The sequence below is a fragment of the Actinokineospora bangkokensis genome, from assembly GCF_001940455.1.
Lineage (GTDB): Bacteria > Actinomycetota > Actinomycetes > Mycobacteriales > Pseudonocardiaceae > Actinokineospora > Actinokineospora bangkokensis.
Map to the genome: position 1 here is coordinate 1 of NZ_MKQR01000013.1, position 57,671 is coordinate 57,671.

General features: G+C 75.1%; 39 protein-coding genes (1 of these 39 running past the window's edge). 24 read left to right on the forward strand and 15 right to left on the reverse strand.

Features of this window, described 5'->3' with window-relative positions; genetic code table 11:
• Positions 1–157 precede the first annotated feature (157 nt).
• The 5 genes from BJP25_RS12915 to BJP25_RS12935 all read left to right on the forward strand — a co-directional run bounded on the left by BJP25_RS12915 (position 158) and on the right by BJP25_RS12935 (position 5,510).
• The gene (locus tag BJP25_RS12915; protein ID WP_075975145.1) at positions 158–991 is read left to right on the forward strand and encodes a patatin-like phospholipase family protein; all 834 of its coding nucleotides are present in this window, start codon (positions 158–160) and stop codon (positions 989–991) included.
• A gap of 100 nt (positions 992–1,091) precedes the next feature.
• Positions 1,092–1,745 carry a response regulator transcription factor gene (locus BJP25_RS12920; RefSeq protein ID WP_075975146.1) on the forward strand — a complete coding sequence of 218 codons (654 nt, stop codon included), beginning with the start codon at positions 1,092–1,094 and terminating at the stop codon, positions 1,743–1,745.
• A 91-nt stretch (positions 1,746–1,836) separates the two neighbouring features.
• A complete protein-coding gene (locus tag BJP25_RS12925; protein ID WP_075975147.1) occupies positions 1,837–3,207 on the forward strand; it encodes an Nramp family divalent metal transporter in 1,371 nt (456 codons plus the stop codon).
• Between the two features lie 6 nt (positions 3,208–3,213).
• Positions 3,214–4,632 carry a sensor histidine kinase gene (locus BJP25_RS12930; protein ID WP_075975148.1) on the forward strand — a complete coding sequence of 473 codons (1,419 nt, stop codon included), beginning with the start codon at positions 3,214–3,216 and terminating at the stop codon, positions 4,630–4,632.
• Positions 4,629–5,510, forward strand: a complete 882-nt coding sequence (locus BJP25_RS12935; RefSeq protein ID WP_075975149.1) for a TAXI family TRAP transporter solute-binding subunit — start codon at positions 4,629–4,631, stop codon at positions 5,508–5,510. Before BJP25_RS12930 ends, BJP25_RS12935 begins: the two co-directional genes overlap by 4 nt.
• Positions 5,511–5,597: 87 nt before the next feature.
• Here BJP25_RS12935 and BJP25_RS12940 read toward each other — a convergent pair whose 3' ends face one another.
• From BJP25_RS12940 to BJP25_RS12970, 7 genes are read right to left on the reverse strand one after another with little or no spacing between them, the layout of a single operon-like run.
• Positions 5,598–5,855: a hypothetical protein gene (locus BJP25_RS12940; RefSeq protein ID WP_075975150.1), complete on the reverse strand. Its 258-nt coding sequence runs from the start codon at positions 5,853–5,855 to the stop codon at positions 5,598–5,600.
• Positions 5,852–6,961, reverse strand: a complete 1,110-nt coding sequence (locus BJP25_RS12945; RefSeq protein WP_075975151.1) for a peptidoglycan recognition protein family protein — start codon at positions 6,959–6,961, stop codon at positions 5,852–5,854. The genes BJP25_RS12940 and BJP25_RS12945 overlap by 4 nt, the downstream gene beginning before the upstream one ends.
• Before the next feature lie 3 nt (positions 6,962–6,964).
• On the reverse strand, positions 6,965–8,659 hold the full coding sequence (locus tag BJP25_RS12950) for a hypothetical protein (RefSeq protein WP_075975152.1): 1,695 nt from the start codon (positions 8,657–8,659) through the stop codon (positions 6,965–6,967).
• 5 nt (positions 8,660–8,664) lie between these two features.
• Positions 8,665–13,272 (reverse strand): hypothetical protein, encoded by a 4,608-nt coding sequence (locus BJP25_RS12955; RefSeq protein ID WP_075975153.1) that lies wholly within the window; start codon positions 13,270–13,272, stop codon positions 8,665–8,667.
• Positions 13,265–18,259, reverse strand: coding sequence for a hypothetical protein (locus tag BJP25_RS12960; protein WP_075975154.1), 4,995 nt, complete (start codon positions 18,257–18,259; stop codon positions 13,265–13,267). The genes BJP25_RS12955 and BJP25_RS12960 overlap by 8 nt, the downstream gene beginning before the upstream one ends.
• Positions 18,256–21,879, reverse strand: coding sequence for a DUF6603 domain-containing protein (locus BJP25_RS12965; RefSeq protein ID WP_075975155.1), 3,624 nt, complete (start codon positions 21,877–21,879; stop codon positions 18,256–18,258). Before BJP25_RS12965 ends, BJP25_RS12960 begins: the two co-directional genes overlap by 4 nt.
• Positions 21,880–21,910: 31 nt before the next feature.
• Positions 21,911–26,614 carry a peptidoglycan-binding domain-containing protein gene (locus BJP25_RS12970; RefSeq protein ID WP_075975156.1) on the reverse strand — a complete coding sequence of 1,568 codons (4,704 nt, stop codon included), beginning with the start codon at positions 26,612–26,614 and terminating at the stop codon, positions 21,911–21,913.
• A 441-nt stretch (positions 26,615–27,055) separates the two neighbouring features.
• On the opposite strand from BJP25_RS12970, the gene BJP25_RS12975 reads away from it, so the two are divergent.
• The 6 genes from BJP25_RS12975 (at position 27,056) to BJP25_RS13000 (ending at position 32,560) form a co-directional block, all read left to right on the forward strand.
• On the forward strand, positions 27,056–29,722 hold the full coding sequence (locus BJP25_RS12975; protein ID WP_075975157.1) for a SpoIIE family protein phosphatase: 2,667 nt from the start codon (positions 27,056–27,058) through the stop codon (positions 29,720–29,722).
• Between the two features lie 26 nt (positions 29,723–29,748).
• Positions 29,749–30,432: a winged helix-turn-helix transcriptional regulator gene (locus BJP25_RS12980; RefSeq protein ID WP_075975158.1), complete on the forward strand. Its 684-nt coding sequence runs from the start codon at positions 29,749–29,751 to the stop codon at positions 30,430–30,432.
• Between the two features lie 158 nt (positions 30,433–30,590).
• A complete protein-coding gene (locus BJP25_RS35495) occupies positions 30,591–31,232 on the forward strand; it encodes a LuxR C-terminal-related transcriptional regulator (protein WP_084793963.1) in 642 nt (213 codons plus the stop codon).
• Between the two features lie 283 nt (positions 31,233–31,515).
• Positions 31,516–31,782, forward strand: a complete 267-nt coding sequence (locus BJP25_RS12990; protein WP_075975159.1) for a hypothetical protein — start codon at positions 31,516–31,518, stop codon at positions 31,780–31,782.
• A complete protein-coding gene (locus BJP25_RS12995; protein WP_075975160.1) occupies positions 31,779–31,982 on the forward strand; it encodes a cold-shock protein in 204 nt (67 codons plus the stop codon). Before BJP25_RS12990 ends, BJP25_RS12995 begins: the two co-directional genes overlap by 4 nt.
• A gap of 104 nt (positions 31,983–32,086) precedes the next feature.
• Positions 32,087–32,560, forward strand: coding sequence for a DUF5994 family protein (locus BJP25_RS13000; RefSeq protein WP_143219049.1), 474 nt, complete (start codon positions 32,087–32,089; stop codon positions 32,558–32,560).
• A 170-nt stretch (positions 32,561–32,730) separates the two neighbouring features.
• On the opposite strand, the gene BJP25_RS13005 is transcribed toward BJP25_RS13000, so the two are convergent.
• The gene (locus tag BJP25_RS13005; RefSeq protein ID WP_075975162.1) at positions 32,731–33,669 is read right to left on the reverse strand and encodes an acyl-CoA desaturase; all 939 of its coding nucleotides are present in this window, start codon (positions 33,667–33,669) and stop codon (positions 32,731–32,733) included.
• 277 nt (positions 33,670–33,946) lie between these two features.
• Here BJP25_RS13005 and BJP25_RS13010 point away from each other — a divergent pair, with 277 nt between their 5' ends.
• From BJP25_RS13010 to BJP25_RS13020, 3 genes are all read left to right on the forward strand, one after another.
• Positions 33,947–34,387 (forward strand): helix-turn-helix transcriptional regulator, encoded by a 441-nt coding sequence (locus BJP25_RS13010; protein WP_075975163.1) that lies wholly within the window; start codon positions 33,947–33,949, stop codon positions 34,385–34,387.
• A gap of 10 nt (positions 34,388–34,397) precedes the next feature.
• Positions 34,398–34,808: a VOC family protein gene (locus BJP25_RS13015; protein ID WP_075975164.1), complete on the forward strand. Its 411-nt coding sequence runs from the start codon at positions 34,398–34,400 to the stop codon at positions 34,806–34,808.
• 132 nt (positions 34,809–34,940) lie between these two features.
• On the forward strand, positions 34,941–37,328 hold the full coding sequence (locus tag BJP25_RS13020; RefSeq protein WP_075975165.1) for an ATP-binding cassette domain-containing protein: 2,388 nt from the start codon (positions 34,941–34,943) through the stop codon (positions 37,326–37,328).
• 31 nt (positions 37,329–37,359) lie between these two features.
• On the opposite strand, the gene BJP25_RS13025 is transcribed toward BJP25_RS13020, so the two are convergent.
• The gene (locus tag BJP25_RS13025; protein WP_075975166.1) at positions 37,360–38,301 is read right to left on the reverse strand and encodes an amidohydrolase family protein; all 942 of its coding nucleotides are present in this window, start codon (positions 38,299–38,301) and stop codon (positions 37,360–37,362) included.
• Positions 38,302–38,457: 156 nt separating this feature from the next.
• Between BJP25_RS13025 and BJP25_RS13030 the strand changes: the two genes are divergently transcribed.
• Together BJP25_RS13030 and BJP25_RS13035 are read left to right on the forward strand one after the other, a co-directional pair.
• Positions 38,458–40,380 carry a hypothetical protein gene (locus BJP25_RS13030; protein WP_075975167.1) on the forward strand — a complete coding sequence of 641 codons (1,923 nt, stop codon included), beginning with the start codon at positions 38,458–38,460 and terminating at the stop codon, positions 40,378–40,380.
• 119 nt (positions 40,381–40,499) lie between these two features.
• A complete protein-coding gene (locus tag BJP25_RS13035) occupies positions 40,500–41,441 on the forward strand; it encodes a hypothetical protein (protein WP_075975168.1) in 942 nt (313 codons plus the stop codon).
• Positions 41,442–41,650: 209 nt separating this feature from the next.
• On the opposite strand, the gene BJP25_RS13040 is transcribed toward BJP25_RS13035, so the two are convergent.
• Positions 41,651–42,532: a LysR family transcriptional regulator gene (locus BJP25_RS13040; protein ID WP_084793964.1), complete on the reverse strand. Its 882-nt coding sequence runs from the start codon at positions 42,530–42,532 to the stop codon at positions 41,651–41,653.
• Positions 42,533–42,722: 190 nt separating this feature from the next.
• Here BJP25_RS13040 and BJP25_RS13045 point away from each other — a divergent pair, with 190 nt between their 5' ends.
• Entirely contained in the window at positions 42,723–43,880 is a 1,158-nt protein-coding gene (locus BJP25_RS13045; RefSeq protein WP_075975170.1) for an ATP-binding protein, read from the forward strand.
• 7 nt (positions 43,881–43,887) lie between these two features.
• The gene (locus tag BJP25_RS13050; protein ID WP_143219050.1) at positions 43,888–45,186 is read left to right on the forward strand and encodes a tetratricopeptide repeat protein; all 1,299 of its coding nucleotides are present in this window, start codon (positions 43,888–43,890) and stop codon (positions 45,184–45,186) included.
• 14 nt (positions 45,187–45,200) lie between these two features.
• On the opposite strand, the gene BJP25_RS13055 is transcribed toward BJP25_RS13050, so the two are convergent.
• The gene (locus tag BJP25_RS13055; protein ID WP_075975172.1) at positions 45,201–46,127 is read right to left on the reverse strand and encodes an NAD-dependent epimerase/dehydratase family protein; all 927 of its coding nucleotides are present in this window, start codon (positions 46,125–46,127) and stop codon (positions 45,201–45,203) included.
• A gap of 32 nt (positions 46,128–46,159) precedes the next feature.
• Positions 46,160–46,936 carry a precorrin-6A synthase (deacetylating) gene (gene cobF, locus BJP25_RS13060; protein ID WP_269844542.1) on the reverse strand — a complete coding sequence of 259 codons (777 nt, stop codon included), beginning with the start codon at positions 46,934–46,936 and terminating at the stop codon, positions 46,160–46,162.
• A 178-nt stretch (positions 46,937–47,114) separates the two neighbouring features.
• On the opposite strand from cobF, the gene BJP25_RS13065 reads away from it, so the two are divergent.
• The 5 genes from BJP25_RS13065 (at position 47,115) to BJP25_RS13085 (ending at position 52,372) form a co-directional block, all read left to right on the forward strand.
• Positions 47,115–47,834 (forward strand): hypothetical protein, encoded by a 720-nt coding sequence (locus BJP25_RS13065; protein ID WP_198943473.1) that lies wholly within the window; start codon positions 47,115–47,117, stop codon positions 47,832–47,834.
• Between the two features lie 281 nt (positions 47,835–48,115).
• A complete protein-coding gene (locus BJP25_RS13070) occupies positions 48,116–48,976 on the forward strand; it encodes a DUF1996 domain-containing protein (protein WP_198943474.1) in 861 nt (286 codons plus the stop codon).
• On the forward strand, positions 48,973–50,685 hold the full coding sequence (locus BJP25_RS13075; RefSeq protein WP_075975354.1) for a discoidin domain-containing protein: 1,713 nt from the start codon (positions 48,973–48,975) through the stop codon (positions 50,683–50,685). Before BJP25_RS13070 ends, BJP25_RS13075 begins: the two co-directional genes overlap by 4 nt.
• 53 nt (positions 50,686–50,738) lie before the next feature.
• Positions 50,739–51,752, forward strand: coding sequence for a LacI family DNA-binding transcriptional regulator (locus BJP25_RS13080; RefSeq protein WP_075975175.1), 1,014 nt, complete (start codon positions 50,739–50,741; stop codon positions 51,750–51,752).
• Positions 51,749–52,372, forward strand: coding sequence for a GNAT family N-acetyltransferase (locus BJP25_RS13085; RefSeq protein WP_075975176.1), 624 nt, complete (start codon positions 51,749–51,751; stop codon positions 52,370–52,372). The genes BJP25_RS13080 and BJP25_RS13085 overlap by 4 nt, the downstream gene beginning before the upstream one ends.
• 21 nt (positions 52,373–52,393) lie before the next feature.
• Here BJP25_RS13085 and BJP25_RS13090 read toward each other — a convergent pair whose 3' ends face one another.
• From BJP25_RS13090 to BJP25_RS13100, 3 genes are read right to left on the reverse strand one after another with little or no spacing between them, the layout of a single operon-like run.
• Entirely contained in the window at positions 52,394–54,649 is a 2,256-nt protein-coding gene (locus tag BJP25_RS13090; protein WP_075975177.1) for a type VII secretion system-associated protein, read from the reverse strand.
• On the reverse strand, positions 54,646–55,515 hold the full coding sequence (locus tag BJP25_RS13095) for a nucleoside hydrolase (protein WP_075975178.1): 870 nt from the start codon (positions 55,513–55,515) through the stop codon (positions 54,646–54,648). Before BJP25_RS13095 ends, BJP25_RS13090 begins: the two co-directional genes overlap by 4 nt.
• Positions 55,512–57,206, reverse strand: a complete 1,695-nt coding sequence (locus tag BJP25_RS13100; RefSeq protein WP_075975179.1) for a scabin-related ADP-ribosyltransferase — start codon at positions 57,204–57,206, stop codon at positions 55,512–55,514. The genes BJP25_RS13095 and BJP25_RS13100 overlap by 4 nt, the downstream gene beginning before the upstream one ends.
• Positions 57,207–57,509: 303 nt before the next feature.
• On the opposite strand from BJP25_RS13100, the gene BJP25_RS13105 reads away from it, so the two are divergent.
• A protein-coding gene (locus BJP25_RS13105; protein ID WP_143219052.1) for a hypothetical protein crosses the window boundary here: on the forward strand, positions 57,510–57,671 show its beginning. Its footprint extends 258 nt past the window's final position; only the first 162 of its 420 coding nucleotides appear in the window; it begins with the start codon at positions 57,510–57,512; its stop codon lies beyond the right edge, outside the window.

Genomic DNA, 57,671 nt, shown 5'->3' on the forward strand with positions numbered 1-57,671 from the left:
AGCACCCCCGTAGCCGGGCTGGCGGTGGGGTGGGTGGTGGCGTTGTGGGGAAAGAGAAGGAGAAGGAATCGAATGGGGGACGGTGGGGGAAGAGGGTGGCGGTGCGGGGGTGGTCGCTCCTCGGGCTGGTGTGGGCGTGAGGCGCTAGCCTGCACGCATGGCAGAGGCCCTGGTTCTCGGTGGTGGTGGTGTTGGTGGGATCGCGTGGATGACGGGGGTGTTGGCCGGGTTGGCTGAGGTGGGGCGGGATGTCTCCGGGGCCGGGGTGCTCGTGGGGACGTCCGCGGGGTCCACTGTGGCGGCGCAGGTGGGGAGCGGGTTGGGGCTCCACGAGCTGTACGCGCGGCAGACCGAGCCGGGGTTGCAGGCCGCGGAGCTGGTGGTGGAGTGGGACCTGGAGGGGTTCGTGCAGCGGTTGACGGCCGCGGCCCAGGGTCGGTCGCCGGTGGAGTTGCGGCGGGTGATCGGGGCGATGGCGTTGGCGGCCGAGACGGTGCCCGCGGCGCAGCGGTTGGCGGTGATCCAGTCGCGGTTGCCTGTGCAGGGGTGGCCGGAGCGGGATGTGCGGGTGGTGGCCGTGGACGCCGAATCGGGGGACATGAGGGTGTTCGACCGGGATTCGGGGGTGCGGTTGGTGGACGCGGTGGCTGCCAGTTGCGCGGTGCCGGGGGTGTGGCCGCCGGTGGAGATCGAGGGGCGGCACTACATCGACGGTGGGGTGCGGTCGAACGAGAACGCTGACTTGGCGTTGGGGTGTGAGCAGGTGGTGGTGCTCGCGCCGATGGGGGTGGAGTCGCCGTTGCCCGGGGAGAAGCCGTTGGCCGTGGCGGTCGAGGAGTTGCGGGCGGCGGGGGCGCGGGTCGCGGTGGTGGTGCCGGACAGCGCGTCCGTCGAGGCGGTGGGGGTCAACCCGCTCGACCCGGCGTGCAGGCGGCCTGCCGCTGAGGCGGGGTTGGCGCAGGGGCGGGCGCTGGAGCCGGCCTTCGCCTGACGTCCCCCGCGTGGCGCCCGCGGCCCCTGACCTCGGGGGCGGGCTGGTGCGCCGCGTGGGGATCAGGGCGGCGGCGTCGGGCTGGGGGCATGATGGGCCCGTGCGGATCCTGGTGGTCGAGGACGACCCGGGCGTGGCGGGGGCCATCGTCGACGCGTTGCGGGCGCGTGGGCACGGTGTGCTGCACGTCGGCACGGCCGCGCAGGCGCGGGAGTTGCGGCCGGAGGTCGAGCTGGTGCTGCTGGACCTGGGGCTGCCCGACGGCGACGGCTTCGAGGTGTTGCGGGACCTGCGCCGCGCCTCCGCCATCCCGGTGCTCGTGCTCACCGCGCGCGACGCCGAGCGCGACGTCGTCCGGGGGCTGCGCCTGGGCGCCGATGACTACCTGGTCAAACCGGTGCGCCTGGGCGAGCTGCTGGCCCGCATCGACGCGGTCGTGCGGCGGGCGGGGAGCACGGCGGAGCCCGGGGTGGTCGAGGTCGGTGACCTGCGCGTCGAGCTGGACGCGCGGCGGGTCGACGTCGGCGGGGTCGAGGTGGCGCTCACCGGGCGCGAGTTCGACATCCTGGCCGTGCTCGCCCGCCGCGCCGGGGTCGCCGTCAGCCGGGAGCAGGTGCTCGACGAGGTGTGGGGGGCGCCGACCACAGCGGGTTCGCGCGCGCTCGACGTGCACCTGACCTCCCTGCGTGGCAAGCTCGGCCGCCCGGGGCTGCTGGCCACCGTGCGCGGGTTCGGCTACCGGCTCGGCACGTGACTTAAGGCAGCGTTAAGGACGGCTGTGACGTGGTGCACAGCGATCTACAGTCCCCGCACACACACCTCCGGCGCGACGAGGAGCGGGAGACATGACCACGAGCGGCACGACCACGACCGGCACGACCACGACCGGGGAGTTCCTCCCACCCACCGGCAAGGCGAAGCTCCGCGGCCTCGGACCCGGGCTGCTCGCCGCGGCCACCGGTGTCGGCGCGGGCGACCTCGTGGCGACGATGGTGGCGGGCGCGCAGTACGGGACGGCGCTGCTGTGGGCGGCGCTGCTGGGCACGGTGCTCAAGCTGGGCCTCGGTGAGGGCGTCGGGCGCTGGCACCTGGCCACCGGCACGACGCTGCTCGACGGCTGGCGGCGGCTCGGCCGCTGGGCCACCGGGTTCTTCGGCGCGTACATCGTGGTCTGGGGCTTCGTCTACGGCGCCACCGCGATGTCCGCGGTCGGGTTGCCGCTCAACGCGCTCTTCGGCGGGCTCAGCGTCCGCTACTGGGCGATGATCGCCGGGGTGGTCGGGCTCGCGCTGGTGTGGTTGCAGCGCTACCACGTGTTCGAGAAGTTCATGACCGTCCTGGTGCTCATCAAGTTCGTCTCGGTGGTGTCGATCGCCGTGCTCGTCACCCCGGACCTCGGTGACCTCGCGGCGGGCTTGACCTTCCGCCTCCCCGAGGGCTCGACGGTGTACGTGCTCGGCCTCATCGGCGGCGTCGGCGGCACGATCACCATGGCCGCCTACGGCTACTGGATGTTCGCCAAGGGGTGGAAGGGCACCGGCTGGCTGTCGATGATGCGGCTGGACAACGCCGTCGGCTACGTCATGACCGGTGTCTTCGTGGTCAGCATGCTCATCGTCGGCTCCACCGTCCTGCTGGGGCAGAACCTGACGCAGTCCGACCGCGGCCTGCTGGTGCTGGGCACCGAACTGGGCGAGCGGTACGGGGACTGGGCGCGGGTGCTGTTCCTCGTCGGGTTCCTCGCGGTCACCTCGACGTCGCTGCTGGGCGTGTGGAACGGCGTCAGCCTGCTGTTCACCGACTGGACCCGCACCATCCGCCTGCCGCACGGCAGCAGGGCCGGGATCGGGGACACCGAGGCCGTCGTGGCGGGCGAACCCACCGGGGGCCCGGCGGAGCGGAGGTCCGCGGTGGAACGCGGCTACCAGGCGACCACCGCCGAGAAGTCGCTGCCCTTCCGCGGCTACCTGCTGTGGCTGACGCTGCCGCCGATGGCGCTGCTGTTCCTCGACCGCCCGTTCGCCCTGACCCTGGTCTACGGCGTGCTCGGCTCGGTGTTCATGCCGTTCCTGGCCATCACCCTGATGCTGCTGCTCAACTCCCGCCGCGTCGCCGCCGACGGCCGCTCCGGCTGGCTGTCCAACCTGGTGCTCGGCGCCTCCTCGGCGCTGTTCCTGGTGCTGCTGGTCACCGACCTCGTCGAGCGGTTCGGCTGACCCGGGGTGCGCCGCCGCCTGCTGCTCGTGCTGCTCGCGTTCTCCGTGCTCGCCGTGGCCGGGTTCGCGATCCCGCTGCTGGGCAGCACGGCGGCGAACCGCACCTACGAGTTCACCGCCGCCCGCACCGCCGACGCCGCCCGCTTCGCCGCCCTCGCCCAGCCGGTCCTGGCGGGCGGCCCGGCCGACCAGCTGCGCGCGGAGGTCCACGCGCACGCCGCCGTCTTCGGCGACGGCGTCGTCATCGTCGACGCCCGCCGCGCCGTCGTCGCCGCCGAGGGCGCCTCCGCCGCGGACCCCGACGTCGCCGCGGCCGTCGACGCCGCCCTGCGCAACCAACCCCGCGCCCCGCTGGCCGACCTGCGGCCCTGGTCCGGCGGCGACGCCATCATCGCCCAGGCCGTCGGCACCGGCGTCCGCGTCTCCGGCGCCGTCGTCCTGCGCACCTCGGTGCGCCCCGCCGCCGCCGACATCGCCGTCCGCTGGGCCGTCGTCCTGCTCGCCACCCTGGTCGCCGCCACCGCCGTCGTCGTCCTCGCCGTCCGCCTCACCCGCTGGCTCCTGCTCCCCGTCGACCACCTCGCCACCGCGATGCACCGCATCTCCGAAGGCCGCGAGCGCACCCACGCCGACGTCGCCACCGGTCCCCCGGAACTGCGCGTCCTCGCGGAGGAGTTCAACCACATGTCCGACGCCCTCGCCGAATCCGCCGAGCGCCAGCGCGCCCTGGTGGCGGACATCGCCCACCAGCTGCGCAACCCCATGGCCGCCCTCCGCCTCCGCCTGGACGGCCTCACCGCCCCCCAGCACCCCGCGACGACCGCGGAGCACGGGGGCGGCACCCGGGGCCTGTGGATCACCGCCGCCCAGCAGCACTCCATGCAGGATGAGTTCGACCGCCTCGAAGCCCTGCTCGACGGGATGCTCGCCCTCGCCTCAGCCGACAGCGCCGCCACCGACCTGGCCGCCTCCGGCGCGGTGGCGCGCTGCGACGCCGCCGCGGTGGTGGTCGACCGCCTCGACGCCCACCACGAGGCGGCCACCCGGGCCGGGGTCACCGTCGAGCGCCAGGAGGCGGTCCCGCTCGACGTCGCGTGCGCGGAGTCCGAGCTGGCCCAGGTGGTCGACGTCCTGCTCGACAACGCCGTCAAGCACGCGGGTCGCGGTGCGCGCGTGCGGTGGTCGGTCACCGGCGACGAGGGCACCGTCCGCGTGCGGGTGGCCGACGACGGGCCGGGCGTGGCGGAGGCGGACCTGCCCCGGCTGACCGAGCGGTTCTGGCGCCGCAGCGGGGTCCCGGGGTCGGGGCTCGGCCTCGCCATCGCGGAGCGCCTGCTCACCGCACGGGGCGGGGCGCTGCGCGTCCAGCGGGGCGTGCCGTCCGGCCTCGTGGTGACCGCCGAGCTGCCGAGGGCGCGGCGGTGAGGCGCCGCCGGGTGCTGCAACTGGCGGCTCTGGCGCTGCTCACCGGGTGCGCGCCGGGCGGGACGACCGCCGGGCTGCGGATCGCCGCGGGCGAGCGGGGCGGGTTCTACGTGGAGTTCGCGCAGCTGCTCGCCGAGCGCCTGGGCGCGGTGGTGGTCGAGACCAGCGGGTCGGTCGACAACCTGGACCTGCTCGACGGCGGCGCCGCCGACCTGGCGCTCACCCTGGCCGACGTCGCCGCGGCCGAGCGCCGCCCACTGGCCGCCCTCGGCCGGGTCTACGAGAACTACATGCAGCTCGTCGTGCTCGACGACAGCCCGATCACGGCGGTGGCGGGGATCGGGGGGCGGCGGGTGTCGCTGGGGGCGCAGCGTTCGGGCGCGGCGGTGTTCGGGGAGCGGCTGCTCGCGGCGGCCGGGATCACCGCGCGGGTGGAGCACCACGGGCTCACCGAGGCCGTGGAGCGGCTCGACGCAGGCGCGGTCGACGCGCTGCTGTGGTCCGGCGGCGTGCCCACGCCCGCGCTCACCGCGCTCGCCGGGCGCCACCCCATCCGGCTCATCGACCTCACCGGCGCGCTGCCCGCGTTGCGCGCCGCGCACGGTCCCGCCTACCAGTCGGTGGTGGTGCCCGCGGGCAGCTACGCCGCCTCGCCGCCGGTCGCGACCATCGGGGTGTCGAACCTGCTCGTGGCACGCCCCGGCCTGCCGGACGAGGTCGCCGCCGCCGTGGCCACCACGCTGGTCCGCGAGGCGCCCCGGCTGATCCCGCCGTCGGCGTTGGGCACCCAGTACCTCGACCTGCGTTCGCTCATCGAGACCGGTGACGTCCCGCTGCACCCCGGCGCCGCCGAGGCCTACCGCGCGCTGCGGCGCTGAGCCCGTCCGATCGGGCGAGGCGATCACCGTCGACCTGCGCGTCGCGCCGACCCGCGGGGCGACGGTGATCGCCTCGATGAACCCGGGTCAGGGGGTGTGGTCGTGGACGACCGCGCACCCGTCCAGGGTGGCCACCGGGGTCACGGCGGCCCGCACCTTCGACGTGGCGAGTGCGGAGGCGACCAGGGTGGCGGCGGCCAGGGCCGCGCGGGCGCCCCGGTGGGGGATGGCGACCCACGCCGCGGCGGTGGCGGCGGCGAGGGCGAGGCGGGTGGCCTCGGCGACCCTGGCGGGTTCGGTGGCCAGGAGGGTCGCGGCCGTCCTGCGGAGGTCGGGCACGGTCACTTCCCCTCCGCCCCGTGGTCGGGGTCCTCGTCGGGGATGAAGTGCGGGTCCACCGGCACCGGGCCGGGCGGGTCCAGGGTGACCGGCTCCCGGGGTTCTGGCCGGGGCGGCCGGAGGGAGCGGTGGCCCCCGGTGGGGTCCTCCGGTTCCGGCTCCGGTTCGGGGTCGGGGTCGGGGTCGGGGTCGGGGTCGGGGTGGGGCGGGACCAGGCCGGGCTTGTCGGCGTCCTTGATGGCCCTGGCGAGCTTGGCGTAGTCGATCTCGACCTTGAGCGCGCCGCGGGCCGCCAGTTCCGCGGCCAGCCTGGCGTAGTCGATGGGGGCGTTGGCGGCTGCCTCGGCGGCGGCGATGCGGGCCACGAGGTAGTTGCCGTCGAGGGTGTCGAGCGCGGTGGCGGCGCGGGCGCCCTTGGTGCCCTGGGCCACCTCCAGCACACCCTGGGGGCCGGTGGTGAACCACCGCTGGCGCAGGAAGCCGAAGACCCGGTTGTACAGGTCGCGCTGCTCGGAGTCGGACAGGGCGGACAAGAATCCGTCCTCCTTCGGGATCGGCGGGGTCGAGGTCGCGGGCGACGCCCCCGGGGCGGCCTGGGCGCGGAAGCGGTCCATGCCGCCCGGCCAGGTGTTGATGTCGATCTTGCGGCTGGTCCACTCGAAGTGGGCGACGACCCGCGAGACGGGGAAGCGGTAGTGCGCCGCGAGCGCGCCGCACAGCCGCGGGTAGGCGCTGAGCTGGGCCGCGGTCCAGGTGCCCGAGCCCTCGCACTCGATGCCGAGCAGGTTGGCGTTGCCGTTGCCGCCCACGCCGGCCAGGTAGCCCTGGCCCGCGTGGTAGGCCAGGCCCGCGGCGATGACGTAGACGGTGCCGTCGCGGCCCAGGCCCAGGTTGGCCAGCGGGCCGGGCAGGCCGGTGCGGCCGTCGCGGACGATGCCCATCGACGGGTAGTCGTCGCCGGGGCGGGTGGCCGGGCCGGTGGCCGTCCAGTGGCACACCACGCCCTTCACCGCCGACATCGGGCCGTGCCCGCGCCCGGCCCAGGAGGCCACCTCCACCACCCGCAGCCCGGAGCGGCGGGCGGCGGTGGACAGGTCGGTCAGGAACGGCACGGCCTACTCCGCCACGTCGAAGCGCAGGCCGCTGGCGGACTCCCCGCGACCGGCGCGCCTGCGCTTGCCGATCCACAGGTAGGTCCGCCCGTCGGCGCCGCGGGCGTACTGCCACGCCCGGCTGACCTCGGCCCCCTCGCGGGGCACCTCCTCCTCGCGCACGTCCAGGGCGGCGCCGGGGCGCAGCAGCCTGCCGAGGGCGGGCGCGGGGCGCAGCGCGCCGTCCGGGCCGCGCCGGGACAGGTGCCCGCGGCGCAGCACCACCGAGCCGGGCCGCACCTCCACCGGCACCATCGGCACCCAGTGCTCGGGCACGGTGGTGGCGACCCGGTAGTGCAGGGCGCCCTCGACGGGGTCGACCTCCGGCGCGGACGCGGACCCGCCGACCCCGGCGGCGCCGGTGCCCGCGCGGTCGAGCGGGGCGCCGACCAGGTCGGGCACCCGGCGTTCGACGGCCCACGCCAGGTTGGCGTCCTCGTCGCGGGCGAACAGCACCTCCTCCAGGACCTCCCCGTCCAGGCCGGGCGCGGTGGCGGGCGCCAGGAACAGGCCGGGGTGGCGGCCACCGGTGGTGGTGGACGGGCGGAACAGCGACCAGTGCCCGTCCCCCGCGCCCGCGCCGACGGCGGGCAGCAGCGTGGGGCCGCCGACGACGGAGCTGAACGTGTCCGCCACGACCACCGAGGTGATCGTGGTGAGCGTGCCGACGGGCACGTCGAGCGGCACGACGTACCAGTCGTTGCTGAACACCGTGGCGAACTCGGCCAGCAGCATCCTGGCCAGCTCCTCCGGCCCGGCCTCGACCCCGCCGAGGCTTGCCCGCGCGTCCTCGAACTCCCAGTACCGCCGCGCGGGCATGCCCGGGAACGAGGCGGGCGCGGGGAAGGTGGTCGCGGTCAGCGGCGTGCGGGCCGCCTTGGCGCCCAAGCCGCCCGCCGGGCCCGCGGTGAAGTCGGTCCAGTCCAGCCGCCCGCCGCGGTACTCCGGCGCGGTGAGGGTGACCTCGGTGCCGCCGACGTCCACGCCCACGGCGAAGCGGTGCTCCATGCGCTGCGCGTCCCACGCCTCGCGGCCCGGCTCCACCGCCAGCTGCCTGCCCCCGAGCCAGGTCAGCCAGCGCTGCACCACGGCGACGGTGCCCGCCACGCGGGCGGCGGCGAGCTGGACGCGGGCGGGCAGCTGTCCACCCGGGACGGTCGCGCGGGCCTCGGCGGCGAACTCGGCCGCGTGCGGCACGCGCCCGCCCACCACCGCGAGGTAGCGGCGCACCGCGTCGGTGCCGCCGGGGCCCGCCGGGTCGGGGGTGGGGGCGGGCAGCGGGTAGGCCTGCCGGATGGCGGTCCCGGCGTCGCTGAAGCCGCCCGCGGTGAGCATCCGCAGCAGCTGCTGGCCCGCCTCGGCCGAGGCGCGCAGGTCGGTGCCGACCTCCGGTTCGCGCTCGACGACGGCCTCCAGCGGCACCGCGGGGTCGTAGTCCTCGGCGGTGGCGGCGCCGGGCCGGTAGCGGGTGGCGCGGTCGGCGTACCCGCGCACGCGCACCCAGATCGGGGACCCGGCGTCGTCGCCGAGGAACTCCCCGAACTGCCACTGCCGGGCCAACGCCCACAGCGGGTCGTGCACCTGGGCTTCCAGGGCGGGGCGCAGGTCCCCCGCGCGCGCCCGCGGTTCCAGTCGGGTCCAGCTGGTGATGGAGGGCATGTCGGCTACCTCGGGAGTCCGCGGGTGAAGTCGGTGGAGAACGCGTCGGCGACGGCGGTGTTGGCGGCCAGCACCGTGGCCGGGAGCAGCTGGCCGATGTCGGTCAGCGCGTCCGGGTCGACCGGGTGCAGCGCCTCCAGGTCGACCGCGCGCAGCTGGGCCAGCGACAGCGCCTCGTCGACGGTGTCGGTGAGCAGCTGCGGGTCCCAGTCGGCGCGCCCGTCCGGGGGCACGGCGAGCAGGATCGCCTGCGGCGGCGCGGAGTCCGGGCTGTCGGCGTGCACGGCCAGGCCGGTGGTCTCGCGGGTGCGCGGCACGACCTCCGTCCACTCCTCCACCACGAGCCCGCGCACGCCCTGGTTGTCCGGGAGGCCGTCGGGCGCGTGGAGGGTGAACGCGAGCCGGTTGCCGGGGCTGCCCCCGGTGGCGGCGGGCAGCCCGGCCCAGCGGTCGCCCGCCTTGTAGGGCAGCTGCGCGACCGAGGCGGTCAGCCCGTCGCCGGTGCCCAGCGCCTCGGCGTAGCCGAGCGAGGTGACCAACCGGTCGACGCCGGGGCGCACCTTGGCCACCCCCAGCAGCCGGGTCGCCGCCGTGGTGGGGTCACCCGCCTGCAAGCCGGTGGAGTCGTAGTAGGACGACCGGAACGCGTCGGCGGTGGTGGGGGTGAACCGGCGCAGCGTGAACGGCGGCAGCGCCGGGACGTCCGGCACCAGGGCGCCCAACCGGCCGGTGGCCACCTCCTCCCCCAGGCCCTCGGTGATCTTGGCGGCGGCCTGGGCGCGCCTGCGCAGCTCCGCCAGCGCGGCCGCCGCCAGGGCGCTCAGCACCCCGCGGTCGGTGTCGCCCGCGGCGGGCGGGGGCGGCACGACGCCGGGCACGCCCAGCAGGCTCGCGCCCAGCAGCCCGGCGCGCAGGGTGTCCAGCGCGGTGCTGCCCAGCTGCTCGGCGGTGCGGTTGACGACGGTCTGGACGGCGGCGAGCCGGTCCTGCATCTCCGTGGGCGACACGTACGGCACGGGGTCCGGGGTCGGGGTGGGCAGCGGCTTGCCCGGCCCGGGCAGGGGCTTGCCCGGCCCCGGGGTGGGGGTGGGGCTCGGCAGCGGCATGGCCGCCAGGCTGGTCGGCAGCTCCACGATCGGCGGGGTCTCGTCGGACGGGGTCTTGTCCCCCACCGGCGGCGTCTGGTCGGCCGGGGGCTTGTCCTCCGGCGGCTGCTCGACCGGCGGTTGCTGCGCCACCGGCGGGTAGTCGACCAGCAGGTCCAGCGGGGCGTCGTCGGCGTTCTCCGGCAGGGTCAGGTCGGCCGGGCGCACCGCGCGCGCCGAGCGCACCAGGTCGCGGGCGGCGCGGGCGGCCTCCAGCAGCGCGGGCAGGCCGGGGCTGGAGACCCCGGTGACCCGGCGCCCCGCCACCGCGGGCAGCGCGGCGGCGCGCAGCAGCAGGTGCGCTTCCAGGTCGGTGCCCGCCAGCGGGGCCAGCGGGTCGGCCGGGGCCAGCGCCAGCCAGTCCAGCGGCGACAGGCGCAGCTCGGCGAGGGTGAACGGCACGAGCGTGTGGTCGGGCAGCGCCGCGGTGGCGGTGATCGAGCCGGGCCGCGGCAGCAGCCGGGCGACCCACCCGGCCAGCGCCGGTTCGGCCAGGGCGCGGACCTGCGTGGCGGTGTCGGTGGGCCAGTCCGCCGGGCTGGGGCCGGACCCGCCGACCAGCACCGCGACCCGGTGGGTGACGGCGTCGCCGGTGCGCGGGGTGCGCAGCGACTCCAGCTCCGGCGGCGGGGCCTCGCCGCTGGACATCGCGTCCAGGGTGGCGCCCGCGCGCAGCGGGTTGCCCTGCACGGCCTGGTGCACGCCCTCGACCAGCAGCGCGTCGGCCACGGCGTCGACCAGGTCGTCCAAGCGCTCGAAGACCTTCGCCAGCTCCGCGACCTGGTTGCCCGCCGCGCCGACGTCGCGCAGCGGGTCGAGCCTGCCGTCGAGGTAGCGGCGGTGCAGGGCGAGGCCGTCCACGACGGACTCGGGCACCCGCGACTCGGTGATCGCGCCGTCCGCGTCGACGGACGTGGCGAGCACCGGGGCCAGCCCGCGCAGCGCGTCGATGCAGGAGGACAGCGTGGGCTCGGCGCTGTCGCGGATCCAGCGCTCCACCCGGGCGCCGAGCAGCGCGCCCAGCGGCACGCCCTGGCGCACCCCGTCGAGCACCCACAGCGCGGCGCGCGCCCGCTCGGAGGTCAGGTCGATGGCCAGCGGCGTGCCCGGGGTGTCGCCGTGGGCGCGCTGCGCCGACCGCAGCACCGCCGCGGTCACGGCGTGGGTCTGCGACGGGGCGTGGATCGGGCCCGCGGTGTCGCCGGGCGCCTGCACGAGCGGCCCCGCCTCCCCCGGCGGCAGCGCCGTGACGGGGGTGGGCTGGGTGCCGCGCGGGCGCACGTCGGTGACCCAGCCGTAGCCGCCGAGGTGCGCGCCGGTGGGCTTGCCGCCCGAGGCCCGGCGCAGCCAGCCCAGCCTGCGGGTGGCCAGCGAGGTGATCCACGCGTCGAGCCGGTGGGAGGTGGCGTCGAGCTGCCCGGCCAGCGCCCGCTCCAGGTCGGCCGGGGCGGTGCCCGCCAGCTGGCGGACCGCGGCGGCGGCCTCGGCCAGGTCGGTGGAGCGGGCGTCGACCGACACCGCGGGGGTGCGCAGCCACGCGCTGATGGTGGTGTAGCTGCCGGGGACGAACTGCGACAGCCGCCTGCTCGCGGTGCTGGTGGTGCCGTCGCCGTCGAGGTCGATCAGCTCGGGCTCCAGGCCCGCGCCGGTGGCGTCGCCGAGCAGCCTGCCGGTGGTGATGCCGACCTCGGCCAGCAGCGAGTGCCGGATGAGCCGGTAGAGCAGCGGGGTGGCCGCGGCGGGGCCGAGGTCCGGGGCGTCGCGCAGCGACTCCGGGCCGCGGCTGAGGTCGCCCAGCAGCGCCAGGTACTGCGCGGGGGTGCCGCCGGGGGTGCCGGGGGCGGCCAGCGTCCACGGCGCGTCGAGCGGGAAGGACTCGCGGGCGTGCACCAGCTTGGTCAGCCGCACGTCGAAGGCGCCGAGCCCGAACCGCTGGGCCAGCGCGGCACCGGCGGCGCCCAGCTCGGCGCGCCACTGCTCGGACAGGGCCACCGTGCCCAGCCGCCACAGCGCGGTGACGTACTCCTGGCCCAGCGAGCTGCGGGCGAAGACGCGCCGCGCGGTGGGCGACATGGCCAGCACGCGGGCGACGACCCGCTCGGCGTCCTGGGCGCCGCGCACGACCCGCGGCACGGCGGCGGGGTTCTGCGCCGCCGGGCGCCACACCTGGTCGCGCAGCGTGCGCAGGAAGCCCGCCACGGCGGGGTTGAGCCGGGGCCCGGTCGCGGTCTCGACCTCGGTCCAGGCGTTGAGCGGCAGTACCGGCAGCACGCCGTAGGGCTGCTTGCCGATGCGCAGCGCGGGCAGCGGGCCGCCGGGGCGGACGTGGCTGCGCAGGTGCTCGCGCACGCCGCGGACGTCGGCGTCGGTGAACCGGCCCGCGGCGAGCTGGTGCAGGGTGTAGCCGCCGGTGGCCGCCCACAGCGCGGTGGCCATGGCCCGGGCGGTGGACTCGTCGTCGCGGGCGGCGCCGCGCGCGCGGCCCAGCGCCGTCGGGGTGCCCGCCTTGGGCGCGCCGGTGCCGCCGGTGGCGGTGAGCGGGATGCCGAGCGCCCCCGCGAGCCGCTTGGCGGCGGAGTTCGCCGCGGCGGGCGCGGCGTCGCCGTGGCGCACGCGCAGCGCGGCGCGCGACTCCGGGTCGCGGCGGCTGTGCGTGGAGGTCGCGGTGGCGGTGTTGTTCGTGGCCGAGCCGGGGGCGATGAACCCGACGCCGCGGGTGTGGAAGTGCGAGTCCAGCAGCGCCGCCAGCTCGCGGCCGGTCACCTCCGCCACCGGCTCGGTGCTGCCCGCGGCGGGGGCCTCCACCACGCCGTGCACGACGACGCGCTGGTAGCCCAGGTCGGACCCGCCCGGGGCGCGCGGCAGCCGCACGCCCATGCCGATGGCCTCGGCGGCGGTGAAGTCGACCAGCCAGCGGGTCGCGTCGTCGACCGGGGGCTGGTCGGCGGCCAGGGAGTCCAGGTCGGCGGTGGGCGCCGGGCCGACCGGCAGCGGCCGCGGCACGGGCAGGCCGACGACCTCCTGGCGGGCGACGCCGGTCGCGTTCGGGTAGCCGATGACCCGCCAGCGGGTCGGCATGGCCCTGGCGACGGTCCGCTGGGTCCACGACGAGGCGCGCGCGGCGCCCAGCACGGGGAAGGCGGGGGTGCCGCCGGGGCGCGCCTCGGGGTTGGTGGGCTCCAGGACGCGGGCGACCCAGGAGGCGCGCTCGGCGCCGTAGCGGGTGGCCAGCTCCTCCCAGGCGGCGCGCTCCTTGGCGTCGTCGCCCGCGGCGGCCCACACCCCCGACCAGTAGCGCTTGCCCCAGGTGGCCTCGTCGTCGGTCAGCGGCGCCTCGTGGCTGTCGAGGTGCACCTCGTCCGGGTAGACCCGCACGAGCAGCTGGGTGGCGGTGAACCGGGTCTCCAGCCGCACGGGCAGCAGCACCACCGGGTACTGCGCCGGGAGCGTCCAGGTGTTGTCAGGCATGGGTTTCCGTGCTTTCGGTCGCGCGGGCGGCCCCGGCCGCGCCCAGGCGCGGGGTGGGGGCGGGCTCCGGTGGCAGCAGGTCGGTGGCGTGGAAGGCGACCCTGGCGGGCTGCTGGAGGGTCACGTGCGCCATGTGCGCGCTGTTGCGCGCCCAGGTGGCCTTGTCGACGACCTCGCCGGGCGCGCGGGCGGGCCGCAGCGGCAGCTCCGGGGTGCCGAACGGGGTCGTGGTGCGCACGTGCTTGAGCGCGCCCAGGGTGCCCGCGTCCGGGGCGATCGACGCCCAGCTCAGCTCGCGCCAGGTCGCCGGGGCGGTGCCGTACTTCGCCGCCGCCTGCGGCACGTCGAGGCCGAAGCCGGGGGCGGTGGGGTTCTCCTCGAACACGAAGAACCACCCGGGGTCGGTGCCGCCGCTGTCGAGGTCGCCGAGCGCCTGGCGCACGCCCAGCGCGAACCCGACGTACTTGACGTCCTGGCCGAGGGTGCCGCTGAACAGCGGTTCCAGGCGCTGGGCGCCCAGCCCGCGGGGGCCGCCCGGGGTCGCGGGCGCCACCGCGCGGCGGGCGTGCAGGCCCAGCGTGGGGAACCGGCGCACCAGCTCCCCGCGCAGCAGCAGCACGACCTGCTCCCCGCCGCCGCCCGCGATCGTGCCCAGTGCCGCGGTGCGCGGCCACTGCGCGACGGGCGGGACGTCCGCGGGTTCGTGGCCGGGCTCGACGGTGCCGCGCGCGTCCCAGAAGTGCTGGAAGGCGGTGGCGGCGCGGTCGGTGGGGAACCCGCGCCAGACCAGCTCCCGGCCCAGCTCGCCGTTGGCGCCCACCAGGAACGACTCGACGAACGCCGGGTTGGTCGCCAGCAGCGCCAGGGTCTCCGGCTCGACCTCGCCCACCCCCGGCAGCAGCTGGTCCTGGCCCAGCTCGGCCAGCAGCTCCGCGAGCGGCTGGGCGAACGAGGGCGGGGCCAGCAGCGGGCCCAGCGGGTCCGTGAGCCCGGCGCCCCCGAGGTCCAGGCCCCCGACCCGGCCGAGCACCCGGCCGGTGACGGCGGTCTCCGGGTCCAGGCCCGAGCGCACCGCGTCCGCGATCGCCCGCAGTCCCAGCGCCTCCTCGTCGGCCTGCACCGCCCGCGCCTGCGCGGCGAGCAGGGCGCCCTGGTGGCGGGTGGCGGCGGCGCGGAACCTCGTGATCATGGCCCGCTTGTCCGCCAGCGTGCTGCCGGGCAGGTCCACCACGGCCAGCGACGCGGCCACCGGGTTGCCCCAGGCACCCGCTCCGTCGACGACCATCGGCGCCGACCACGACTGCGGGGCGTCGCCGACGACGTCGCGGCCGAGCCGGTAGGTCGCCCGGGTCGGGCCCGCGGTGGCGTCGACCGCCAGCAGCAGCAGGTCCGGCTTCTCGGTGCCGGTGAAGTCGGCGACGGCGAGCCCGAGGCCGCGGGTGGTGGTCGGGAACGGCCCGGGCACCGTGCGCACCGCGCTCCACGGGTCGGCGGCGCGGTTCTCCAGCACGCACCGGCCGCGGCCGTTGACGTTCCAGCCGATCCGGTAGGACACCGTGGTGCTCGTGCCGGTCTGCTCCGCGATCGCGATGACGATCTCCGGGCGCAGGTCGACGTTGAGGTCCGCGACCGCGACGGCGATCCCGGTGATGGTGGGCGCGCCGTTGGCGGGCCTGCCCGGCCAGGGGACCTCCACCGACTCGCCCCAGCCGCGCTGCACCGCGCCGGTGCCCGGGTCGAGCTTCCAGCCGATGCGCAGGAACAGCCTGCGCGCGGTGGTCGGCCCGCCGACGTAGGCGACGATGAGCTCCTGGTAGCCGTCGCCGTCGAGGTCGGCCAGGGTGGCGGTGGCGTTCTGCACGCCCCAGTACTGCGACAGCGCGCCGTCGGGGTTGTACTGGGTGCACATCGCCGTCGGCAGTGTCTGCACCGGGCCCCAGTCACCGGTGGTCCCGGCGGCGGAGAGGTTGCGGCCCACGCAGTACTTGCCGAGGTTGCCGCCGGTGTTCGAGGCCTCGATCCAGAACGCGACGACGTCGGGCACGCTCGCCACCCCGGTCTGCGGCGGCGCCAGGTCCGCCACGCACAGCGCGAAGCCCTGCGGGCTGTTCAGCGGCGGGGTGACCGGCAGCGCCGCGCGCTGCCAGCCGCCGCGCACGCTGCCGTCCCAGTCGGTGTTCTGCCCCACGCGCACCTGCGCCGCGGCACCGCCGTTGCTCTCGGCGGTGCCGACCAGCAGCGCCGAGCGGAACCCGACCTGCGAGCGCCACCGCACGTGGGCCGCGGGCAGCGCGTCGGTCATGCCCTCGCCGCCGAGCACCGGCTGGCCGAAGTCCTGCCAGACCGGGGACGAGGCGTTGGTGTCCAGGCGCAGCAGCTTGTTGTCGGCGAACACCCACACCACGCCGTTGACCTGGCAGCCGACCAGCCACAGGTCCTGCCGGGACACCGGCGCCTTGCCGCCGGGCTCCCACCAGCCGTTGTCGTGGCAGCGCACGCTGGAGGCGCGGCTGGTGACGACGGCCCGGTTGCCGACGCCGCCGAGGGTGTGGCCGTTGGTGCTGTCGTAGAACTCGTTCCAGGTGGGCCGGGGGAACATGCCCCCGGACAACCCCATCGAGTACAGCTTCCCGTTGCCCGCCTTGGCCAGGAAGCCCGCCAGGCCGGGGCCGGGGACGGTGGGCTCGTCGGGGAGGAACCCGATGCCGCTGGGCTGCCCGTAGCCCTGCCAGCTCCAGCCGCCCTTGTAGGTGCGGGTGTAGACGTTGCCGGTGATGCTGACGACGGTGACCTGCCACGGCTTGACCACCGTGGGCACGCCCACCAGCGTGGCGCCGTCGGCGGGCTTGCCGTGGTCGGCCCAGCCCCACAGCCCGCCGGGGCTGCCCACCAGTTCCACCAGCGTGCCCGCCTCGGAGATGAGGTAGGCGCTGTAGAAGGTCCCGGTGGTGGCGGTGTCGTCGGAGTTGGGCCGGGAGGTGCGCTTGACCGCGACGACGCCGTTGTAGTTGAGCAGGTTGGCGAACGACGGCTTGCCGTGCGAGGCCCACGCCCACCGGTCGCCGTCCCAGTACAGGCGGTAGAGGTTGCGGTCGAGACCGAGGACCACCGCGTGCTCGTTGCCGATGGCGGCGGGCGCGCGGGTGGCCGTGGTGCCCGGCGGTGTGCCGTGGTCCACCCAGGACACCGCGTTGGACCCGTTGTGCACGGCGGACATCACGCGGCCGTCGGTGGTGACGATGAAGACGCGGTTGGCCATCGCCGCGCCGATCCAGTTGATCTGCGGGGTGACGGGCTGCGGTCGGTCGCGCGGACCGGTGTCGGACTCCCACCACTTGCTCGTGAGCACGTCGGAGTCCAGCTCGCCGAAGGTGAGCGCGCCGTGGGAGAGCCGCTCCAGGCCCGCCGCGCCCGCGGCCGCGCCCAGCTCGGGGGTGGCGGTGGCCTGGCGGGTGCTCAGCGCCGCGGCCAGCTGCGCGCTGGTGGTGCCCGCGCCGTGGCCGGTGGCGGCCGAGAGCGGACCGCCGGGGCGCAGCAGCTTGCGGAACCCCGGGTCCAGCGCGGCCTCGGCCTCCCGGTTGGCGGCCACCGCGTCGGCGGCGGTGCCGCCCGCGGCGGGCACCGAGCCGAGGGCGGCCTGGGTGAGCTGGAGCAGGCCCGCGCGGGCGGTGTCGGCCCGCGGGCCGGAGTCCATCCGGCCGCTGAGCGCGTCGAGCCTGCGGTGCAGGCTGTCGGCCACCGAGCGGGCCAGCTGGCCCTGCCGCAGCGCCTCGTTGATCCGGCGCACCTCGGCGGCCTGGTCCCAGGCGGCGGCGACCAGCTCCTCCTGGTGGCGCCGCACGACCTCGGCGCCCAGGCCCGCCGCCGCGCGGTGGCGGGGGTCGCGGTTGAGCCCGCGCAGCCACGCGGGCCCGTCCTGCGCCGACGGCAGCCCGCGGGTCCCGGGGGCCACGGCGGCCTCGGCGCCGTGCACGGGCGGGGTGAGGGGCGGGTCGGCGGGGTCGTCGCCGGTGCCGCGCAGCACTTCCTCCAGCGCGTCACCGACCTTCGCCTCGGCCTGCGGGTCCCAGTGCCCGGCGTCCCCGGTGGCCGGGCGCAGCGCGCCGGGGAAGCCCACGACCCGGCTGTCGGCGGGCAGGACGGGCATCCCCTCCCCCGCCGCGCCGACGTCCATCGGGCGGGTGCCCACGGCGGCGGGCAGCGCCCGCGGCGTCAGCCGGTGCACCAGGGACTCGAAGTCGCCGTCGACGCCGGTGGCGAACGACCAGTGGTGGTAGGCGGGCAGCTCCCAGGGCGACTCCGCGCGCACCGGCGGCCACGCCGGGCGCAGCACGTCGCGGTCCTCGGCGGGCAGCTCGCGCCCCAGGCCGGTGAGCCTGCCCGCCTCGAACGCGGGCACCACGGCGGCGAGGTAGCGGGTCGCGGGCAGCAGCCTGCGCGGGCACAGCAGCCGCGACAGGGTCCGGTCGGGCGCGTGGGCGATGAGGTCGTCGACGTCGGCCAGGTCGCCGTCGGTGATGACCTGGGCGTGCGCCCACGCCCACGACTCGGCCAGGTCCGGCAGCTCGGCGGGGTCGCAGCGCAGCCGGGGCAGGCCGCCGTCCGGGGCGCCGGTGACGGTGGCGCCCGCGGCGGGCACCACCACGAGCACCACCCACGGCCGCAGCCTGCCCTGGGCGTCGGCGGCGGCCGGGGTGAACGCCCACGGCAGGTCGGGCTGGTCGAACTCCACGCAGGCGAACCGGCTGGGCTCGGCGTCGGCGGCGCCCGGCGCCGGGGACACCCGCAGCACCTGGGCCGGGTCGATGCCGGTGACGTCGCCCGCGCCGTAGACCTGGGCGGTGACGGGCACCTCGGCGCGGTCGTTGACCCTGGGCAGCAGGGTCACCACCGACCGGCCGGGCAGCGGTCCGGTGAGCTGGTCGACCGCGCCGCCGTCGGCGGCGAGGCCCTCGCGGACCCAGGACAGGAAGGTCAGGCCGCTCATCGGGTGGCTCCTGCGGGGACGGCGACGATCCTGGCCCGCCGCGCGGGTGCGGCGGCGGGGGCGGCGGCGGCGCGCAGCCCGGTCGTCTGGCTGGCACCCGCCGGGGGGCGGGCCTGGGTGGTGAACGGGGCGGGCGGCGCGGCGGCCTCGGCGGCGCGGCGCAGGTCGTCGGCCTCGGTGAAGGTCAGCCGCCGCCCGGTGGCCCGGGCCGCGGTGAACCCGGCGCCCTGGGCGGGCTGGGCGGGCTGGGCGGGCTCGGTGTCCAGGGCGTAGGCGGTGTCGAGCAGGTCGAGCGGGCGGGCGGCGGTGGCGAAGCGGCCGCTGCCGGTGCGCCGGGTGGCGGCCAGCGCGGCGGGCCCGACGGCGGCGCGGGCGAGCAGCGACGGCGCCGCCTGCGCGCCCGGCACCCGCCGGGTGGCCGCGCGCAGGGTGGCGGGGGTGCTCGCGGCGGGGGCGTCCACGATCGTCTCGTCGAAGTCGTCCACCGGGGCCTCCACCAGCGCGCCGCGGTCGCGGGCGATGGCGGTGGCGCCCTGGGTGGTGCGCCCGGCCTGCAACGACTCGAACGACGGCCGCGACAGCCGCTCGTCGTCGGTGAGGTCGCGGAACTCCGCGGGCGCGAAGTGGTCGCGTGTCTCCACTGTGGACAGCGTGCGGGTGGCGGAGGTGGGGGTGGTGCGGTAGCGCACCGAGGTGATGTCCACCCGCCGCGGCCCGGAGACCGGGGCCTGCCCGAACTTGTCCAGGGTGATGCCCAGCGGCGCGACCCGCTGGGTGACCGACACGGTGCCCAGCGGGTGCACCAGCAGCACACCGGCGGGCACCGGGATCTGCCGGACGGTGACCGGCGAGCGGCCGGTGCGCGGCAGCTGCGCGGTCCAGTTGCGCGGGTCGGCCAGCGCCGCCTCGACCCGCTCGACCACCACCACCGCGGGCGGCAGCTGCCGGGGCGGGGCGGAGGGGCCGAAGGTGCGGTCGAAGGAGATCTCGACGTCGAAGAACAGCACCTCGAACTTCGCCAGGCCGCGGGCGTGCCACGGCCGGGGCCCGGACAGGGCCAGCTCGGCGCGCACGGACATCAGCGACCTGGTGCCGCGCTTGACCGCGAGCATGCCCGCCACGTCCACCTCGAACCCGAACGGGTCGAAGCGCACCAGGGCGTCGAAGCCGAGCACGCCCTCGACGCTGAAGCCCAGCGCCGCCGCGTACAGCTCCAGCTTCGCGCCGAACTGGGCGGTGTTGGACGTCAGCGCCAGGTAGGCCTCCAGGCGCAGCCGCGGGTTGTCGCCGGTGAGCAGCGAGATGCCCAGGCGGCGCAGCGCGGGGAAGCCCGCGGGCGGCTGGAAGCGCGGGTGGAAGCCACCGGCCGACAGCGCGAACGACGGGGTGCCCGACCACTTCGCGCGCAGGGCGATGTCGCCGGTGAGCGGGAATGCCGCGATCCGCGAGTCGCGCAGCGAGGCGTCCACGGCGGCCTCGCCCCGGTCGAAGTCGATCGTGCCGAGCACGTCGACGTTGACCACCACCACGGCCTGCTTCTCCGTCGGCAGCGCCATGTGCAGCTTGCCCAGCAGCGCCAGGCGCACCGGCGACGGCAGCTCCAGCAGCACCGCGACGTCGAGGGTCACCAGGGTGGGCGTGCCCCAGCCGATGCGGGCCATCGGCCCGACGACGTGCCTGCCGCGCACGGCCGGGAACACCCCGCCGAGGGTGGTGACCAGCTCCTTGGCCCGGCCCACCGGGTCCTCGGGGAACAGCACCGAGTCCAGCGACCCGGTGCGCAGCCCGGAGCGCAGCGCCTCGGTGTCGATCGACCGGTTGACGCCGATGAGCCCGCCCACGCCGTTGAGGGTGAAGCCGAACCCCAGCTGCACCGGGGTGAACTTCGCCGAGACGATGAGCAGCAGCGAGAACCCGTCGGAACCGTCGGGCATCCTCGTGCTGAGGATGCCGACCGCCTGCAGGGCCAACGCCTTGAACTGCAACGCCACCGCGCCCGCGTACTGCCCGGCCCCGCGGTCGGCGAACAGGTAACCGCCCCCGGTGACGACCCCGGCGTCCACGGCGATCGCGACGCCCTTGGGCGGCTCGAAGGCGACGCCCGCGTCGATGGGCCCGAGGTTGCCGTCGCGGTTCGCCGCGGGCTTGAGGGTGCCCGCCAGGCCCACCTTCTCCACGGTGGCCTTGACCGGGCCGAGCGCGACGGCGGCGGTGCCGGTCACGGCGAGCCGGGCGCCGGTGGTGTCCGCGACCAGGGCCAACCCGATGTCGCGGACCTCCAGCGGCCCGAGCCGCACGTGCACGGGCAGCGTGGCGTCGAGCCCGGCCGAGCCCTCGAACCGCAGCCCGGAGCGGCGCGACCAGATGAGCCCGAGCGCGAACTCGGCGCGCAGCCCCTCGGCGGGCAGCACCTGCTTGAGGAACCCGTCGCCGTCGCCCGCCGCGATGACGATGGCGGCCTTGCGGGCCACCGCGCCGACCTCGACGTCGACCTGCTTCGCCGGGTCGGGTTCTGCCCCGTCGGGCGGGTCCAGCTCGGCGCCCACCCACACCCGCGGGTCGGCCACCTCCAGCCGGGTGCCGGTGGCGCTGCCCAGCCGCAGCGGGGCGGCGCCCTCGGCGCGGTGCAGCTCCACGCGCAGGGTGACGTGCCCGGAGTCGTCGGTGGCGAGGGTGACCCCGCCCGCGCCGATCGCCACGCCGGGGCCCGCGGCGCCGAGGTCGGCGGTCAGCGCCCAGTCGCCGAGCACCTGGTCGACGCGCACCGCGCCGCTGGGCACCAGCACGACGCCGAGCCCGCCGGTCTGCCCCGACCCCAGCGCGGCGGTGAGCTGGAGGTCGGCCTGCACCTCACCGGCGTCGAGGTGCTTGGCCAGGGTCAGCATGCGGTTGCCCAGGCGGACGCTCGTGGCGTCGAGCCCGCTGTCGGTGGTGTCGCCCAGGCCGACGAGGACGTCCACGCCCAGCGAGCGCAGCAGCGCGCCGAGCCTGGGCAGCAGCTTGGCCGCCACGGCGTCGGCGGTGGCCTCGGTGGACAGGTCGAGGCCGCCGTACTCGGCCTTGATCGCGCCCACCGGGTCGGTGAGCAGCTGCACCAGCCGCTCGGGGCGGATGGTCGAGCGGGCCCGCGGCAGCCGCACCGCGGCACCGTCGACGACGATGCCCGGCGTGGCGGGCAGGTCCGCGGCGGGCACGACCACGCCGAGCAGCACCAGGACGTTGTGCAGCACGACGTGGTGGCGCACCAGGTAGGAGATCACCAGGTGGTCCAGCACGTCCTGGGCGAGCGCCTGCGCGTCGAGGGCGGCCAGCGACCGCGGCAGCTGCCGCACCGCGCGGAAGGCCGCCGCGGCCGTGGCCAGCGCCCGGCCGAGGTCGTCGAGCGACTGCGGCGGGTGCTCGACCAGGTCGGTGATCCCGCCGACGGCGGTGGTGACGTCGGTGAGCCAGCCGGACAGGTCCGCGCCCGTGCCGGGCAGCGCGGTGGGGTCCCAGCCCAGCGCCTCCAGCAGCGCGTCGAGGTGCCACTGGTCGCCCGCGGCCAGCACCAGCGGGCGCAGCAGCGCCTCGACCTCGCGGACCAGCGCGGCCTGCGCGTTGCCGGGAACGGGTGCGCTCATCGGGTTCCCCCCTGCTCGGGTCGGTGCCCGCTCACGCGGGCAGCCCCTCGGTGTCGAGGGCGAAGGTGCGGGTGAGCAGCAGGGTGCGCTGCTCGGCGGGCAGGTCCCCCACGGGCAGCTTCCAGCCGGACCCGTTGGACATGGCGGGGGTGCCGCTCGCGGCGTACCAGGCGGGCCAGGCGCGGGCGATGCGCATGGAGTGCCCGGGGTCCTTCCACTGCCCGTGCGTGCCGTGGTTGGCCGGGTGCGGCGCGGGGTCGGCGGGCTGCTCGGGGTTCGGGTCGTCGGCGGTGGGCGGGACGGGGGGCAGCGCGGGGCCGGGGTCGATGAAGACGGCGTTGAGCGCGTCGATCAACCGCTTCTCGTGCTCCTGGCCCTGGTCGAAGCGCGGCTCACCGGCGGGGTCGGCCGGGTCCGGGGGCAGCTGCGCCCGCCACGTCGCCGGGTCCTTGCCCCAGGTGAGCAGCGGCGTGGACGCCTTGGCCTTGGACAGCACCGAGCGCATCTCCGAGCTGGCCACCGCACCCAGCTCGGAGTGGCCGTCGAGGACGAAGCCGGGGCCGTTGACGTGCAGGCGGTGGATCATCGCCGCGGTGGCCTCGGAGCGGAAGACGTCCCCGATGGTGGCCCCGTCGACCAGGGTCGCCGCGGTGCCGGTGGCGGACTCCCAGCGGGTGCCGCGCACGTCGCGCAACCGCACCCTGGTCATGTCCCACTGCGCGCGGGTGAAGTCGTCCACCGTGCGCGCGGCCATGACGAACCGGTAGTGCCAGTGCCACATGCGGAAGAACTCCAGCTCGCCGTACTGGCCGTAGCTGCTGATCCCGCTGCCGTTCGCGGCGGTGAACCCGTTGAGCGGCCGCGCGGTGCCGGTGCGGTCGAGCCGGGCGCCGCGGGCGGCGTACTTGCGCTGCCCGGGGTCCCAGGGCCGGGTCGAGCCCGCCGCCGCGGTCTTGCCGTCGCCCTGCCACACCCGGTCGGGGACGATCCCGGCGTGCCCGATGACCTTGTCGTAGGCCTGCGGGTAGCGGGCGCGCAGCAGGGCGAAGTAGGCCCACAGCTCGCCGTCGGCGACGTCCCACAGCTCCCGGGCCGGGCGGGTCGCGGACGCGGACTGCCACTGCCGGGCACCGAGCGTCCAGTGGCACACGCCCATCGAGGCGAAGGCGTTGTCGTAGCAGTTGACCCCGTCGAAGAAGGCCAGCGCCTCCACCTCGGCCACCGCGCGGATCACCTTGAACGTGGGCAGCCTGCCCGGGCCCAGCTCGGTGATCGCCTGCCCGGTGAACCGCTGCGGCAGCATCTCCGCCTCGGCCCAGCACTCCTTGCGCCCCGGCTCGGTCACCGGTCCGTACAGCTTGGCCGCCGGGTCCGCGGAGCGGACGGGCAGGGTGATGGTGGTGAGGTGGCCGATGACGGTGCACTTCTCGCGCTCGGTGGTGTCGGCCTCCCGGCCCGCCGGGCGCACCCAGTGGTCGCCGAAGTCCCTGGCGTAGGCGCGCCTGCGGATGCCGTCGGGCACCTCGCCCTTGGTCTCGTCCCAGATCCAGAGGTTGTCGGCCACCCGCGCGGGCCTGCCGTCGGCGGCGGCCAGGCGCTGCAACTGCTTCTTGGCCCCGGTGGACTGCACCAGGTCCCAGCCCTCCACCACGACCGGGCAGCGCCACAGGTTGACCTTCCAGCGGGCCAGCGCGGTGCGGGTGCCGGTGTCGACCTCGCCGCTGACGTGGCCGGTGAACCGCCGGGTCTCGTGCACCGAGGTCGACTCCAGCGCCGAGGCCCAGCCGTACCACTGCTGGTCGCCCGCGACGCTGGTGTCCACCGGCAGCCAGGTCACCGCGTCGGTGACCTCGTGCGCCGCGGCACCGGTGCCCACCTGGCCGCGCTCGACGGTCCAGTCGGTACCGGCGACCTCGGTGACCTTCAGCGTCTCGTAGCCCACCCGCACCATGAACGGCGCGGCCGGGAAGCCCGCGGCGGAGTCCACCTTGAGCACCAGGCCCGCGACGTCCAGCGCGACGCGCACCCGGGTGAACGCCGACCCGACCCGGGCGACCTTGCCGTACTTGGCGTAGGTCTGGAACTCCCGCACCGCCCACCGGGTCTTGCGGTCGTAGCGGCCGTTGCGGTCGACGAAGGTGAAGCCGAGCTCGAACAGGTCGCGCTGCAGGGCGAGCACGTCCTTGCGGTTCTCCGCGTCGCCCGCGTCCACGGTGCCCTCGACCAGGAGCCGGTCGTGGTAGAGCTTCGGCAGGGTCTCCACCGGCAGCGACGGGGCCTGGCCGACGTCGAGCGGGACGGCGAGGCGGGTCAGCGGCGCGCCGCCCGCCTGGTTGGGCGGGCGCCACCACAGGCTCTGCACCACGGACTTGGCGTCGCCGTCGCCCCAGGCGAAGGTCAGCTCCGCGAGGTTGTTGCGGCCCACCAACTGCTTGCCGTCGCCCCAGCGGGTCGCGAAGCCGAGGTGGTTGGTCGCGGCGTCGATGTACCAGCCCAGCGCCTTGGCGCGCTGCTTGGCGTCCTCGGGCGGGAAGGTGACCGCGGCGGGCGCGCCGGTGCGGGGGTTGAGCCGGTCGGGGTCCTCGTGGCGGTAGAAGTCCACCCGGTAGCGCCACTCCGGGTTCTTGGTCAGCGTGTGCTTGGCGGTGACGTCGGCGACGGCGGGGGTGGACGGCACCCGCCACTGGATCGTGCGGCCCTCCTGCGAGGGGTCCGGCGCGAACCCGATGTCGAGCGGTTCGGACCGGTCGTTGGCCCACCCCACCCGCTCCACGGCGGGGATCGCCTTGGAGCGCTCGATGGTCCCGTTCTGGTGCAGGTAGACCGTCGCGCTGCTCTCCCCGCGCGCGCTGCCCGCGGTCAGCTGGGCCAGGACCCCGCGCACCGCACCGGTTCCGGGTCGCTGGAAGGCCGAGGACGCCTCGTAGGACAGCCGGGCGGCGAAGCCGTAGCCGACCTCACCGGAGAGCGCGATGACCCGGCGGCGGCGCACCTTGGGGTCGGCGTCGGTGCCCGCGCCCGCCGGTTCGGGCAGCGCCAGCAGCCGGGCCACCAGCGACTCGAACCCCGTGCGGAAGTTGCCCCAGCCCGAGGAGTCGGCGATCAGCGCGGTGGCCTCGGCGGGCATGTTCCGCAGCTCCGGGCGCGCGAACCCGCCCAGGAACGGGTGCCCCACCACGGGTTCGGCCGACACCAGCAGCGTCACCTTCTCCAGACCGGTGTCCGCGGCGGCGTCGACCATGTCCCGGAAGGGCAGGTCGCCGTAGACCAGGGCGGGCGGGGAGGTGGGGCCGGAGGGGAAGAACCGGCGGGTGTGGGTGTCGAGCACGACGGCCTGGTGCACCGGCCACTCGATGCGGTAGTGCCAGTTCAGCGCACCGTCGGCGCGCTCGATCGACCCGGCGAAGACCCGGGTGGGGACCCCGGTGCGCAGCGCGATCTCCGCGGCGGGCGCGGCGGCGGTCGGGTCCGGTGTGGCCAGCGCGTCGAGCAGCTTGCGGCCCGGCTGGCCCGCGGCGAACTGCGCGGGGGTGTTGCCCCAGGCCTGGAACACCGCGTGCGCGGCGAGGGAGTTGGCCAGCAATCGCTTGCCCAGCGGGGCGGCGACCTGCTCGGTGAGCACCTCGCCGTCGTGGAACCAGTCGTCGGTGACCTCGTGGTCGCCCAGCGCGGTGTAGGTGGCGGTGTTGGCCAGCGCCCGGCGCACGGCCACCAACCCCTTGCGGAACTCCTCGACCCGCAGGGCGTCCTCGCGGAAGCGCGCGGCGGTCGCCTGCGCGGCGCTCGGGGTGGTGGTGCCCGCGGGCGTCGCGGGCACCTCCTGGCCCGCGGTGACCCCGAGCGCGGCGGCGACCTCGGGGTGGACGTCGGCGAGCCACTCGGTGCACTTGCCCTCGGGCCATAGCGCGTCGGACCACGTCAGCAGGTGCATGGCGGCGAACTCGGAGAACCGCAGCAGGTGGCTCGCGCCCTGGCGCGTGCGGGCGCGGGCCTTGTCCCGCACGAGGTCCTGGCGGTGCCCCGGGCGCAGGTCCGCGTCGGTGGCACCGGGCAGCGCCTCGGTGCGGCCCAGCAGCGCGGTCCCGCGCGTGGCGCACAGGTGCAGCAGGACGTCGGCCACATCGTCGGCGTAGACCTGGTCGCCGGTCAGGAAGAGCTGCTGCGGGCGGCGGGCGGCGTCGGCGTGGTCCACCTTGAGCACGTCGTCGAGCAGCGACAGCGCGTCGGCGCCCTGGCCGTGCGGCTTGCGCCCGGAGGTGTGGAACAGGCGCAGCCGCGCCACCGCGTCCGGTGGGGTGGCGAACGAGGGCAGCGCCTTGTCCGCGGTGCCGTAGACCAAGCGGTCCCTGGCCTTCTGCGTGGTCGAGGCCACCACGCCGGGGGCCAGCAGGTGCTCGGCGGCGGTGGGCGGCACCGGGTCGGCCGCCGCGCCCTCGGCGAAGCGCACGCGGTAGCGGTGGATCGTGCCGGGCCTGAGCTGGGTCGTCCCCGCCGTGGTGGCGGTGATGGCCACCACGTGCAGGTTCGCGCCCAGGCTGGTGGTGACGGAGGTGCCCGACGCGACCGGGGTCTCACCGGTCTGCTCGGTGGCCTCCGCCAGCACCTCCAGGGTGGCCCGGCGCGCGGAGCGCAGTGCGAACCAGACCGTCGCGGACGTGCGGTCCACCCTGCGCACGACCGGTCCGGCGAGCACCAGCGGCAGGGTCGCCGGGTCCAGTGGGGGCAGTGGCGGCACGGGTGGTCCCTTCCATCGCGGTCGACCGTTTCCGCGCAGGGCGAGGCCGAGGCGGTGTGGTGGGGTTGGCCCGGGGCGCCGGAAGACCCGGCGGGCCAAGGGAAACCGACCGCGTCCACCTGCGCTTCTGAAGTGGACGGTCGTGTGCTGAACGGGTGTCGCGTCTTCCGGTCGCTTGTGTCGCCACCGGACCGGGCTCGGTTACGGCCGTTACCCTCTCGTGATGCGATTACTCTCCGCGTTCCGCGTTTGCGCTGGTGATCACCCCGGCCGTCACCGAGCGCGATGGGGGCGGGCGAACCGGCCCGAGCGGATGACCCACCCCCGGATCGGCCGAACCGACGACCCCGCCCCGCGGTGCGCCCCGCCCGGTTCGGCCGGTGGTCGCGCGCGCGGCTGGGCTAGTGTGCGGTGACGAGCGCGACGCGGGCTGGAGGACGGGTGAGCGGAGCCGAGCTGCCCGCGGGGGTGCCGCTGGTGGTGTGGGAGGCCGACGCGGCCTCGGGCCGGTTCACCTTCGTCTCCGAGCACGGCGCGGCGCTGCTGGGCCACCCGGTCCGGGCGTGGCTGGCCGACCCGGGCTTCTGGGCCTCGGTGCTGCACCCCGACGACCGTGAGCGGGTGCTGGCCGCCCGGCGCGACCCGGTCGACCACGAGGACGACTACCGGGTGCTCGCCGCCGACGGCCGGGTCCACTGGGTGCACGACGTGGTGCGGGTCGCCCGCGACGCCGACGGCACCGCCCGCGCGCTGCACGGCGTGCTCGTCGACGTCTCCACCCGGCGCGCCGAGGAGCGCCGCGAGCGCTTCCTCGACGCGCTGGAGCTGCGGTTGCAGCCGCTGGTGGACGCCGAGCAGATCATCGCCGCGGCCGCGCAGGCGCTCGTCGAGCACCTCGGGGTGGACCGGTGCACCTACGCCAGGGCCGAGGAGGACGAGGACCACGTGGTGATGGTCGGCGACCACGCGGTCGGGCTGCCGCACCTGACCGGCCGGTTCAGCACCCGCGACTTCGGTGAGGGGTGCCTGGAGGCGATGCGCGCGGGCGAGCCGTGGGTGATCACCGACAGCGCGACCGACCCGCGGGTGCGCGCGCAGCGGGAGAACTACCTGGCGCAGGGGATGCTCGCGGCCATCGCCGTCCCGGTGCACAAGGCGGGCCGGTACGCGGGCGCGTTCGCCGTGCACCACGGGTCGCCGCGGCGGTGGTCGCCCGACGAGGTGGCCCTCGTCACCGACGTGGCCACCCGGTGCTGGGAGTCGCTGGAGCGCGCGCACGCCGCCCGCGAGCTGCGCGAGAGCGAGCGGCGCTACCGGATGCTGTTCGAGCAGGCCGCCGACGGGGTGTGGGTGGCCGACGCGCAGCTGCGCTACGTCGCGGTCAACCCGGCGGGGTGCGCGCTGATGGGCTACACCCAGGAGGAGTTCCTCCGGCTGTCGGTGCCCGACCTGCTGCCGCCCGGGGTCGAGGTCGCGCTGGAGGACCTGCTCGCGCGGCTGGCCACGGGCGCGCCGGTGACCGAGGTGTGGGACCTGCTGCGCGCCGACGGCACCACCATCCCGGTCGAGCTGAGCATGCTCGCCACCCCCGCGGGCCTGCAATCCATCGGCCGCGACGTCACCGACCGCCGCCGGGTGGAGGTCGAGCGGGAGGCGCAGCTGCGCCGCGAGCACGAGATCGCCGACACCCTCCAGCGCAGCCTGCTGCCCAGGGAGCTGCCCGACCTCGACGGCCTCGCCCTGGCCGCGCACTACCTCCCGGCGTCCCGGCACGCCCAGACCGGCGGCGACTGGTACGACGTGCTCCAGGTCGGGGACGGCACCGTGGCCCTCGTCGTCGGGGACGTGGTGGGCAAGGGCCCGGACGCCGCGGCGGTGATGGGCCAGCTGCGCAGCGCGCTCGCGGGGGCCCTGCTCGACGGGAACACCCCCGCCGCCGCGCTGCGCAGGTTGGAGCGCTTCGCCGACCGCACACCGGGGGCGCTGGGCAGCACGTGCGCGTGCCTGCTCTACGACTGCGCCTCCGGCGTGCTGCTCTGGGCGACCGCGGGCCACCCGCCGCCGCTGCTGCTCGACGCGAACGGGGTGCGCGCGCTGCTCGGCGAGGCGGGCACGGTGCTGTGCGCGGGCGGCACCTTCGCCGACAACGCCGTCGTGGTGCACCCGGGCACCACCCTGGTGCTCTACACCGACGGGCTCATCGAGCGCCGCGGCGCGGTCATCGACGACGGCATCACCGCGCTGGCCGACCACCTGCGCCCGCTGGCCGCCACCGGGCCGGCGGACCTGGCCGACTCGATCATCGCGGCGCTGCTGGCCACCGGCCACGACGACGACGTGGCGCTGGTCGTCGGCCGGATCACCCCGCCGCCGCTGGTCGTCGAGGACGTCCCCGCCACCGCGGCGGCGCTGGCCGACATCCGCGTGCGCACCGGGCGGTGGGCGGCGCTGGCCGGGCTCTCGCGCGACGCGCTCATCGAGCTGAACCTCGTCCTGGGCGAGGCTGCGGCCAACGCCATCGAGCACGCCTACCCCGACGAGCCGGGCCACTTCGACTACTCGGTGGAGCGGACGCCCCGGGGCGGCCTGCGCGCCCAGGTCCGCGACCGCGGCGCCTGGCGCCCGCCCCCGCTCGACCGCGGCCACCGCGGCCGCGGCCTGGAGATGATCCACGAGATGTCGACCGCGGTGGTGACCCACGGGCCCACCGGCACCCACGTCGACGCGCACCTGGTCGAGCCGGACGGCGCGGGGCCCGCCGGGCCCGCCGCCGAGCCCGGGGTCGCCGCGCTGGTCGTCGCGGGCGGCACCGTGGTCATCTCCGGCGCCCTGGACCTGGCGGGCACCGCCGCCGTGCGCGAGGGCCTGCTGCGCCGCGCCGACGGCGCACCCCTGGTGGTCGACCTGACCGGCGTCACCCACCTCAGCAGCTCCGGTGTGGCGCTGTTCCTCGACCTGGGTGCGCGGGTGCCCGTCACGCTGCGCACCACCACCGGCAGCGCCCCCGCGCGCGTGCTGGCGCTGTCCGGCCTGCCGAGCGGACCGGTCGGGGTGGACCTCGTCCCCGGCGCCGACCGCGCCGCGCCGACCACGGATTCCCCCCGTTAGGGCATCTCCGCACAGCCTCGCCCGGCGTGGTGCGGCGGGTGCTGCTGGCAGGCACCACCGGGTCCGGCGCCGCCATCGCCGGTGCCCTGGCCGCGCACGGCTTCGAGGTCGTGTGGAGCCCGCCGCCCCCGGGCGGGCCCGCGGCGCTCGACCTGGACCGGGTGGACCTCGTCGTCGTCGACGGCCGCTCCCCCACCGCGGTGGCCACGGTTCGGGCCGTGCGCGGCCGCGCCCGCACCCTGGTGGTCACCGAACCGGGTGACGACCGGGGGACCGCGCTGCTGCTGGACTCCGGTGCCGACGCGTTCACCCCGCACCCGGTCGGCCCGCGGCTGCTGGGGGCGTGGGCGCGGGCGCTGCTGCGCGGCGACCCGGGGGTCGGCCGCGAGGTGGTGGCGGGCGAACTGGCGCTGGACCTCGGCGCCCGCACGGCCCGCTTGGGCGACCGCGAACTCGGCCTGACGCGGCGCGAGTTCGACCTGCTCGCCCACCTCGTCCACCGGCGCGGGCAGGTGGTGGGGCGGGAGGAACTGCTGGCCCGGGTCTGGGGCAGGTCCGGGAGCAGCCGGACGGTGGACGTCCACGTGTCCTGGCTGCGCCGCAAGCTCGGGGAATCGGCCAGGGCGCCGCGCTACCTGCACACCGTGCGGGGCGTCGGCTTCACCCTCGAACCGCCGACCGCACCGCCCGTCGAGTCCATTCCCCGATAAACCCGTTTGTGTTCCAGAACCGATTGTCAAAAGGTTCTCAGCGAGCAATTCCTGCAATGAGGTGAATGCGTTGACGCGCCGTTCTGGCGGCGGTTAGCGTTCGGACAGACGCGATTCCCGCCAGACATTCCCCGTCCGCAGAACCGGAGCGTGAGGAAATGCGCGCCACCACCGCGGGCCGGGTGCCGCCACCACGGGTGGCCCCCGGCCCCGCCGTCCCCGCACCGCTGCGCCCGCTGTTCGACCGGCCCGGCCTGGCCGCGGCCCACCTCGACCGCGCGCTGCGGGTGTCCGCCGCGACGGCCGACTTCACCGACCACTTCGGACTCGCCCGCGACGCCGCGGCGGGCCGACCGCTGCCCGCCCTGCTGCACCCCGACGACCACCCGGCCCTGCTGCGCGCCTTCACCGCGCTGCGCGAGCGCTCCGGCTTCACGCTGCCGGTGCACGTCCAGCGCCCCGACGGCCGCACCCGCGCCGCCCGCCTCACCGCCCTGCACCTGCCCGACGGCGCCCTGGTCGTGCTCGACGCCCACGACCCGGCGCCGCCCGCCACCGACCCGACCCGGGTCACCCCGGTGGAGGCCCAGGTGCTGGAGGGCCTGGCCGCGGGCCTGTCCACCGTCGCCCTCGGCACCCGCCTGCACCTCAGCCGCGGCGGGGTGATCTACCACCTGTCCAACCTCCAGCGGAAGTTCCACGTGCACAACCGGCCCGCGCTGATCGCCAAGGCCTACGCGGCGGGTCTACTCCTGGTCGACTCCTGGCCCCCCGCGGTCCTGCCGAACCGCATCTGCTGAACCCCCGATTGTCCACACTGGTCGGTCAGCCGGGACGGGTGCGCCGCGCGAAAGCCCCACCGCGCCCCCCGGTGCTGTACAGTCAACCGGGTTGGGAACTCAGACAGGGGCAACCAGCCCCTGCCGCTTCCCGGAGCCACCCCGAGCCGATGGCGATTCGGCCGGAGATGGGAGCACCGGCTTGCCGCCGGATCGCGATGTCCTGGTTCTCCTCCCCCACCTGCCCGGTGAGCACGGGCGCGGCCACGACGACCCAGTAGCACCCCAGCGCAGGCAGGGGCTCATGGACGACTACTCGGGTGTCCGCCAGGCCGCCCTGCGCGCCGAGGCGCAGCAGCAGCGCAGGGCCGCCCGGACGGTGGCCGCCCACGCCTCGGGCAACGACGACTGCCGCGAGCTGCTGTCGATGCTGGGCCTGTCCGCGGGGTCACCGGTCGCCGCCGTCGAGGGGCCACCGACCCCGCGCGCCGACCGGACCGCGGGCCCGGAGCACAACTCCCACTGGACCGCGCCGGTGCGCGACCGGTCGACCGAAGGAGCACGGCGATGACGCACGGCACGGTGAAGTGGTTCAGCGGCAGCAAGGGCTTCGGCTTCATCTCCCCCACCGACGGGGGTGCGGAGCTGTTCGTGCACCACACCGCCATCGAGGGCTACGACCCGTCGGGGATCCCCGACGGCCGCCCGGTCGAGTACGAGGTCGGTGAGGGGCGCAAGGGCCCGCAGGCGTTCTCGGTGCGATTGCTCTGACGACGCTCCACAAGCTCCACAGCGGCGCACCTGGAGCGCAGGTGCGCCGCCGCCCCACCGACGACGGTTCCGGCGCCGATCCCCGCCGGGGGAAGGACGCCGTGATGACCACAGCCGATCCCGCGGGCACGCGGGCCCGCCTGGTGGTGAAACCAGTGAGCGAGCGCGGCGGGTCCGTCGACGGTGCCTGGTGGCCGCGCTCGACCGACCCCGCCGCGGAGTTCCCCGGCCTGGTCGCCGCGCTCGACGTGGAGGGCGGGGTGCGCGCCATCTCCTACCACCTGCGCACCTGGGACCGCACCGAGCGCGTGCTGCTGCTCGACTCCGGCGCGGTGACCTTGAACGGCTACCACAACACCCAACCCGACACGGTGACCGTCCTGCTCGACGACCACCACCGGTTGCGGCTGCTCGTGGTGCCGCCGCCCACGCCGGCGGGGCTGGCGAACGCCGTGCTGCGCGCGACCGCGACCTGCGACCGGGCCGCCACCGTGCAGGACATCCTGGCGGGCAACGGGATCGTGCCGGGCACGAACCCCGGTTCTGCGCCCCAGGCGCCCGTCCCCGAGCACTTCTGACACCACTGCTCTGACAGCACCGCTCTCACACCACTGCTCTGACAGCAACCTGCGGGACGGCACCGTCCCCGCAGGACGAACCCGGGTCGCAGCGCCGACCCGGGTTCCGCCGCGCTCTGGGGAGAACACCACCCACCGCCCTGTCCACTTCGGACAGGGCGGCGCCGGTATCAGCGGGTGGCGAGCCGCGCCAGGCGCTCGGGGACCGGCCAGCGGACCTTCGTCGCCCAACCCAGCTTCTCGAAGGCCCAGATGACCCGGGCGGAGATGTCGACCTGCCCGCGGCGCACGCCGTGGCGGGCGCAGGTGGGGTCGGCGTGGTGGGAGTTGTGCCAGGACTCGCCCATCGACAGCACGGCCAGCGGCCAGAAGTTGGCCGAGCGGTCCCGGCTGGCGAAGGGCCGGTCACCGACCATGTGGCAGATCGAGTTCACCGACCAGGTGACGTGGTGCTGGAAGGCCACGCGGGCCAGCCCCGCCCACAGGAACCCGGTCAGCACGCCCCACCAGGACATCGTGGCCAGCCCGCAGATGGCGGCGGGCAGCAGCACGCTCAGCGACACCCAGAGGGGGAACAGCCGGTCGACCGCGCGCATGTCGGGGTCGGCGGCCAGGTCGGGGGCGAACCGGTCGACGTTGGTGCGGTCGCGCTCGAACAGCCAGCCCATGTGCGCGTGCCAGAACCCCTTGACCAGCGCGCGGGCGGAGGTGCCGAACAGCCACGGCGAGTGCGGGTCGCCCTCGCGGTCGGAGAAGGCGTGGTGGCGGCGGTGGTCGGCCACCCAGGTGATCACCGAGCCCTGCGCGGCCAGCGCCCCGGCGATGGCCAGCGCGATGCGCAGCGGCCGGGCGGCGCGGAAGGCACCGTGGGTGAAGTAGCGGTGGTAGCCGACGGTGACGCCGAGGGTGGAGATGGTGAAGAACACCCCGGCCACGGTCAGCTCCACCCAGCCGATGCCCCACCCCCAGGCCAGCGGCACCGCCGCGACCAGCGCGGCGAACGGGATGAGCAGGAAGGCCCGGATCGTTACCAGCTCCGCCCGGCCCGCGGGCTGGGCGAACATCGGTTTGGGACCGGGGGATGGACGGGTGGGTGTGGCTGCGGTCATGCGGGAACCTCTCGGTGTTCGGGGAACGCCCGCGCCCGGGCGTGGTGCTGCCGGGGCGCGGCACGGGTGCGCACGTGGGCGCGGGTCTGGTGGGCAGGCGGGTGGGGTGCGCTGCGTCGTCGAGCGGCGGTGCACCCAGCTCGCACGAGCGAGGGGGTCAGCGCGGGCAGCGGGGTGGTCCGCCGCGGGCCGGGTCCCTGACCCGACCTGTTCGTGGCCTGCACCTCGACGGTACAGGCATCGGCGCCGACACGCCCGGCCCCCGTACGATCCGGTCGTGAGCACCGCCGACCCCGCCCACCACCTGCGCGAGCTGGCCAGGCTGCGGCGCGTCAAGGACCGGATCGACCGGGAGTTCGCCCGGCCGCTCGACGTCGAGGCGCTGGCGCGGGGCGCGCACATGTCCGCCGGGCACCTGAGCCGGGCGTTCAAGGGCGCTTACGGGGAGTCGCCCTACAGCTACCTGATGACGCGGCGCATCGAGCGGGCGATGGCGCTGCTGCGGCGGGGGGACCTCAGCGTCACCGAGGTGTGCTTCGCGGTGGGGTGCTCCTCGCTGGGCACCTTCAGCACCCGGTTCACCGAGCTGGTCGGGATGCCGCCCAGCGCGTACCGGCGGGAGGCCGCGCGGGCGACCGAGGGGATGCCCAGCTGCGTGGTCAGCCAGGTCACCCGACCGGTCAGGAATCGAGAAGCACCAGGTCCGGGGCGCCGATAGCGTTCGCGGCATGGACATCACCATCCACGCCAGCTTCCTCCCGCAGGACGACCCGGAGGCCGCGCTGGCCTTCTACCGGGACAAGCTCGGGTTCGAGGTGCGCAACGACGTCGGGTACAACGGCCTGCGGTGGCTCACCGTGGGGCCCGCGGGGCAGCCGGGCACCTCGATCGTGCTGCACCCGCCCGCGGTCGGCCCCGGGATCACCGACGCCGAGCGCGAGGTCATCACCGCGATGATGGCCAAGGGCACCTACGGCAGCCTGCTGCTGGCCACCGCCGACGTCGACGCCACCTTCGAGCAGTTGCAGGCGGGGGACACCGACGTCGTGCAGGAGCCCACCGACCAGCCCTACGGGGTGCGCGACTGCGCCGTGCGCGACCCGGCGGGCAACCTCATCCGCATCCAGCAACGCCCCTGACCCCGGCGGCGATCACCCGATGGGGGACGCCCCTCCCCCGGGGCGGGGTGGACACTGGTCCCGCCCGCCCCCGACCCCGAGCAGCACCCGGCCGGCAGCCCGGCCCGACCCGCCACGGAGAGCACCAGCAGCATGGCCACCAGGACGACGGCGCCCGCGGCGCCCACCCAGCACGCCGCCGACAGCCACGACATGATCCGCGTGCACGGCGCGCGGGAGAACAACCTGCGCGACGTCAGCGTCGAGATCCCCAAGCGCAGGCTGACGGTGTTCACCGGCGTGTCCGGGTCCGGCAAGAGCTCGCTGGCCTTCGGCACCATCGCCGCGGAGTCCCAGCGGCTGATCAACGCCACCTACAGCGCGTTCGTGCAGGGGTTCATGCCCTCGCTGTCCCGGCCGGACGTGGACGTGCTCGACGGGCTGACCACGGCCATCATCGTCGACCAGCAGCGGATGGGGTCCGACCCGCGGTCCACCGTGGGCACCGCCAGCGACACCCACGCCATGCTGCGCATCCTGTTCAGCAGGCTGGGCACCCCGCGCGTCGGCTCGCCGCAGGCGTTCTCGTTCAACGTGGCCTCGGTGTCCGGGGCGGGCGCGGTGACCTTCGAGCGCGGCGGCCAGCAGGTCAAGGAGCGGCGCGAGTTCAGCGTCACCGGCGGCATGTGCCCGCGCTGCGAGGGCCGGGGCTCGGTGTCCGACATCGACCTCACCGAGCTCTACGACGACAGCAAGTCGCTGAACCAGGACCCGTTCACCATCCCCACCTACACCGGCGACGGCTGGGTGGTGCGGGTCATCCGCGACTCGGGGTTCTTCGACCCGGACAAGCCCATCCGGGAGTTCAGCAAGCGGGAGATGGCCGACTTCCTGCACAAGGAACCCACCAAGGTCAAGATCAACGACGTCAACCTGACCTACGAGGGCCTGATCCCCAAGCTCCAGCGGTCGATGCTGTCGAAGGACCGCGAGTCGATGCAGCCGCACATCCGCGCCTTCGTCGACCGCGCGGTCACCTTCTCCACCTGCCCGGAGTGCGGCGGCACCCGGCTCAGCGCGCTGGCCCGCTCGTCGAAGGTCGCCGGGATCAGCATCGCCGACGCCTGCGCGATGCAGATCAGCGAGCTGGCCGGGTGGGTGCGCGCGCTGCGCGAGCCCGCGGTGGCGCCGCTGCTCACCGCGTTGCAGGCCACCCTGGACGCGTTCGTCGAGATCGGCCTGGGCTACCTGTCGCTGGACCGCGCCTCGGGCACGCTGTCGGGCGGCGAGGCGCAGCGGGTGAAGATGATCGGCCACCTCGACTCCGCGCTCACCGACGTCACCTACGTCTTCGACGAGCCCACCACCGGCATGCACCCGCACGACATCCAGCGGATGAACAAGCTGCTGCTGCGCCTGCGGGACAAGGGCAACACGGTGCTGGTGGTCGAGCACAAGCCGGAGACCATCGTCATCGCCGACCACGTCGTCGACCTGGGTCCGGGCGCGGGCGCCGACGGCGGCACCGTGTGCTTCGAGGGCACCGTGGACGGGCTGCGCACCAGCGGCACCGTCACCGGCCGCCACTTCGACGACCGGGTGGCGCTCAAGGACGAGGTGCGCGGGTCCAGCGAGGCGCTGGAGGTCCGCGGCGCGAACACCCACAACCTCCAGGACGTCGACGTGGACATCCCGCTGGGGGTGCTCACCGTCGTCACCGGCGTCGCGGGCTCGGGCAAGAGCTCGCTGGTGCACGGGTCGATCCCCAGGGGCGCGGGGGTGGTGTCGATCGACCAGACCCCGATCCGCGGCTCGCGGCGCAGCAACCCGGCCACCTACACCGGCCTGCTCGAACCCGTCCGCAAGGCCTTCGCCAAGGCCAACGGCGTCAAGCCCGCCCTGTTCAGCGCCAACTCCGAGGGCGCGTGCCCCACCTGCAACGGCGCCGGGGTCGTCTACACCGACCTGGGCATGATGGCGGGCATGGCCACCACCTGCGAGGTGTGCGAGGGCAAGCGGTTCCAGGCCGAGGTGCTCGTGCACAAGCTCGGCGGCAAGGACATCAGCGAGGTGCTGGCGATGTCGGTGGCCACCGCGGAGCGGTTCTTCGCCGAGGGCGAGGCGCGCATCCCCGCCGTGCACGCCATCCTCAGCCGGATGGTGGACGTGGGCCTGGGCTACCTCACCATCGGCCAGCCGCTGACGACGCTGTCCGGCGGCGAGCGCCAGCGCCTCAAGCTGGCGACCCGCATGGGCGACAAGGGCGGGGTCTACGTCCTCGACGAGCCCACCACCGGCCTGCACCTGGCCGACGTCGACCAGCTGCTGGGCCTGCTCGACCGGCTGGTGGACTCGGGCAAGTCGGTGATCGTCGTCGAGCACCACCAGGCCGTGATGGCGCACGCCGACTGGATCATCGACATCGGCCCCGGCGCCGGGCACGACGGCGGTCGGGTGGTGTTCGAGGGCACCCCGCGGGAGCTGGTGGCCGACCGCTCCACCCTCACCGGGCAGCACCTCGCGGAGTACGTGGGCGCATGAGCACCGCCCCCGGCGCCCGCGGCGCCGGGGGCTACCCCAGGCGGGGGAACAGCCCGAGCGCCCGCTCGCGCTGCATGGCGCTCCGCTGCCGCGGGGTGAGCGCGTCGGTGTCGGCGAGCAGCTGCGCGAGGCCGCGCACCACCGGGTCGGGCGTGAACGGGAAGTCGCTCCCGTAGAGCAGGTTCTCGGTGAGGGTCAGCAGCGCGGGCAGCAGGCGCGGCAGCGGGAAGCCCGCCACGTCGTAGTGCAGTCCCCGCAGCGCGCCCAGCACGTCCACCGGCGGGCCGCCCGCGATCAGCGACATCGCGGCGATGCGGTCGGCCAGCGCGGGCAGGGTGGCCCCGGCGTGCGGGACGATGAACCGGATGCCGGGGTACCGCTGGAGGGTGCCCGAGAGCACCAGGCCGGTCACGGCCCGGGTCGTCTCGAACGGGAACTCCACCACCGGCCGCGGCAGCCCGCCGCTCACCGCCTCCCAGCACGGCGGGGACGTGGGGTGCAGGAACACCGCGGTGCCGCGCCGGTCCAGCTCGGCCAGCAGCGGCTCGTGGTCGGGGTGGTCGAGGCGCTTGCCCGCGTGGTGGGTGTGCAGGGTGATGCCGTCGGCGCCCAGGGCGTCGCAGGCGCGGGCCAGTTCGGTGAGCGCGCCGTCGAGGTCGGGCAGGGGCAGCGACGCCAGCAGCCCGAACCGCCCGGGGTGGGCGGCGACGACCTCCGCGCCTTCGTCGTTGACGGCCCTGGCCAGCTCCCTGGCCTGGGCGTCGTCCCCGAAGTGCACGCCCGGCGAGGACACCGACAGCAGCGCGGTGGCGACGCCGGTGCCGTCCATGGTGGACAGCGCGAGCTGCGGCGTCCACTCGGGGATCGCGGGCATGCCGTCCGGCCTGCTGTGCCCGGCCGCCTCCATCGCCGCCCGCAGGCGCGGGGTGAGGTAGTGCGCGTGCACGTCGATCGCGCCGTTCAGCGGGGTCATCCGGTGCTCCTGTCCCGGCGTCCGGCCGTGGAGTTGACGACTTCGTCATCTCGCTCCACCCTACCGCCAAGCCTGACGAAATCGTCAACCCGCGGGCCCGCGGGTAACAGCCGCTGCCAGGCCGCCGATGGGCTCGGTGACCTCGGGAGGGGCGCGGTGGGCCGATCGGCGCGGTGGGTGGGGGTCGTGGTGGCGGCCGTGGTCGTCCTGGCCGCGATCGGGGTCGGCGCGTACCTGCTGTGGCGGTCGCCCTCGCCCGCCGCGGGCCTGTCCGACGAGCGGGTGGTGGACGTGCCAGCGGACGAGGCCGTCGACGTGCGGGTGGACGACCAGTGGTCGGTGCACATCCCGGCCGGGGGCGTGCGGGAGGCCTCCACCCTGCGCATCCGGACTGTTTCCGGGGACGTCGGGCCCGCGGGGAGCCGGAAGCTGGCGGGGGCGCTGTTCACGCTGTCGTCCGGGCAGCCCACCGCGCCGTGGACGTTCACCTGGCGCCAAGAGCAGCCGGTGCCCGACGACCAGCTGCTCTACCTGCTCGACGACTCCGGCGACGGCGCCGCCTACGGGCTGGGCGACACCACCGCCGAACCACTCCCGGCCACCGTCGCCACCGCGGAGCTGAGCGCCGACCGGCGGACAGCCACCGCCACCGTCGAGCACCTGTCGTTCCTGCAATGGCTGGCCGACGCGGTCGACTGGGCCGACAACGCGCTGGGCAAGGTCTTCGGCCAGCGCTCCGACCCTCCGCAGTGCGAGGGCGAGCGCCCCGGCTGGATGGACGAGCCCACCTACTTCGACGACCGCAACTCCCCCATGCGGACCTGCGTGGGCGCCGACCCCGCCCACGCGGACACCGCCGTGGTCAAGGTGGTCAACAACCGAGGCGGCGCCCTGCTGGTGACAGCACCGGTCGTGCCCACGTGGGCCTGGCAGTCCGGCATCCCGGCCGACGTCCAGTCCTGGGTGCCCGACCTGCTGACCACCATCTCCGAGCACCTGGGCGTCCCCGCCGCGCAGTCCCAGCGCACGTGGGTGCTGCCACCCGGGCACGCCGCGCACCTGGGGTTCACCAAGGAGTCGTTGCAGGACCAGGGCACCCCGGTCGAGATCACCGGCCTGTACACCACGTCGTCGATCGCCTTCGGCCTCGCCGCGGGCGCCGCCGCCGAACTGCTGGACGACACGGGCACGTGGGCGTCGTTCGCCCTGATGGGCGCTTGCCTGGAGGGCACCGCCACCAAAGCAGGCACCTCCGCAGGCGACGTGGTGGACGTGGTGGTGGGCCTGGGCCGCTGCGTGCTGGAACAACCGGAGACCGTGCTGCGCACCCTCCGCGCGACGATGGGCCAAGCGGCCTGGGAGAAGGTGTCCCGCCAGCTGTACAGGGCGGCCAACGTCGGCAAGCTCGTCCTCACCCGCTACCTGGCCCTCGCCCAAGCCACCTACACCCTGGGCGACGTCCTCGGCACCCTGTCCCTCCCGCGCTCCGCCTTCACCATCAGCCTCTTCCCGAAGCCCTCCACCGGCAAGAAGACCGTCGTGGTCAACCTGAGTGGCACCACCAAGTCCGGCACCCCCGCCCCGGGCTGGACCGTCACCGACACCGACGAGGTCGTCGAGGGCTGCACCTCCAGCCCCACGTCCCACTCCCCCGGGCTCGTCGCCTGCTCCCCCAGCGCCGCAGGCGCGGACGTCTGCTGGGTCACCCCCGACCGCGTCACCCTGCTCTGCGGCGGAAACCCGTGGACGAAAGACCTTCGCCGCCTCCGCTCCGACACCCCCATCACCACCCCACCAGGCGCCGACTACACCCCCGCCCCCTGGGGCCTCGAACTCGCCAACGGCCAGAAGTGCCGCCTCCGCAACGGCGGCTCCTGGCCCGGCCGAGCGGACGACTGGGCAGGCGCCTACCACTGCGGCTCCGACACCCACTTCGTCCTCGCCCGGGACCAACCCCTCCTCGACACGTCCTCTCCCTTGTGGACGGTCAAGTACGGCGAACTCGGAGAGCCGGACCAGGACTTCCCCCCACCGGAAGACGTGGCGGTCCTCCGCGCGTACTACGCCACCACCCCCTGAGCGGCGTTTCACCCCCTGCAAAACTTTGTGTTGAAGGACAACAACTCTAGCCCCGTCGGCGGAATACCGGGATCAGACCCTGGCCCGTGTCCGCAGCAGGGGACTGCCACGATGTCCCCATGCCGCACGCGGACCTGACGGCCGAAGACTGGTACGACCTGTCCGACACAGCCGCTGTCCGAGTCGGCACCGCCATCGCCCGCGAAACCGGCCTCACCCTGGTGGGCCTCGGCTACCGCGACCACCAAGGCGACCCCTGCCGGGTGGCCGTCTTCGGCGACGGGGACACCCGCTACGCCCTGGTCCCTGGCGGCCGGGTCCGCCTGGGCCACGACCCCGACGCCTTCGTCCCCACACCGCACCAAGCCGCGAGCTACGCCGACAGCGCCGAGGAGTGGGACCTCCCGCCGTTGGCCGACCACCTGGCGGCGTGCACGTCGCCCGTCCGGCACGTCGAACTGCCCGCGGTCGTCGTCGCCGTCGAGGCGGTGGACCTGTGCCTGAGGCCCGTCCCCTTGGATCATCCGGCCATCGCGACCTACCTGGCCGATCACCAGCCCTACCCCGGGCTCACCACAGCGGGCCTCTCCAGCCCGGACGTCACCCTGGAAGTCCGCTACGACGGCTCCTGCACCGCCACCGGCGCCTTCATCCGAGACCCCCTCACCCACCACGACGCCACAACCCGCCTCGCCGCGGTAGGCACCCGCCTGCTCACCCCGAACGAGTGGGAGTACGCCTGCGGCGCGGGCACCCCCACCCTCTTCCGCTGGGGCAACGACACCCCGCCACACGGCTACCCCACCGACTTCCCCACCGGCGCCCACACCGACCGCAACCGCTGGGCCCTGCACCCCTCCCCCACCCCGTACCACGCCGAACGCACCGCCGACCCCACCGTGGATTGCGGCGGCGACCACGGCCTGTCCATCTGCGGCGGCATGGGCTTCTTCCTGGGCTGGCTCCCCCTGGCCCCCTCCCACCGATCCCCGGCAACGCACGACGGCACAAACCTCCCCCACCACACCCTGCACGTCAGACCAGCCATCGACCTGCCCTGAAGAGCTGACAGCCCATCTGAGGCTGGGGCGGCGAATTCGGCGACCAGGGGCCTAGGTGGACTTGGTGGTGAGCCACCCGCAGGTGGTGGCGGAGGTGAGGTCGCAACTGGAACGGGACAGCGCCGTGCCGCACCTGCATTGCAACGCGGGGACCACGTACGACGACCTGGAGCGCACGGGCCGGGGGCGGTACCGGTTGATCACCTGAGTCAGGTCAGCGCGGTCAGGATCTCGACCACCTGCGTGCGCAGCCAGCGGTGCGCGGGGTCGCTGTCGTGGCTGCGGTGCCAGGCCAGGACCACCGGCACCTCGGGTGAGGGCACCGGCAGCGGCAGCGTGCGCAGGCCGAGCTGGGCCACCAGCGGGGCGCACCCCAGTTCCGCGCCGGTGACCACCACGTCGCTCGCCGCCACGAGTTGCAAGGCCGCCGCGGCGGTGGGCAGCGACGCCACCACGCGCCGCCGGATGCCCGCGTCCGCGAGCAGGGTGTCCACCGGGTCGTGCAGCCTGCCGCGGCGGGAGATGATCACGTGGTCGGCGGTGGCGTACCGGTCGGGGTCGCCCAGCAGGGGGTGGCCGTCGCGGACGATGGTGGTCAGGCGGTCGTGGGCCACGGTCCGGGTGGTCAGCTCGGCCCGGTTGGCGGGCCCGGTGCCGACCTCCAGGTCCACGTGCCCCCGGTTCAGGTCAGGCGTGTCGGCGGGCGCCTCGGCCAGCAGCCGCAGCCGCACCCCCGGGGCCGCCGCCCCGACCCGCGCGAGCAGCGGCGCGGCGAGCGCGGTCAGCAGCGCGTCGTGCCCCTGGATGGCGAACGTGCGCTCCAGCCCCGCCAGGTCCACCTCCCCCACCGGCGCCAGCAGGGCCTCCGCCCGCAGCACCAGCTCCCGCACCTCGTCCCGCAGCGCCAGCGCCCGGGGAGTCGGCGTCATGTGCCTCCCGGTCCGCACCAGGACGTCGTCCCCCACCGCCCGCCGGATGCGCCCCAGCGCGCGGCTCATCGCGGGCGCCGTCAGGTGCAACCGCTCCGCCGCGGCCGTCACGCTGTTCTCGGCCAACAACGCGTCCAGCGCGATCAGCAGGTTGAGGTCCACTTGCACGAGGGTAATGCCCGCGAAGATCACCTTGCGCCGCGGTCAATCACATCGACGCGAGGGGGCGTCGTGTTGGACGATGAACCCCATGGGTGCCAGGTGGCGGCGGTGGGGGTCGAGGGGTCAGCGGGATGACCAGGGGCCGACCACTCAGACCAGCAACGCGGCGGACCTGAACCAGGGAAACGCCGTGCAGGCCGGGCGAATTAACCAGGTCCACCTGCACTACAGCCGGCCTGCGGGCGGTGAGGCGCCCCAGCGGAGCTCGGACGCGGGACCGGTCGACTGGGAGTCGCAGGTCCTGGTCGACCCGCAGGACCTCATCCACGTCGAGGAGATCGTCGGCGGTCTCGCATCGGCGATCGAGTCCCCCACAACGCCCGCCATCACGGTGTCGGGCGCGGGGGGCGTCGGCAAGACGGCGGTGACCCACGCGGCGGTCAAGCGGGTGGTGGCGGGCGGGCGGTTCACCCACGTCGTCTGGGCCTCGGCGAAGAACGTGCGCTTCTCCTCCGGCGACGTCGGGCAGGCCGCGGTCGACTCGATCTACTGGCACGACCTGCTGCGGATGGTGTGCGAGCAGCTCGGCTGCCCCCTCCCGCCGAGCCAGAGCCTGTGGGAGGGGGAACTGCGCCGCTGGTTCGCCGACGAGCTGCGCGGCGCGCGCGTGCTCGTCGTGGTGGACAACCTCGAGTTCGTCCACTCCGCCCAGCGGGTGATCGCGCGGTTGCGCGACCTGGGGGTCAGGCAGCCGCACAAGGTCGTGGCGACGACGCGGTGGCGGGTCACCGAGGAGTTCGACGTGCGGGACTTCGGCATCCGCCCGTTGGCCCGCGCGGGCACCTACGACCTGGTCCGGCTGCTCGCGGCGGGGTCGACCTCGGACCTGCAGTCGGCGGGCGACGACGACCTCGCGCCCATCTTCGACATCACCGAGGGCAACCCGTTCCTCGTCAAGCTGATCACGCGGCGCTTCGTGGTGACCGGTCGGTCGCTGGACCGGATCCTCGCGGAGGTGGGCGCCGCTGGCGAGCACGAACTCGGCGGCAGGGTCCGCACCTGGCTGTTCGACCGGTCGCTGGACCAGCTGCGCGAGAGCACCTCGGAGCAGGAGGCGGTGAACCTGCTGTTCTCGTTCTGCATCGGCGGCCGGGGCGGTTCGCTGCGCTACGACGACCTGCGCTCGGAGACCGCCGCTGCGGACGACGACCGGTTCGACCACATCCTGGAAGTCGGGTGCAGGCTCGGCATCATCCGGCCCTCGGACCACAACCGCCGCTACTCCATCCACAGCCTGCTGTACCAGTACACGTGCCCGCTCGCCTGGTCGAGCGCGACGGCGGGCTGAGGCAGTGGTGTCGGGGTGGCAGGCGCTGTTCACCAAGCGCGCCGACGAGCGGTTCCCGGCCGAGATCACCCGGGTGATCGCTGAACCTCATCGCTACGGCGAGCCCGACGCCATGCCCACCCTCGCGATGCTGCTGGACGCCGCGGTGATCACCTCGCACCGGTTGGACGCGAGCACGATCCACGACCTCGTCGCCCTGTCGTTCAACACGCTGCTGCTGGCGGGGGTCAACGAGGGCTTCGACGGGCACCGGCAGTTCTTCGACAGCGCCCTCCAGTTGATCGACCTGCTGGAGCACCGGGGCCACGCCACCACGATGCTGCTGCTGTCGGCCGCCCGCTTCGAGGCGCGGATCGACAACGGTGGTGCTCGTCGGCGCCAGTTCATCGAGCGCGCGCTGAGCGCGGCCAAGGACCCCGGTGAACGGCTCACCGCCCTGTTGACGGTGGCCAAGTTCCACACGGACATCAGCGAGTACCGCAAGGCCCTCGCCGTGCTCTCCGAGTGCCGTCGACTCTCGGACAACCCCCTGACCGAAGCCGCTGTCGACATCGAGACCACGACCGGCGTTTGCTACTACTACACCGATGTCGATCTCGCGCACAGACACTTCAGCGACGCCGTGGCGATGGGGGGACCGCTGGCGGAGCGCGGCGACCCGTGTCAGCCGATGGCGACCGCGCTGCACTACCTCGGGCGCATAGCCTCGGACAAGGGGCAGCACCAAGCAGCGCTGGACCACTACGTAGCGGGCAACAACCTGGCGGAAGGCCAACTGAGCGGCAAGGGCTACTTCCACCAGCGGCTGGCCGAGGTCCTGCTGCGGTGCGGGCAGGTGGACGAGGCCGAACACCACCTGGTCCAGGCCGAGGCGACGTTCGCGCGCGTGGGGCAGGTCAGCATCCCGCTCGCCATCCTCAACGGGACGTGGGCGAGGCTGTTCGTCCGGACCGAGCGGTACGACGACGCCGAGCGCGTCCTGTTGACCGGGTTGTCGATCAGCAGAAGGCACGGCGGCCCGCGGGCCGAGTTGATGCTGCGCGCGGAGTTGCTGACCCTGCGCATCAAGCAGGGCCGGTGGCGCGACGTGCTGCTGCTGGCGCTCCGCTGTCTGGACCTGTTCATCCGCACCGAGCTCGCGGGCGCCGAGGGCAACCCGGTCAAGCAGATCCTGGCGCAGCTCAGGTGGGCGACCACCACCATCGGCTCCGCGTTCCGGAGGAAACCCCGACGAGAAGCCGACTCGCAAGTGACCTGCCCCTGCGGCGCGGACCACCAGCCACTCACGCGTGAGCGCCGCCGCTGAGGCGCGGCGGGGGGTCAGGTGTTGTCGCGGACCGCTCGGACGGTGTCGACCATGGCGGTGTCGAGGTCGCCGTGGGCGGGGGTGGGGAGGTGGAGGTCGTGGAGCAGGAGGGTGGCCAGGGCCCCGGGGGTGAGGCCGGACTCCTTGCCGGAGAGGCGGAGGGCGGGTTCGCCCGCGCGCAGGGCGGCGCGGAAGAGGGGGCTCGGCAGGGTGTGGACGCGGCGGGGGCGGCCTGCCGCGGCGGCGAGCCTGCCGATCATCTCCGACCACGAGAGGTTCTCGTCGACGGCGGGCACGTCCGCGCCGGAGGCCGCCTCCAGGGCTGAGACGGTGACGTCGCCGACGCCCGCGGCGGTGGTGGCGGCGGTGCCGCCTGCCGGGGCGAGCAGGGGTGCGGGTGAGCTGACCCACTTGACCAGGGGCGCGGCCCAGTCCGGGTAGCGGTCGGCGCCCGCCCGGCCGAAGACGAAGGGCACCTCGACGACCGCGACGGGGAGGTCGGGGCCCGCCGCCGCGCGGGCTTGGGCGGCCTGTTCGACCCGGCTGCGGATGTAGGGGTGGGTGTCCGCGAGCCGCCACTCGGGGTGTTCGCGGTGGAAGTGGGTGAAGTAGGAGCCCAGGATCGCGGCCCGGGTCAGGCCCGCCTGCCGGGCGGCGGTCAGCAGCGTGACGGCGGTGGTGACGTTGGCGGCGTGGAAGGTGGGGTAGGCGGGGCGCCGGGGCACCTGGCGGTCGTCGAGGCCCGCGGCGAACACGACGCCGTCGTGGCCCTCCAGCAGCGGCAGCCACGTCTCGACGGTGGCCTCTTCGGCGTCGACGGTGTGGTCGACGCCCGGGCGGGCGGAGCGGCCGACCGAGGTGGCGGTGTGCCCGCGCTCCCGGAGCCGTTCGACCACGAAGTGCCCGAGGAGCCCGCTGCCACCGACGACGAGGATGTCCACGCCGTCTATGATCGCACCGGTGGGGCGGGGTGTCAGCCGCGGGCGGGGCGGCGCAGCAGGTAGCTGTCCATGATCCAGCCCTTCGCCGCGCGGGCCCTGGTCCTGGTCTCGACGATCCGGTCGGCCACCTGCGCCAGCGGGCCCGAGATCAGCAGCTCGTCCGCGGTGCCGACGTAGGCGCCCCAGTGGATCACCAGGTCGGGCTCGTCGACGTAGCGGGTGAAGGCGTTCTGCGCGTCGAGCATGACGATGACGTCGTCGACGCCCTCGGGCCAGCCCGCCGCCAGCCTGCGCCCGGTGGTGATCTGCACCGCGCCCGCGACCTGGTTGAACGTCACGCCGTGGCGCGCGGCGAGGGCGGAGATGCTGCTGATGCCGGGCAGCACGCGCACGTCGAGGTCGAGGGTGCCGCGACCGCGCAGGTCGTCGAAGACGGCGATGATGCTGTCGTAGAGGGCGGGGTCGCCCCAAACCAGGACCGCGCCGCGCTCGCCCGGCGCCAGGTTGTCGCGGACCATGCCCTCCAGCACGTCGGCGCGGCGGGCGCGCCAGTCGTGCACGGCGCCCGCGTAGGCGGGGGTGGTGCGGTCGCGCGGGGGGTCCTCGGCCCGGACGACGCGGGGGCCGCCGTCGGGCACGTGCGCGGCGAGGATGGCCTCGCGCAGGTCGGAGAGCTCGCGGGCCTCGCCGGGCTTGTCGAGGAAGAACACCACGTCGGCGGCGCGCAGCGCGGCCACGGCGTTGACGGTCATGTCGCCGGGGTCGCCCGCCCCGATCCCGACCACGTCCACCCGCACCTGCCCTGCCACCGGCCTCACCCTCTCGTGTCCCGCGCTGCCGGGCCACTGTAGGCGGCCGCCCGCACCGCCCCCCACCTGGTCCGATGGCGCGCCGTGTCGACGTGGTCACCTTACGAGTGCTGTACCCGTTCTTTACCTGTACATTAATAACTGTCCCGATTGCGCACGCGACCGGAGGAACCCCCTGGTGACGAAGATGAAGCGGACGCCGGACGACGAGAACGAGTCGTTCGACGTCCTCGCGCACACCGACGCCGACCAGAACCGCGTGACGCCGCTGCTGCGGCTGCCCGCGGGCGCCGCGATGGCGGTGGTGGAGGCGCTGGCGGGCCTGGTGCGCCACGCCCACAAGCTGGAGAGCACCGACCCCACCCCACCCGGTCAGCTCAGGCGGGCCCAGGTCTTCGAGGAGGGCGACGTGTACATGGCGGAGCCGCCCTTCGAGGGCTACTTCGCCGACCGGTACATCATGGACTTCTACGACGTGCGCGAGCGCGACATCTGCTCCCGCATGCACCTGCACACCGGGCTGCGGTTCGTCCGCATGATGACCGGCCCGGACACCACGATCCGCGTGTCGAGCATGTCCCCGCTGGTGGTCGCGCCGTCCCCGCGCTGGGAGGGTGAGCTGCGGATGTTCGTCGACGACCTGCCCGAGGTGCCCGCGCCGGACCGCCGCGACCGGTACAACTTCATCGTCCCGCCCAACGCCTGGGTGGACATGCAGATCCCCCGGGGCGTGTCGCACCAGTTCAACGCGGTGGGGCCGAACGCGGTGATCGACTCGGTGCACCCGGAGGAGTCGATCGAGACGCTGCGCGAGGGCATGTCCGGCTACCGGATGATGGCGCAGACGATCTTCCTGGCCGAGGAGCGCTCCGCGGCCACCACCTGCACCACCACCTGACCGCCGCCGCTCCGCCCCCACCCGACCGGCGCGGGGGCGGAGCGGGCGGGGTCCCGCGGACAGGGCGGGCACCCCGCCGCGGTGGGAGGGCAACCCGCTCGGCCATCGTGATGATGCCGCTTGACGAAGTGCCCGGTGCACGCTTCACTGAAATACCCCTGCACTGCCGAACACCATTCCACGCAATCACCCTCGCATTCTCCCGCCATTCGAGAGAGCGCTCTCTCGAATCCTGTCCCGAGAGGTGGGCTGTGAGCACACTTCGTCGATGGCGCCGAGCCGTGACCACCCCCGCGCTGGTCGTGGCGGCCTTCGCCGCCCTGACCGCCACCGCGGGCCCCGGTTCCGCCGCCCCCCTGCCCGAGCCGCGCGCCGACGTCGTGCGGGTCGCGGAATTCCTGGCCGAGTGCCCCGCGAGCCACCGGTTGCCCGACGACCCGATCGTCTTCCCGAACCAGCCCGGCGCCTCGCACATGCACAGCTTCTTCGGCAACCGCACCACCAACGCCGCCTCCACCCTGGAGTCGCTCCAGCGCGGCACCAGCACCTGCTCCCCCGGCATCGACCTGTCCTCATACTGGGTGCCGACGCTGTACCGGGGCGACCAGGTGGTCGAGCCGACCGGCACGACGTTCTACTACCTGGGCGAGGGCGTCGACGACGCCACGATCGCCCGGATCAAGCCCTTCCCGCCCGGCCTGCGCGTCGTGGCGGGCAACGCCATGGCGACCGGCGTCGACGACCCGTCGGTGCGCTCGCGCTGGTCGTGCCTGCACGCGGGGCAGGTCAACCCGGGCAAGGACTTCGTCACCTGTCCCAGCGGGTCCATGCTGGAGTCCTACTTGGACTTCCCGCAGTGCTGGAACGGCCGCGACCTCGACGCCGCCGACCACCGCTCGCACATGGCCTACCCGGTGGCGGGCACCTGCCCGGCCACCCACCCGGTGCCGGTGCCGAAGCTGCGCCAGGTGCTGCGCTACCCGGTGACCGGCGACCCGGCGACGCTGCGGCTGGCCTCCGGGCGCGGGTACACGATGCACGGCGACTTCTTCAACGCCTGGCCCGAGGACGAACTGGCCCGCCGGGTGCGCGACTGCATCAACCCGATCGTCAAGTGCGGCGCGAACGGGACCCCGTCGTGAGGCGCGCGCTCGGCGCCGCGACCGGCATCGCGGCCCTGCTGCTGACCACCTTGGTCCTCCCGGCCACCACCGCCCAGGCCGTCGAGTGCGGCACCGCCAACGCCGCGCTCCGGGCCCCGGTGACGGCCTCGTCGGTGGAACCGGGCACCCCGTTCACCGCCGACGCCGCCGTCGACGGCGACCCGGGGACCCGCTGGTCGAGCGACCACCAGAACACCGCGCAGTGGCTGCGGGTCGACCTCGGCTCCAGCAAGCGGGTCTGCGGGGTGACCCTGGCGTGGGAGGCCGCCTACTCCACGGCGTTCCGGCTGGAGGTCTCCACCGACGGCACGAGCTGGACCACCGCCTACTCCACCACCGACGGGCGCGGCGGGCAGCAGGAGCTGGCGCTGGACGCGACCGGCCGGTACGTGCGGCTGACCAGCACCGCCCGCGCCACCCAGTACGGCGTGTCGCTGTGGGAGTTCGCCATCCGCACCGCGAGCGGCACCGACTCCCCCAAGCTGCTTTCGTACGGCAAGCCCGCCTTCGCCTCCACCTACCAGGACAACGCGGGCTGCGGCGGCTGCACACCTGCCAAGGTCACCGACCTCAACCCCGCGACGCGGTGGGCGACGGCCGAGGGCACCGGCTGGGTCGACCCGGGGTGGATCTCCGTCGACCTCGGCGCGACCGCCCAGCTCAGCAGCGTCGTGCTGCAATGGGACCCGGCCTACGCCACCGCCTTCCAGGTGCAGACCTCGGCCACCGCGCAGCAGTGGACGACGGTCTACGAGACCACCACCGGGACCGGGTTCAAGCAGACCATCCCCGTCAGCGGGTCCGGCCGCTACGTGCGGGTGAACCTGCTCAAGCGCAGCGGCCCCTACGGCTACTCGCTGTGGGAGTTCCAGGTGTACGGCACCGGCGGCAACCCCACCGCGCCACCGGCACCCGCCCCCGACCCGGGCAACCCGCTGCGCCTGGTGTGGAGCGACGAGTTCAACACGACCGCGGGCACCAAGCCCGACAGCGCCAAGTGGCGCCCGGAGGTCGGCACCGGCCAGAACGCCGAGCTCCAGTTCTACACGAACAACAACAACGCCTTCACCGACGGCGGCGGCAACCTCGTCCTGGAGGCCCGCCGGGAGGTCACCCCCGGCTCGGCGTGCCCGGTGGACCCGGTCAGCGGCAGCGGCACCTGCCAGTACACCTCGGCGCGGCTGATCACCGAGGGCAAGGCGTCGTGGACCTACGGGCGGGTGGAGGCGCGGATCAAGGTCTCCGGCGGCAAGGGCCTGTGGCCCGCGTTCTGGATGCTCGGCGACGACATCTTCCGCGGCACGCCGTGGCCGGGCAGCGGTGAGATCGACATCATGGAGCACCTGGGCCGCGAGCCCAACACCGCCTACCAGACCATCCACGGCCCGGCCTACTTCGGCGGCGGCGGCATCGGCAAGCCGCTGGACATCGGCCGCGACGTCGCGGGCGAGTTCCACGTCTTCCGCGCCGACTGGACCAGCCGCGGCATCACCTTCAGCATCGACGGCACCCAGGTGCTCGCGATCGACAAGGCGACGGTGGAGGCGACCCGCGGGCCGTGGGTGTTCGACAAGCCGTTCTTCATCCTGCTCAACAACGCCGTGGGCGGCGACTGGCCGGGTCCGCCGGACGCGGGCACGGCGTTCCCGCAGCGCATGCTCGTCGACTACGTGCGGGTCTACCAGTAGCCGGTCGTGCGGGCCCGGTCCGGGCCGGGCCCGCACCCGGTATAAACGGCGGCATGGCGCGCAGAGCGGTCACCCTGGAGGAAGTGGCGAAGGCGGCCGGGGTCTCCCGCGCGACGGTGTCCCGGGTGGTCAACGGCGTGGCCTCGGTCGACCGGTCGCTGCGCGAGCAGGTGGAGGCGGCGATCAGCACCACCGGCTACGTCCCCAACCGCGCGGCCCGCTCCCTGGTCACCCGGCGCGCGGACGCGGTGGGGCTGCTGCTGCCCGAGGACGACGACACCTTCGACGACCCGCACTTCGCCCGGGTGATCCGCGGGCTGATGCCGGTGCTCAACCCCCTGGGCATCCACCTGGTCCTCACCGGCGCGCACCCCGGCTACCAGCACCGGGCCGTGGAGGACATCCGCCACAACCGCCTCGACGGCCTCGTCGTCCTGCACACCCACGACGACGACCCCTTCCCCGGCGCGCTGGCCCGCGACCACGTCCCGGCCGTCCTGGGCGGCAGGCCACCGCTGGGGGCCCGCATCACCCACGTCGACGTCGACCACGAGGCGGGCGCGGCGCTGGCGGTCGAGGCGCTGGTCGCCGCCGGGTCGACCCGGCTCGCCACGATCACCGGCCCGCTGCGCTCCCCCGCCGGGCGCGAGCGGTTGGCGGGTTTCCAGGCCGCGGCGGCCCGCCACGGCCTGCCCGAACCGCTCGTGGCCGAGGGCGACTTCACCCACGTCGGCGGCGCGCGGGCGGCCGAGGACCTGGCGGGTCGCCACTTCGACGGCCTGTTCGTGGCCTCGGACCTGATGGCGGTGGGCGCCCTGACGGTGCTGCGCAAGCACGGCCGCCGCGTGCCCCACGACGTCCGCGTCGTCGGCTTCGACGACAGCGCGGCGGCGTCCTCGGCGGACCCGCAGCTGACGACCGTGCGCCAACCGGTCGAGGACATGGGTTCCACCATGGCCCGCCTACTGGTCTCCCTGATCAACGACCCCGAGAGGGAGGTGGTATCGGTGGTGTTCGCCCCCGAACTGGTCACCCGCCAGTCCTGCTTCCCCGCCCCCCGGCCGTGATCCGCCGCGCCACCGCGGCCGATGAGGCGGACCTCCACTCGATCTGCCTGCTCACGGGGAGCCCGACCGGCACGGACGCGTCCGGGATGTACTCCGACCCCCGCCTGCTCGGCGCGGCGTACGCGGCCCCGTACCTGCACGCCCCGATGGCCCTGGGGTTCGTGGTGGAGGACGCCGAGGGCGTGGCGGGGTACGTGGTCGGCACGCCGGACACAGCCGCCTTCGAGGCGTGGTGCGCGGAATCGTGGTGGCCCGCCCTGCGCGAACGGCATCCCCTGACCACAGAGGACACACCCGACGCGGGCCTGGTCCGCCTCTTCCACAACCCCCCGACCGCGGACAGGTCACTCCTGGCCGACTACCCGGCCCACTTCCACATCGATCTGCTGCCCCGGGCCCAGGGCAACGGCTGGGGCCGCCGCCTCCTGACGACCCTCCTCGCCGCCCTGGCGGAGGCAGGCGCCCCCGGAGTTCACCTGGGGGCCAGCCGCCACAACACCCGCGCCCACGCCTTCTACGCCCACCTCGGCTTCACCCCCCACTCCCGCTCCGGCGACGCCCTGTACCTGGTCCGCCCTCTGGAGACCTCGGGCACACCGGGGAACGCGCCCACGTCCTAGGCGGCGCGGGTCGGTGGCGGGTCAGGTGGTGGTGGCGAGCAGGGCGTCGCCGGGGAGGTCGATGCCGATGATGCCGCCGGGGTTGACCACGACGGTGACATCGCGCAGGAGGGGCAGGAGGGCTCGCAGGGGGGTGCGCTGGGGTTCGGGGCCTGCGGGGACGTACTTCGGCGACGAGTAGACGGGGAGGACGTTGCGGCCGTCGGGGGCTTGGAGGATGGCGATGCCGCCGCCGGGGGCGGTGCCGACGAGGAAGTCGGTGTCGAGGGCAGCGCGCAGGGCGGCCTCGTAGGGGAGCCATTCCGCGGCCACCAGGTTGAGGACCGCCTCGAACTCGTTCTGGGGACCGGGCAGGCCCCGGCGGCGGGGGCTGGGCTTGTAGGCGTCGTTGACCCAGGTCTCACCGCTGAGGGTGCCGTCGGGGGCGACGGCGTAGCCGCCGAGCAGGACGGGCAGGGGCATGCCGTCGATGTAGCGGGGGTCGACGTCGGGGTCGGCGCAGTAGATCCAGCCGCCGGGGTTCTGCCGGGCCGCGGCGCGCATGCCGTCGGTGACCGGGGGCAAGCCGGGGTGGGGCAAGGGGCGGTCCGGGCGCGGGATGAGGTCCGGGTCGAAGGTGTGGAAGGCGGTGGTGGCCAGGCACTCGATCAGGTCCCGGTTGGGCACCGCCTCGATCCACGGAACCGGGAACCCGGCCAGGCCGAAGCGGGCGCCGATCAGCGCGCACACCCCCATGATGGCCACCGGGTCCTTGGCGGCGGAGATGGCGCGGCCCGGGTCGTGGGCGAGCTTGCTGGTGATCAGCAGCGCCTGCTCCCACGGCGTGCCGAGGGCGGCGACCTGGTCGGCCAGGGCGACCTCGTCCTGGTCGCGCAGCGCCAGGATCTCCGGGTGCGCGCCGGAGGCCGCCAGGGCCTGCGCGGTGCCGCCCGCCCCGCGGCGGAGCAGGGCGTCGAACACGGGGCTGACGCCGTCGACCCAGAACGTGCCGATCAGCGCCCGCGCCGGGGACGCGACGGCGCCGAGCAGGCCCACCGTCTCTGCGATGCGCGGTCCGCCGGTGACCCACCGGTCCAGCCAGCCCGCCGGGCGCCGGGGCAGGCCCGCCGCGGTGACCGCCGACGACCAGTCGTGCGCCTCGCGCACCAGCCGGTCGGTGCTGTGCAGGAGCGCGCCGGTCAGCGACCCGTCGTGCTTGACCAGGAAGACCTCCCCGATCGCGAACCCGACGTAGGCGCCGACGACGCTCTGCCACCGGTGCAACTCCGGGGTGGTGGGGCCGATGATGCCCCGGGTCGGGACGTCCCAGTAGCGGCCGCCCTCGCTGTCCCAGTACGCCTGGGCACCCGCGGGCCGGGGGCCGCTGCGCCCGCCCGCCACCCACGCCTTCGCCTCGCGCAGGGCGACCATGTCCTCCTCGCGCACCACCACGCCCGCCGCCTCGGCGTTGCGGACCTCCGCGAACAGCCCCTCGGGCCGCGGCCACCGGGTGACCGGCGGGCGCGGGCCGCGCTCGGGGTACTGGGCGAACTTCTCGATGAGGCTGGTCCGCAGCTCCGCGGGCTGCCGGTCGCCCCAGTTGACCCGCACGCCCACCGCGCCCGCGGGGTGCTCGGCCACCATCTCCAGCGCCTCGCGGAGGGCCATCGTCCGCCACTCGTCCACCGGCCAGGGGCAGCGCAGCACCGAGGAGAACGCGGGCAGCCAGGAGTCGCCGTCGGGTCCTGGCCGCGACCGCATGCCGGTCTCGTGGTCGATCGGCAGCCACACCTCGACGTCGAGGACCCCGGCGACCAGCTGGGGCGTGTCGAGCCACCCGCTGCCGTAGTAGTCGAGCACGCGGTCCGCCGGGGTCAGCGGCAGCGGCCCGCCCAGCCACATCGGGCCCGGGGTGTGGTCGGGGTTGCGCCGGTACTGGTCGGTGGTGCCCTCGCGCAGCCAGCCGAGCACCGCCCGCGTCGGCACGCCCAAGTGCCCGAACCGCTCGTGGTCCCACTCCGGGTCGAAGAACACGCCGTCCGCGGTGGGCGCGGGCCAGTCGGCGGGGATGCCGGTGCGCCACTGCGGGTCGCGCGGCGCGTACCGGCGCAGCGGGCCGCCGTCGTCGGGCACCTCGACGGCGGGGGTGGGGAAGATCGGGTCCGCCGGGTCGTCGTAGGGCACGTACCAGTCGCCGCCGATGAGCGCGACGTCGTCGAGGCGGACGTGCAGGGACAGCTCGCCGTGCTGCTCGGCGATCCAGGCTCGGGCGCGCTGGACGGCGTCGTCGCGGGTCATCGGGTTCCCTCCGCGGGGTGGCGCAGGCCGGTGGTGAGCCACCGGCGGAAAGCGGGCAGGTCGACGTCTTCGCAGGTGCGCACCAGGTGCCCGGCCGGGTCGCGCGCCAGTCGACCGTCCACGAGCGACACGCGGTCGCGGAGCAGGTCGACGAACGGCAGTTGCAGCGCGGCGGCCATGGCCAGGGCGGGCCCCTGCGCAGAGGACAGGCGTTCGGGGTTGGGGGCGAGCACGCGCGCCCACCCGGGGTCGATCAGCTCACCGGTCGTCGGGGTGCCCGCCGCGGCGGCCGCGAGGACGAGCTTGGGCAACTCGGCGGTGGCCAGGACGTCAGCGAAGGCCTCGGGGTCGGCCAGGGGGTTGATGTCGTGCGCCCCGCCGGACAGCGTGGCGACGACGCGGGCGCGCAGGTCGGGCAGTTCGGTGAGCGCCCGCGCGAGGTTGGTGGCCGGGCCGAGCACCACCCACCGCACCGGCCCCTCCCCCGCGCACGCCGCCGCGACGGCCGCGGGCAGGTCGGCGCCCGGCTCCTCGACCCCCTCGGGCACCAGACCGGCCACGTCGGACCCGGCGGCCGTGATCCCGCCGGTCACGACCGGGACCTCACCGCGGCCCAGCACGTCCAGCAGGTGCCGCACGAACCGGGCGCGCTCCCCCGGCATGGCCACGACCAGCGCGAGCGCGGGCTCGGCGGCGGCCAGCACGAGCGCCACGGCGGCCGCCGGGTCCGCCCCCGCGTCGGTGTCGACGACCAGCGGCGCCCCGCGCTGCGACGGCGGGAACGGCGTGCCGGACACGGTCTGCGGCAGGCCGAACCGCGCCAGGTCCACCAGCTCCCGGCGTTCGCGGTTCAACTCCTCGCTCACCCGCGCTCCTCCCTCATCCGCCCCTCGTACCCGCTCCGCACGACCCGGTGGCCGGGGTCCGCGGCGAGGTCGTCGTGCATGTGGGCGTCGACGATCGGCGCGGCGTGCTCGCCCGCCGTGTCCTCGACGGGCTGGTCGCGCTGCTCCTGGGGCGCCCGGCCGTAGCCGCCGTCGTCCTCGACCTCGGTGTGGGCGGTGTCGTCGGTGTAGTCCTCCGACAGCAACCGCACGTCGCGGGCGTCGGCGGGCAACCGGGCGAGCTGCCCGGTCTGCGGGTCGGCGAAGGCCACCCCGTCCTCGGTGTGCACGACCCGCACGACGTGCCCGGTGGTGTGGCCGTCGGCGTCGGTGTACCGGAACGCCACGGCCCCGCGCGCCCCCTCGGGGGTGCTGCGCATCGCCGCGGTGACGCCGTCGAGGTCGTGGTGGCTGGTCCACGTGCCGCCCAATGCGTCCCGCACCCGGCTGAGCCTGCCCTCGGCGGCCACGTCCTCCGGGCGCGTCGGCCGGGCCTGCACCGGCTCCCCGGCGCGCCCGCGCTCCTCGGCGATCAGGGCCTCGACGCAGTTGGTGCGGTACCCGTCCTCGACGGGCCGGTCGGCGTTGTGGGCGTTGATGTCGCCGTACCCGGGGAAGTGCTTGTCCAGGAACTCCTGCCACGCCGGCTCCGACCCGGTCCCCGCGTGCACCGCAGGCTCGGTCAGCGGGTCACCGGGGCGGGCGAGGTCCGCCGGGGCGTCGTGGCCGCTGAGGGTGTCCTGGATACCGCGGAACCGGTCGGCGGGCACCGCCTCCCGCTTCGGCTCGTCCGCGCTGTCGCCCGCTGCGTCCTCGCGGCCGTCGTGGGCGGCATCGCGGTCAGGGGCGGCGTCGTCGGGATGGGCGGCGTTGTCGTGAGCCGCGTCGCCGTGCAGGCCGCTGCTGGGAGCGTCCTCGCGCGTGCTGTCGTCACTCCGGCGGGCGGTATCGGTGTGCGGGGCGGTGCTGTCGTCGTCCTCGTGGTGGGGAGTGCTGTCGGTGGGTGGGCCCTGAGCACTGGCCGCGGCGGCTGCGGCTTCCTCGCGTTCCCTGACGTGGGTGGGTCGCAGGTCGACCTGGGGTTGTTCGACCGGGCTGGGGTTCTCCAGCCCCTCGGGGTGGGCGGGGGCGTTCGCCCGCTCCCCACCCAGGTAGTGCGGGTTCGGTTCGAACTCCCCCAGCCAGCGCTTGCCGCTGGCGTCCGTCCAGATCTTGTGCCACCCCTCGACGTGCCGGAAGTCGACGCCGCCGGGGAAGATGACCTCCTTCTCCCGCCACTGGGTCCCGGCGGTGAGCCCGGCCCGCTGCTGGGTGTGGTCGGTGTGGATGCCGCCCGGCGCCTTGACCCGGTAGACGAACCCCTCGGACTTCGCCCCGAACCCCAGCGCGATGGTGGGCGAGGTCGACGTGCTGACGTACCCGTTGGTCTGCCCGCCGATGTGCGCCTTGAGGTCGACCGGCCCGTGCGGGTCCACGGGGGCGAAACCGCCCGCCTCGGCGATCTGCGTGGGCGTCCGGGAATCCCCCCGCCACAACGTCTGCGAGTCGTCCCGCCAGTCCGGCGCGTGCCTGTACACCGGTTCCACCCCGGACGAGTCCGCGCCCACGTCGTGCACCGCGACCCGGCCGGGGTTCGCGCCCGGGTCATACCCGCTGACGTCGTGGCGCCCCACGTAGTCCTGCGACGGGTGGTACCCGGGCGGGCGGATCTGCTCGTAGTCCCACTCGTTCTGCGGTTGCCGAGGCGGATGCCCCTGGCGAGGGTCCGCACCTCCCGCGCGGTCCGGCCCAGGACCTTGCTGGTGACCGCTGGCTTGACCCTGACCCGGCGGAGGGTCGACGGGACCAGCCCCGGGGTGCCCTGGCCGCGAGTCTCCTGGTGCGTCGAAGGACCGGTGGGCGGGATCGGGGAACGCGCCACCGGGGTGGGAGGGCCCGTGCCGCTGCCCGGGGTCTTGCTGCCCGGCCCAGGCCTGATGCGGCCGAGGCCCCTGCTCCCGGGGATCGGGGAACGGCCGCTGCCCAGTCGCCCGGGGATCACCGGCGAAGTCCTGACCACCGCGGTGCTGACCGGGGCCCGGGTGCTGCGCCGGACCGGCGTGCTGGGCAGGTCCGACGTGCTGGTCAGGTCCGGTGTG

Coding starts and splice junctions, on each gene's coding strand:
- BJP25_RS12915 (WP_075975145.1), top strand. CDS start 158: ATGGCAGAGGCCCTGGTTCTCGGTGGTGGTGGTGTTGGTGGGATCGCG.
- BJP25_RS12925 (WP_075975147.1), top strand. CDS start 1,837: ATGACCACGAGCGGCACGACCACGACCGGCACGACCACGACCGGGGAG.
- BJP25_RS12950 (WP_075975152.1), bottom strand. CDS start 8,659: ATGCCCTCCATCACCAGCTGGACCCGACTGGAACCGCGGGCGCGCGCG.
- BJP25_RS12955 (WP_075975153.1), bottom strand. CDS start 13,272: ATGCCTGACAACACCTGGACGCTCCCGGCGCAGTACCCGGTGGTGCTG.
- BJP25_RS12960 (WP_075975154.1), bottom strand. CDS start 18,259: ATGAGCGGCCTGACCTTCCTGTCCTGGGTCCGCGAGGGCCTCGCCGCC.
- BJP25_RS12965 (WP_075975155.1), bottom strand. CDS start 21,879: ATGAGCGCACCCGTTCCCGGCAACGCGCAGGCCGCGCTGGTCCGCGAG.
- BJP25_RS35495 (WP_084793963.1), top strand. CDS start 30,591: ATGCGCGCCACCACCGCGGGCCGGGTGCCGCCACCACGGGTGGCCCCC.
- BJP25_RS12990 (WP_075975159.1), top strand. CDS start 31,516: ATGGACGACTACTCGGGTGTCCGCCAGGCCGCCCTGCGCGCCGAGGCG.
- BJP25_RS12995 (WP_075975160.1), top strand. CDS start 31,779: ATGACGCACGGCACGGTGAAGTGGTTCAGCGGCAGCAAGGGCTTCGGC.
- BJP25_RS13000 (WP_143219049.1), top strand. CDS start 32,087: ATGACCACAGCCGATCCCGCGGGCACGCGGGCCCGCCTGGTGGTGAAA.
- BJP25_RS13005 (WP_075975162.1), bottom strand. CDS start 33,669: ATGACCGCAGCCACACCCACCCGTCCATCCCCCGGTCCCAAACCGATG.
- BJP25_RS13015 (WP_075975164.1), top strand. CDS start 34,398: ATGGACATCACCATCCACGCCAGCTTCCTCCCGCAGGACGACCCGGAG.
- BJP25_RS13020 (WP_075975165.1), top strand. CDS start 34,941: ATGGCCACCAGGACGACGGCGCCCGCGGCGCCCACCCAGCACGCCGCC.
- BJP25_RS13025 (WP_075975166.1), bottom strand. CDS start 38,301: ATGACCCCGCTGAACGGCGCGATCGACGTGCACGCGCACTACCTCACC.
- BJP25_RS13035 (WP_075975168.1), top strand. CDS start 40,500: ATGCCGCACGCGGACCTGACGGCCGAAGACTGGTACGACCTGTCCGAC.
- BJP25_RS13080 (WP_075975175.1), top strand. CDS start 50,739: ATGGCGCGCAGAGCGGTCACCCTGGAGGAAGTGGCGAAGGCGGCCGGG.
- BJP25_RS13090 (WP_075975177.1), bottom strand. CDS start 54,649: ATGACCCGCGACGACGCCGTCCAGCGCGCCCGAGCCTGGATCGCCGAG.